The following is a 57,671-nucleotide window of genomic DNA, read 5'->3' as shown; positions in this document are numbered from 1 at the left end:
TTCCAACAAAAAAACTCCACTCATCGCCAGCATAAATAACAGTTTCCCAATGATCAACCTCTTGTGAAAAGCCACTTCGAAACAGCAAGACGGTCAAAAATACAGCTCGAACATAACTTAACGGTTTCATTTTGTTTTTCATGTATAGTTAACTAACAATTGCAGGTTCACTTCCCTGTTGTAAATAATCCTTTGTTGTGAAATTTAATTTTGTCCCGCAGCATCTTTCCCGAAATGGAGATATCCTTTTCTGTCCAATTACCCTTTGGCGAAGCGCCATTTATAAGTGCAGCAGATGTTTCTATTTTATCTCCAATTGCCCAGTTGCACCAGCTGATATTATTTTTATCCATAAAATCAAACCAGGCTGCAACCTCAACCGAATCTATTATTCCACTTCCGGTGTATTCGCAAATCCCAAATTCTGAGACAAATAAAGCTTTTCCATTTTCAAGGGCTATTTTCGCCTTATTTCTTAAATTTTGCTTATGGCTGCTTGCATAAAAATGCAACGAATAAACAATATTACTGAATGGCAAAGGATCCATTGCAGCAATATCAACATCTTGCGACCAGGTAGTTGTACCGACGATAATCAGGTTATCAGGATCGATTTCACGAATCGCTTTAATTAATTCTTCGGAGTAAGGTTTAACCTCATCAGCCCATGATATTTGCATAGGCTCATTATAAATTTCATAAATAATGTTTGGCTTATCACCATACTTCTCTGCAATTTTTTGGAAGAACTCAATGGCTTCATCTTTGTTTTCGTGTGCATGGTGATCATGCCAGTCAACAATGACATAGATACCCAAATCGATTGCCGCATCAACTACAGTTACTACTTTATTAAATTCTCTTTCCTTGTGAACAAGGTATCCATCTAAAGAGTCAGCCTCTTCGATACCCATTGCTGCCCTAACAACGGTACAATTCCAATCATCACGTAGCCATTTAATACAATCATAATTATAATATTTCCCCTTTATCTGGCTCCAGAAAAGACTCATGCCATGCAGCGAAACTGTCTTGCCATTTTTATCTACAATAGAATTTCCTTTAACACTCAGGTTCCCAAACTTTTCAACAATTGTTGAATTGTTCTGAAGTTTTCCACTCATGCAGGATAAAAAAATGATTGTCAGAGTTATCAAAAAGAAAGTTTTGGAAATATATTTAAACCAGTTGTGATTTGTTATGTCTTGCATGCCTCCTCCATCTATAACTTTTATCGGTTTCGGTCAGTTTTTAAAGTGATTTTAGCAGTTTCTTTCTATAAAATGAAGAGCAACTATATATATTTTTTCTGTTGATAAATTTACATCATTTTTTAATTTTTACATCATTTTTAGTATGGTAAGCTTAAATATAGTTTTCCAAGTTCATTTAGTTCACCTGGAGATGGATTAAACAAATATGAATATCGGTTTTCAAACCCGCGGCCGATAAACCAGGCATAGCGGAAAACATCATCCCTATTTTCGCAAATAGCCACCATTTCGCGCATTTGCTCAGCTTGTTTGCTAAATGAGTTTATTTGAGCATTCCAGTTAGCCATCTCAGTTACCCATATTTTCTTGCCATACTTTTGCAGCCGATTTAACTGTTCAGACAATCCATAGTCGTACCAGTGAAAGGCCAGATAATCAATCTTAGGATCACGTCCACCATTTGCCGATTTATAAGCATCATAAAAAGCATCCAGCCAAACAACTGGATCCCAGTAATTTGTCATGGTTCCCCAGGTCATTGCCGGACCAACCAGATAAATCGTTCTTTCCTGGGCAGCCAATTCTTCAATTACCTGTTCGTATTGCGGCCAGTTTGCTGCAGCTTGTGCCGGTGTCTGATTGGCCTGGTCTGTTAAATTTGGCTCATTTAGAACAAGCAAGTATTCAATCTCAGGATGTGCCAGAATAAAATTCTTAATTGCAGTAAAGTCCGCAGATTTATTACCACCCCAAAGCATTGGTAAAAATTCCATTTGATAATCTTCATAATAACCATCTGGAGCATCTGTTTCAAAATACCAGTTATACCACCAGGAAACACCACTTTTAAGCGTATCAAGGTCAGCTGCATTAGTCAAATTATATGCAAGGCCACGCTTTGAACTTTTTTCAATTTGATCCAGTGGATTGTCATTTTGGGTGGGAGATGATTTTTCACTACATCCTGTTATTATCAATATTAGTAAGATGAAAAAGAGTACCTTGATTTTTGTAAACATCCTTCTTCTCCAAAAAATTTGTTTTGCTTTTTAATTTAAATTAATTGTGGCTTCTTGTGAAAATCGAAATTTAATGTCCAAAAATTATGCCAGAATTAATAATCGGCCAGGTGTTGATTTTATAGGGTTTACTATTTTTATACTGTAAAAAAATTATCATTAATATAATGGTTATTATCAAAATAATAGTTGAAATGTGTGATGGTTTTTTGGCATCCATTCTATTAACAAAAAAAGGGGCTCAAATATTTGAACCCCTTTCTGAAAACCAAGAATATTATCTCTATTTTTTGAACTTTTCTTTAATCAATTCTGCAACGGTTGGGCTGCCTACTTCCTGAAGCTCATAACGCACACGCTGGGTCGGTTTGTTTATTTTCAACACCCTGCTTAAATCGATTGGTGTTCCAATAACAACCAGTTCCGCATCTGAAGCATTGATAGTCTCTTCAAGATCTTTAACCATATCACCGCCATAACCCATTGCCGGTAAAATTTTTCCGGTTTTTGGATATTTAGCATATGTATCAGCAATTGATTTAACCGCAAATGGACGTGGATCAATAATCTCTTTTGCACCAAAACGCTGGGCTGCAATCCATCCTGCACCATAAGCCATTTCGCCATGAGTAAGAGTTGGACCATCTTCAACAACCAACACTTTTTTTCCACGGATAGAATCAGGATCATCAACAAAAATAGGAGATGCAGCTTCAACAACCATTGCATCCGGATTAATTTTTACAAGATTTTCACGCACAGCCAGTACATCACTGTAATTTGCTGTATCAGCTTTGTTTATGATTATTGCATCGGCTAAGCGAACATTTACTGCACCGGGATAATAACTTGCTTCATGGCCGGGACGATGTGGATCAGCTAAAACAATACTTAAATCTGCCTGGTAAAAAGAGGTGTCATTATTGCCACCATCCCACAAAATGAAATCTGCTTCTTTTTCAGCTTCACGAAGTATCGCTTCATAATCAACACCTGCAAAAATAACTGCGCCATTATCGATATGCGGCTCATATTCTTCACGTTCTTCAATCGTGCATTCATGTTTATCCAAGTCGCTGTAATCTGCAAAGCGCTGAACAGCTTGTTTTGCTAAATCACCATAAGGCATTGGGTGGCGGATTGAAGCAACTTTATAACCCATTTCCGTTAACAGTTTTACGACATAGCGGGTTGTTTGGCTTTTACCAACACCTGTCCGTACTGCACAAATGGAAATCAACGGTTTTGTAGATTTTACTGCGGTATTATCCTGTCCCATTAGTTTAAAATCGGCGCCGGCTGCCAAAACGGTTGAAGCTTTTTCCATAATTGTCTGGTGTGAAACATCGCTATAAGCAAAAACGACCTGCTCAATATTTTCATCTTTTATAATTCTAATTAAATCCTCTTCCGGGAGAATTGGAATTCCAGCCGGATATAATTCGCCGGAAAGTTCTTTTGGGTATTTTCTGCCGTCAATATTTGGGATTTGAGTTGCTGTAAAAGCAATAACTTTATAATCTGCATTGTTCCTATAGAAAACATTGAAATTGTGAAAATCTCTGCCTGCTGCTCCCATTATCAGGGTTCTGATGGGTTCCATGTAAAACTCCTTTTTAGATTACTGTTTGGTTTTAAGCCGACATTGTCAAAGCTTTTTAGATTATAAATATACGAAAAAATTTTGGCTATAAAAGCTTTATCTTGCCAAAGTTCTATTTAATTAGTTGGTATAAAAAAAGAAGTGGCATTAGAGAGATTTTTTCTTTGGGGGTAAAAACATAGGCGCCCAGTTACCTGAGTGCTAAATTGACTACTTTTAAATCAAAAAAATTGGACACAAAATTATTATTCAATTTCGATTTCAATTCCACCGAACCATTTTGCAAATAAGTTATAGAGAAGAGCTTGAATAAGCCCAATAACAAATCCAACAGTAGCAAAGATAAGCGGCATACCAATTAATGCGCCAAATGCAAGCACCGTACCATAACTAAGTCCTGACGTAGATGCAGCAGCCGGGGACACAAACCCCATCGTTACAAGCGAGTCAATAACAAGTCCTCCAAAAGAATATAAAACCCCTGCAAGTAAGCCGAAAAAGCCGGAAAAAAAGGTATGGAATTTCGCCATTGAAAGAATATTGATTTTTTTTAGAACCGTCACAGAAAACTCCTTGTTGCTATAATTATTTCAAAGTATCTAAAAAATAACCGGTAAAAACCAAAACATTAAATCCTACAAAATTTGTCCAGAATCGTTTCTTTTGAGAATGATCTTTACCCAGTTTAAAATTATATAGAGATTTAGTTAAAAATCCTGCAGAGATTAGAATATAACCTGTTTTTAATAGCTTTGATTCGTTTGCAGCAATATTTCCAATACCGGCACCCCCCATAAAAAGATCAAATCCTCCGGCGATTGCAGGGCCATAATCATTATCTCTGCTTGCAAGATAGCTCATCCCTGTAAAAACAGTTTCCATCGCGGTTATATAGCCAAGCTCTACCCAAATAGACGTTTCGGGATTATTTTTATTTTGGTTATTAAATTTAAGTGGTGCAAAGGAAAGCTGAAAAGGTTTCTGATTATCGAAATAGTTATGACTAACTGTCTTATTCGAATATTCAAAATGTGGATAATCAAATGTTTGAGCTGATAATGGGCATGTCACAACGAGAAGCAAAAATAAAAGTAAAAGTTTATTCATTTAATTCTCCCTTATTTTGTTTTTAGGGAAAATAGCTAATCGGCACATTGTTATGTCAAAAATTTGTCAAAGAATGTCTGAATAATGTAAATATTTTAAAATGAAAAAGATTTATAGGTTAAACAACATTTTAAAATAAAAGGTGGGTGACTTTAATTTAGCCCGCATATCCAGATCATCGAACATTGTGGACATGGTTTCCTGGATGGTTTTATTTTTAACAGCTCTGTTTGCAATAAAATTAAAAAGCCATGGACGGTTTATCAATCTTTGCATTGTGTAACTAAGTTTTAATTCATCCCAAAGTTTATCGTAAACAAGCTCATCATACTTCTTAATTGTTTCAGCAGAAAAATCATTTTCTTTGAGTGCCTCTTCGGCAACGTTAGCAGCAAATCGCCCGCTAATCATTGCATTCCCAATACCTTCGCCTGTAAAAGGATCTATCAATGAGGCAGCATCACCAACAAGCATATAACGCTCACCGGACAAGTTTCTTTTTATCGAACCAAGTGGTAAGCCCCAACCTTTTATATCGTTAAGCATTGTTGCATCTTTAAACCGCTCTTTGAGATTGACATTGTTTTCCAATGCATTCAACATCATCTTTTTAAGATTCATTTTCTGGCTTTTAACTTTCTCCGATAAAATACCGATGCCCACATTTGCCTGATTATTTGGCAATGGAAAAACCCACAAATATCCCGGGAGAACTTCTTTTATAAAATGCAGCTCAATAAAGTTTTGAGGATGCATATCTGTTACATTTTCATAATAAACACGCAGACCGGCAGCATAATATCGTGGATCCATCTTATGCCCGGCCAGTTTTTTTGCCACTATCGACCGGTCACCTTCTGCACCAATTACAATGTTTGTAAACAGACTCTTTTTCTGCCCATCCTTCAAATATTGAATTTCAACTTTATCATTATGAGTTACGATATTTTTGACTTCACAACCCATCAATTTTGTTGCGTATTTTTCATCGATTTGCTTAAAAAGGAAATTATCAAAATTAACACGTTTGGAAATAAAGCCGGGCGGATATTTTTGAACTGTTGGATCTTTATCAAAAGGGATATTCAGTGCTTCTCCGTTGGGGGCAACAAACTGCACACCCCAACAGTTGAGGAAGTTATTATCATCTGAATCCAACTGATACACAAGCTCGGGGTCTATCCGATTCAGGATAGCACCCACTTTACCGCTCAAAGCATCGCCGCAGATTTTATCTCTGGGAAAAGTTGCCTTGTCGATTATTACATGATCAATGCCTGCTTTAGCTAAAAAGATGGACGCAGTAGCACCACCTGGACCGGCACCAAGAACTGCAACAGGTATGTCAATATTTTGCATAAATCAAAATCCATAAAATTTCAATACTCAGAAAACATTAATTTAGGTCGATTGGATTTTTCAGACAAATAAAAGATTGATACATTCAAAGTAATTCAATAATCATTCTAAACCCTTAATTATTATTGACATGTAACATTCTTCCCTTTATTATATATTTCGCGTCACTTCTCTACTGTTATAAATTGTTAAATCCTAAATATTTAAATTTATATTTCTATTCCACTTTTTTGGAGATTGTATAATGAAATATCCCGAAGTAAAAAATTATATTAATGGTCAATTTAAAAATTCTACATCCTCAAAAATGGATGTTATTTGCCCCACAGATGGGAGCAAAATTTCTACTGTCCCTTTAAGTGGGAAAGAAGATTTGGACTTGGCTGTAAAAGCTGCCCAAGGCGCTTTTCCCGAATGGTCGGCTATGACCATAAAAGATCGTGTACAGGTCTTTTATAAATACCGAATGCTTCTGGAAAAAAACCGTGAAGAGCTTTCAACTTTGGTAATGGAAGAAAATGGTAAAACCATGGGAGAATCGGTTGCCGAAGTTGATAAAAGTATTGAGCTTACAGAATTTGCCTGCTCCCTGCCACAAATGGTTCAGGGTGAAATAATGGAAGTTAGCAATGGCGTTGAATGCCGGGTAGAAAGAAAACCTGTAGGCGTTGTTGCGTGTATTTCTCCATTTAACTTCCCCAATATGGTGCCACACTGGACTATCCCAAATGCTATTGCGCTTGGTAATTGTATCATTTTAAAACCATCGGAAATAGTGCCTATTAGTGCCATGAAAATGGCAGAACTTTTAAAAGAAGCAGGATTGCCGCATGGCGTTTTTAATGTTGTTAACGGCGGACGTGAAATTGTTGAAGAAATCTGCGATCATCCCGGAATAGAGGCGGTCTCTTTTGTTGGTTCAACAAAAATAGCCAAAGTGGTTTATAAACGTTCATGCTCAAACCTTAAGCGCTGTGTTGCCCTTGGAGGCGCTAAAAATCATTTGATTGTATTGCCTGATGCAAATGTTGAAATGACAGCATCCAATGTAGCCGCATCCATGTCAGGTTGTGCCGGACAACGCTGTATGGCCTCCTCTGCAATGGTTGGTGTTGGCAAGGTTGATCACATCATAGAAAAATTATGTGATGAGGCGCGGAAAATAATTCCCGGTGAAAACCTTGGATCTGTAATTACTCAAGCAGCCAAAGAACGTATTGAGCGCTACATCACGGAAGCAGAGCAGGCAGGAGCAAAAATACTAGTAGATGGACGCAATGCCGTTGTTAAAAATAAAGAAGGTGGTTTCTATGTTGGTCCAACAGTAATTGATTTTGTAAAACCCGAAATGGCCATAGCCAAAGAAGAAGTTTTTGGCCCGGTTCTTTCAATAATTAGGGCCAACGATTTAGACGAAGCAATGACAATTGAAAATAGCTCCAACTATGGAAATGCTGCAGGAGTTTTCACTCAAAGCGGTGGATTAGCTCGTCAGGTTATGGAACGCGCCAGTGCGGGAATGATTGGTGTGAATATTGGCGTTCCCGTCCCAAGGGAACCTTTTTCTTTTGGCGGTTGGAATGAATCCAAATTTGGAGTTAGTGATATTACCGGAAAAAGTTCGATTGAGTTTTGGACACAGCTAAAAAAGACATCAACAAAATGGAATCCGGAAGCCCAGATAAACTGGATGAGCTAAAAAAAGTTGCAGGATGCATGTTTCAGGATTCCTATAGATTTTTAATATCTTCATATTTAATTCTGCTTTTCCTTGCAACTTGCAACACGAAACGTGTAACAGTTTTAAAAGGATAATATGGACCAAGCCATAAAAGAAGTTCACCAAAAGCATTCTACATCGCCTTTATACAACGAACACCTGGCGCCAACACCGCAAACTGAACGAACATGGAATTTGTGGAACCTGACATCCATCTGGATTGGAATGGCCGTTTGCATCCCAACCTATATTCTTGCCTCATACATGATTAAATCCGGAATGTCATGGCAGGCCTCCTTAATAATTATCGGGTTGGCCAATTTAATAATCACCATCCCAATGGTACTAAATGGACACGCCGGTGTAAAATTTGGTATCCCCTTCCCTGTTCTCGGACGGGCTTCATTTGGAACAAAAGGAATTCACATCGCGGCAGTTATTCGAGCAATAGTTGCTTGCGGGTGGTTTGGTGTTCAAACCTGGATTGGCGGATTGGCATTTTATGCTATATGGAATGTACTATCAGGTAGTGAAGCTTCTTTGGGATTGGATCTTGGAAAGTTTATTGGATTTGGTTTGTTCTGGTTAGTCAATATGCACTTTGTCTGGCATGGTACTGAAAGCATTCGCTGGTTGGAAAGCTGGGCCGCTCCCATATTAATATTGATTGGGATTCTGCTTATTATCTGGGGCAGCAACACAGCCGGTAGTTTTAATACCGTTTTAGAACAAGGCCAACAATTAGAACAGCCTACAGCCACAGTTTCGTCAGATGGTGGAACGCACATTGTGAATTTAAGCCCGCTTAAAAATGCAGATGGCAGTTATAAATCTGATGAGTTTCAAATCAGTACACTTGGTTCAAATGGACAAATGGAATCATTATCAATGGGCTGGCAAGAAATTTCAGAAGAAAACAGCGAAGTGTTTCTTTCTCATTTTAATAGCTCTGAAAATCCCAATATTCAAATTCAGTTTCGCAAATTAACTGAAAACGGAATAGTAGAATCATCGATTATTGATGTCCCTTTAGCCCCGGCAGAAAACGGTTCTGACAAATTATGGGGCTATATTTTATGGCTTACAGCAATGGTAGGATTTTGGGCTACAATGTCTTTGAGTATTGCCGATATTACACGATATGCTCATACCCAAAAAGAACAGGTTATCGGTCAGTTTTTAGGCTTACCCGGAACTATGATCCTATATTCGTTTGTTGGAATTTTTGTCACTTTTGCAGCGATTACCAATTTTGAAGATATTCTAATTGCCCAGGATGCACCATGGGATCCTGTTTCTTTGTTGGCACGATTTGAAAATCCCATCGTTGTAATTATTTCTCAGGTTTTTATGATTATTGCCACTTTAAGCACGAATATTGCGGCCAATGTTATAGCGCCGGCTAATGCTTTTGCCAATCTTCTTCCAAAGAAATTAGATTTTCGTAAAGGCGGATTAATAACCGGAATTATCGGGATTATTATCATGCCATGGTGGTTATTAGATGAGATAAGCAGTATTCTGATTTTTGTAAGTGGTTTGCTCGGGCCGGTTCTGGGTATCCTTTTATGCGATTATTTTATAATCCGCAAAAAAGAATTAAATCTGGCTGAGTTATATAATCCTAAGGGCGAATACTCTTACTCAAGCGGTTTTAATATTGCAGCCGTACTTGCCTTCTTAACTGGCATTTTGCTGGCTTTGATTGGTTATTGGGTTCCAGCTTTGAACTTTTTATACAGCTTATCCTGGTTTACCGGTTTTCTGATTTCCTTTGTGGTTTATTATGTTTTGTATAAAGTAATTTATAAAATCCCGGATGTTAATTAATCCAATTGTCATGTCATGCTGAGGCACGAAGCATCCCCTCCGGGAAAGGGATTCTTCGCTTAAATGCGTGCCGCTCAGAATGACATCGATATTGTATAGATCAAGAGTATGATAAGCAGAAAGGACTAAAAAATGTCAATCTTAATAAAAAACGGACGGGTTTTTACAGCAGCGGATGATTTTGTAGCTGATATTTTTATTGAAGGAGAAACCATTTCGGCAATAGGGAAAAATTTAAATGTAAATGCAGACCAGGTAATAGATGCACAAGGGAAATATGTTTTTCCCGGTGGCATTGATCCGCATGTACATCTCGATTTGCCATTTATGGGCACCTTTTCCAGCGATAATTATGAGACCGGAACCAAGGCCGCTTTACACGGTGGTACAACATCTATTATAGATTTTGCCATTCAGGTTCAGGGCCAATCAATGTATTCTGCAGTAGACGAATGGAATAAAAAGTCTGAAGGAAATGCTTATGGCGATTATTCTTACCACCTGGCTGTAACTGATTTTAATCCTGAAACTAAAAAGGAAGTAAGCAAACTAATTGCTGATGGAATAACATCCTTTAAAACATTTATGGCCTATAAAGGGGCTTTAATGGTTGATGATGGCCAAATGGTAGGCCTAATGCACGAAGTTAAAAAACAAGGCGGTATGGTGACAGTCCATGCTACAAATGGTGACATGATTGACCACCTTATTGCCAAGCACCAATCTGAAGGGAAGCTTTCACCGCTTTATCATTATTTATCTCAGCCGGAAGTAACAGAGGCCGAAGCGTCCGGGCGATTTATTGATATGGCTGAATATACAGATGTTCCAGCCTATATCGTGCATCTTACTTGCGAAGGCGCGCTCAACCAGGTGCGAAATTCCACTCGACGCAATCAAAAAGTTTTTGTTGAAACATGCGTTCAGTATTTGCTGCTCGATGCTTCCCTTTACGAAAAAGATGGTTTTGAAGGCTCAAAATGGGTAATGAGTCCACCGCTCCGTCAGCCAAAAGACCAGGCCACTTTGTGGGCCGGGATAAACCAGGGTTTGGTGAATGTTGTTGGTACTGACCACTGCCCTTTCTTTATGGAACAAAAGGAAATGGGCAAAGATGATTTTGCAAAAATCCCTAATGGCCATCCTGCCATTGAGCACCGTTTGGAATTACTTTTTTCCGAGGGTGTTAAAAAAGGCAAAATCAGCATGAACAAATTTGTTGAAGTGACATCGACCAATGCAGCTAAAATCTTTGGGATGGATAAAAAAGGATCAATAGCCATTGGTAAAGATGCAGATATAGTTATTCTTGACCCAAATGAAAAACACACGATTTCAGCAAAAACGCATCATCATAATTGTGATTATTCAGGGTATGAAGGCTGGGAAGTAACTGGCAAAACTAAAACGGTTTTGATGCGTGGAAAAGTTGCAATCGACAATGGCCAGGTTCTTATCAACAAGGGTTATGGCCGTTTTATAAAACGGAGCCAGGCTTCTAAGGTGGTTTGATATTCAATTATTATTAATAACACAGAGGCGCAAAGAACGCCGAGAAAAACTTAAACTAAATATCAAAAGTGTTTTTTGAAGTGCTAAACTTTGAAATAATATACCTAAGTATATTTCTCAGAAAACTCTGCGTCTCTGCGGTGAGTTTGTTCTTTTAATATTAAATGCGGAGGAAGAAAATGCCACGATTGATCAAATCAGGCTTGATACAAATGAGTATTCCAAAATCGGAAGGCGACGGAAGCATAGAAGAAATAATGACGGCTATGGAAGAAAAGCATGTTCCTTATATTGAAGAGGCCGGTAAAAATGGCGTCCAAATTCTCTGCCTTCAGGAAATTTTTAATACACCATATTTTTGCCCCGGACAAGATGCAGCATGGTATGACTCTGCAGAGCCGGTTCCAGGCCGAATTACTGAAGAGCTGTCTGTTTATGCCAAAAAATATAACATGGTTATGGTTATCCCTGTTTTTGAAAAAGAACAAGCTGGATTTTTATACAACACTGCAGCCGTAATTGATGCCGACGGGAAATATCTTGGCAAATACCGCAAAAATCACATCCCTCATACATCCGGATTTTGGGAGAAGTTTTTCTTTAAACCTGGCAATATGGGTTATCCGGTGTTCCAGACAAAATATGCCAAAGTGGGTGTTTATATTTGCTATGACCGCCACTTCCCTGATGGTGCACGTATCCTTGGATTAAATGGTGCAGAGATTGTTTATAATCCATCAGCCACAGTTGCAGGGCTCTCACAATATTTATGGAAATTAGAACAACCTGCCCATGCGGTTGCCAATGGATATTTTATGGGCTGTATCAATCGTGTCGGTACTGAGAAACCCTGGAATCTGGGTAAATTTTATGGTACTTCTTATTTTGTTGATCCAAAAGGGCAGATTTTAGCGGAAGCTTCTGAAGACAATGATGAATTGCTTATTTCCGAATTTGATTTGGATATGATAGAAGAGGTTCGTTCTACCTGGCAATTTTTCAGAGACCGCCGTCCGGAGACCTACCAAAAATTGGTAGAATTATAGAATAAATCCGGAACTTTTGAAATCACAAATCGCAAACTACAAATAACAAATAAATGACAAAAACAATTTCTAAATTTCAAACTGGTGTTTTCTAAGTTTAGGTCATTGGGTTTTATTCTTTGTTGATTTGTTTGATTTTTATGATTTGTTTTTTGTGATTTTATTAGAGATTGTAACACCGCAATAAAAAATGGAGAATGTATGCCGGAATTTAAACGGCCAAAAACAGAAAAAGAATACCAGGAAAATTTTAAACAGATTAAACCGCTAATGAACAATACAGAGGCCCATGTAGAAAGTGGCCGTTGTTTGTTCTGCTACGATGCGCCATGCATCAAGGCTTGCCCAACCGGGATAGATATTCCTTTATTTATTCGGCAAATACATTCGGGAAATATTAAAGGTTCAGCAAGGACAATTTACAGCGCAAACTATTTCGGCAAAGCTTGCGGCCAGGTATGTCCCACTGAAGTTTTGTGCGAAGGCTCCTGCGTGTTTACAGAGCAAAACATTAAACCAATCGAGATAGGAAGGCTTCAGGCTTTTGCAACCGACAATGCAATCAAAGAAAATAGCAAATTGTTTATCCCGCAAAAAGATACTAACAAGAAAGTCGCCATAATCGGCGCCGGTCCGGCAGGGATTTCTGCAGCGTGTGAGTTACGATTGGCCGGTTTTGGTGTGGATATTTTTGAGGCTAACGATAAACCATCCGGATTAACGCTTTATGGCGTTGCCCCGTATAAAATTGATAATGAAACTGTTTTATCAGAAATGGATTATCTGCAAAAAACTTTTGGATATAATGTGCAATATAATTCACATATTAATCCTCAAGCACTTAAAAATCTTGAAAAAGACTATGATGCGATTCTTTTGGCCATTGGCCTTGGAACCACGGGTGAATTAAATATTTCTGGTGAGGATTTAGAGAATTATTTTGGCGCCATCAATTTCATAAAAGACATTCGTATAAAAAAACAGAAAACTTTGGTTGGTCAAAATGTACTTGTACTTGGTGGAGGAAATACTGCAATGGATGCAGCCTCGGAGGCGGCGCGTATGGGTGCTGAAACCGTGGCGCTTTGTTACAGACGATCTAAAGGAGAAATGCCTGCCTATGATTTTGAGTATGACCTGGCGAAAAGCGTTAGCGTCTTTGGAATTTTTAATATTGCGCCAATGGAAATTTTGGGAGATAAAAAAGTAGAAGGTGTAAAATTTATCCGCACCAATGTAGTTAACGGCAAAGTGGAACCAATCAAAGATAGCGAGCATATTCTGCCTTGTGATATGGTGATCCGGGCGACCGGGCAATCCAAGTTTGTGGATTTTTTGGATTCAATCGAAAATATCAATCTGGATAAAAGCGGAAAGATTGTTGTGAATGAACAAACCTGCCAGACAGATAATCCAAAATATTTTGCTGCAGGTGATGCGCTTAATGGTGGCAAAGAAGTTGTAAACGCTGCCGCTGAAGGTAAACTTGCTGCAAAGGGAATTATTGAATTTTTAGAAGCCCGTTAAAATTAAAACACAGAGGCACAGAGTACACTGAGTTTTTTTAACATGTTGTTTTCTCTTGTCCTCAGCGTCTCCCTGTTAAATAAAACACTTGAGGAGAAAAATAAATGCCGGATTTAAAAACAAATTTTGCCGGAATCACATCACCCAACCCATTTTGGCTGGCTTCTGCCCCGCCTACAAACTCAGGCTATCAGGTAATGAAAGCCTTTGATGCCGGTTGGGGTGGCGCTGTATGGAAAACACTGGGCGTTCCAATTGTAAATGTCTCCAGCCGCTATGGCGGTGTAAATTATAAAGACAAACGTCTCGTCGGCTTAAATAACATCGAGCTGATTACCGACCGGCCATTAAAAGATAATCTTGATGATATTGAAGAGGTCAAAAAGCATTTTCCGGATCATGCTGTCGTTGCTTCTCTGATGGTGCAAAGCAAGGCAGAATGGCATCAGATTGTAAAAGATGTTGAGAATGCCGGCTGTGACGGGATTGAACTCAATTTTGGCTGTCCGCATGGAATGTGCGAACGCGGCATGGGCTCAGCTGTAAGTCAAAATCCTGATGTTTTAACAACCCTAACAAAATGGGTGATGGAAGTTGCCAATGTTCCGGTTATTGTAAAATTGAGCCCAAATATTACGGATATTCGCGTTCCGGCGCGAGCAGCAAAAGCTGGTAATGCAGATGCCATTTCCTTGATCAATACAGTGCAAAGCCTTGTGGGTGTGGATATCGACAACTTTGTCCCTTACCCGGTTGTGGATGGTAAAAGTACAAATGGCGGTTATTGCGGTCCGGCTGTAAAACCAATCGGCCTAAATATGGTTAAAGAATGTGCACAGGATGAACTAACTAATCTGCCTATTTCAGGAATTGGAGGCATAGAAAACTGGCGGGATGCTGTTGAATATATTCTTCTTGGCTCAGCAAATGTTCAGGTTTGCACAGCTGTTATGCATTATGGATTTGGAATTATCCGTGAAATGATCAGCGGCCTTGAGCAGTATATGATCGATAAAAGTTTTAATACAGTGGATGAAATGGTTGGCCTTGCCCTGCCAAATGTAAAATCCTGGGAAAACCTAAATCTAAGCTATAAAGTGATTGCTGATATTAATGACTCAAAATGTATAGGCTGTGATCTATGTTATGTGGCTTGTGATCATGGCGCGCATCAGGCGATTGGTTTAAATAAGGACACAAGGATTCCATACATAATTGATGAGAATTGTGTGGGTTGCAATCTCTGCTCTTTGGTTTGCCCGGTTGAAGAATGTATCACCATGAAACAGGTTGATTCCGGCAAAGAGGAAGTTACCTGGAAAGAACGAACCGACAAAGATGATATCCCAAAGACTTTTAATGATAAACTTGCCGGTGGTATAGGGCATTTTGTACCAAAACCCGGTGATGCTTTTAAGAAATAGAAAATATGTGATGACTGAGCTTGTCGAAGTCTGAAACCACTACAGAATCAGTTCCCTTCGACAGGCTCAGGGAACAATATTTAAACAAGAGGATCAATCATGAAAAACGATATTTTAAAAAGACACAAAGATTACCTGTTTCCCAGCGTTGCCAATTATTATAAGGAACCTTTAGCCCTCGATCATGGAGAAGGTTGCTATTTGTTCGATGCAGACGGCAATAAATATCTGGATTTTTTTGGAGGTATTCTTACTGTGAGTGTTGGGCATTGTAACCCAAAAGTTACTTCCAAAATAAAAGAGCAAGTTGATAAACTACAGCATACATCCACTTTGTATCCAACTGAAAATATTGGGAAGCTTGCAGAGAAGTTGGCGCAAATTACACCCGGCAAACTACAAAAAACATTCTTTACTAGCAGCGGCACAGAAGCGGACGAAACTGCTGTTTTTATGGCGCGTCATTTTACAGGCAACCAGGAACTGATTGCTTTGCGGCACGGATACAGCGGCCGTTCCATGCTGGCAATGACTTTAACGGCGCATGCTCCATGGCGTCACGGCGGCGTGCAGGATGCAGGAATTAAACATGCTGTAAATCCATATTGTTACCGTTGCCCTCTTGGATTAGAATATCCATCTTGTGAAATAAAATGTGCCCAGGATATTGAAGAATTGATCATGACAACAACCTCCGGGCAAATTGCAGGGTTTCTGGCAGAACCTATTCAGGGTGTTGGTGGATTTATCACTCCTCCAAAAGAATATTTTGAAGTTGCTGTTCCGATTATCAAAAAATATGGCGGTGTTTTTATAAGTGATGAAGTACAAACAGGATTTGGCCGAACTGGAAAACGCATGTTTGGAATTGAGCATTATGGCGTAGAACCGGATATGATGACCGCTGCAAAAGGCATGGCCAACGGCACACCGATCGGGGCAACAATTGCTCGCACAGATATTGCCGATAGTTTTACAGGATTAACCATTTCCACATTTGGCGGTAATCCGGTTTCTATGGCGGCGGCCCTGGCAACCATAGAAGTTATGGAAGAAGAAAAACTCGCTCAAAATGCGTATGAAATGGGCCAAATACTGCGCGATGGCTTGAATGGCCTAAAAGAAAAATATCCCGCGATTGGTGATGTTCGTGGTATGGGCTTAATGCAGGCGTTGGAATTTGTTGGCGAAAACAAAACCCCCGATCCGGCAACTGTTGGTAAACTTTTTGAAGAAGCAAAAAAACAAAATGTTCTTATTGGTAAGGGCGGACTTCATGGAAATGTTGTGCGGATTGCGCCACCATTGAATATTTCTAAAACTGAGATTGATGAGTTTATCCGTGTTATGGACGCTGCTTTGGCGAAGTGCTAACATAATTATCATGCTGAGTAATAGCGAAGCATCCCAACCGGGAAGGGGATTCTTCGCTTCTCTGCTTTCGCTCAGAATGACACTATAGTATTTGTCATGTTGAGATTTTAAAAGATCTTGTCATTCCTGCAAGCTTTAAGCAGGAATCTTAAAAATAGATTCCCGATTGAAACATTCGGGAATGACAAACATTAGTTCTAAAAATACTGGGAATTCACTTTGGATAAATTCATGCAGGTAGCAATTGAAGAAGCCGAGAAGGGCTTAGAGGAAGGTGGAATTCCCATTGGCTCTGTGCTGGTTTATAAAAATAAAATAATCGGCCGAGGCCACAACCGCCGTATTCAATCGGGCAGCCCAACACTTCATGGAGAAATGGATGCCCTGGAAAATGCCGGAAGACAATCTGCTGAAATATACCGGCAATGCACTCTTTACACCACACTTTCACCCTGCTCAATGTGTTCCGGTGCTATTTTACTCTACAAAATACCAACTGTTATAATCGGTGAAAATAATACCTTTTTGGGTGAAGAAAAATTGCTTAAATCCCGCGGAGTGAATATAAAAGTTCTTCAAGATAAATTGTGCATTGAACTTATAACCAATTTTATTAAAGATAAACCTGAGCTTTGGAATGAAGATATTGGAGTGTAAACTTTAAGCAGGCTTTCTTCGATCCCGACGCGCCGGGATTTCGCATGCTCAACAAGCTCCCCTTCGACATGCTCAGGGTGCAAATTATCGCAGAAGTAACATGCGCCGGCTTTGGTTAAAATTTTCTGTAACCAAAGTATAAATATAAATACCAGAGCTTACATGTTGGAGCAAATTATTTGTCCCATCCCAGGTAATTTCAAAACGCCCTATTCCCAGATCACCCAAAAGAAATTCTTTAATTAGCCTGCCCTGGATATCATGAATCAATATTTTTGGAGAAGTTGCCTTGACCAATTCAAATGGAATGTAGGTGATTGGATTGAACGGATTTGGATAGTTGGACAATAAACTTGTAGATTCGGGCAAGAATTGCTGATCAACAAATTTGATTTCAATTGATGCAACAACTGTGATTTCCGCATTCAATTGTTTAGAACCTGCAAAATCCTCATCCCACAAACGGTAAATGTAAATATCGCCTTCACGGATTTCAAAATCGGTAAAAGTATATGTTTGGCTTTGTGAAGAAGTACCAAGTCCAACTAGATCATCATTATTTCTCCATGAGGCAATCTCATGAAACGGGCCATTATTCTCAGATTTCTCTAAAATAAATCCGGCGTTATCAACTTCAGAGGCTGTTTGCCAGACCAACGCAATTTGGTCCCGAAAATAATTTCCTCTAAATGAAATCAATTCCACAGGCAATGCTGAATCAAAAGTATGTTGTCCTAAATCATCATAACTTTCTGCAAGATCGGACCATTCTGAACTGTTATAAATTGCTACCGGTCCGGTAACGCTGGAACTGCGCTGCAAAGTGCGGTCATTATACAAATTGGAGCCATTACCTATTTGCCCAATTATGTCAAGGTCAGAGCTGTTTTTTCGTAGAACAACCGCATCATTTCCGTTAAAACTTAAACTTCCTGAGGACAAATCTGCAGAACCGGGCCAATTTGTTGCGGATGAATGGGCGATCACAAAAGCATCATTCTGCAAAATTGTTCCCGAAAGGCTAATTGTAGTTCCGGCGCTAGTGCTTCCATTGAAATAGATTTGAATATCATAAATACCTAAATCTACACTGCCACCGGTACCATTATAAATTTCAAGATATTTGTTAGAACCACTGCTTCCCTCTACATATTCAGAAATAAATAAGTCATCTGCAGTTTCACTCGCCTCTCCACTTAATGCAGAGGTTGTTTCAATCGTACCATCCGTCTTATAATTAATATTGGAGGCGCTGTTGGAGTAAGAGTAGATCTTAAAATAATAAGTCGTGTTCGGGTTAAGATTTGTAAAAGAAAAGCTTTTTACACCGTACGATACATTTTTTGCGCCACCACCGTCAGATAAATCTTCGTCATCAGCTTCGCTAGTTGCGTCTGTTGGATCGTTAATCGCTGCAAAATTTACTGTTGAAGCTTTTATCAGATAGAAGTCCGGCAATGTATCGCCAATGGCGTCAGTCCAGGATAAGTTAATTGTTGTTCCTACAGGGCTTGCAGAAAAACTATTTGCGTGATTTGTTGGTTCACCTTTTACGCCGGAACTTCCCCAAATCAAATCCACATATTCCGGATGATCTATAAAAGGATTGCGGTTACCTTGATAGCCAAAAATTTTGTCGTTGCGTATAATTTCCCAATTATCTACCGGGTCTTGTTGGTGCCATGCCTGAAGAACCGAGAGTTTTGCAAAATTAGGTCCGCTGCTGGGAATTGATTCCTGCAATTCAAGATCATAGTTGCCATCATTTTCATAACGGACTTCCATATAAAACATCATTCGTGCAACATCACCTTTTACTTCATCACGAGGTTCCCAGGAGTCAGAATCACTAAAACAACCTGTTGCTTCAGAATGGGCTGTACCGCCATTATCAAAATCCTTATTACTTCTTGAACTATTTATCGAGGCATCGCATGGGCGCAAATGATGAACGTCTGTGTAGGCAGTATCCGATTCATTTGGAAAACCATGTGATTTTGACCAGACATGTTCCCGATTCCAATAGTCACCATCCGGGCCAAGACTGCCGTTAAGGCTTTTGTCCTGGGAACGTCCACTGTAAAGCAAGATTACATTGTTGGCGTTTGTGGTGTCTTCATCTGTGTCCATCAAAATATCCCATACATCGGTAGAAGTTGAAGTGTATGGAAATTTTGTATGATTCTTTATGATTTGATGTAAGGCATTATTTAACGCTACGCCTGTTTTACCGGAAGCACTGTCATAATATCCGGCAGGAATTGAATTAGTCTTTTCGTAATTTCCAGGATAGTTTTGATTTACGGTAAAACCGGGAACAATCAATAAAATAATCCAGGCAGGAAGTAGTTTTTTATATGAAAATTTGTTTAATAGCATTAAAGAAATATCGGCATAAATAATCGGGTAACTAAGAATTTTAAACAAACTGGATTATCACAAAACAGTTGCTGTTTATTTACCTTAAAAGCAACATGCGTTTGCTGAGTGACAAATGATTTGAGGTTAACTTATAGATATATATTCCGGAGCTTACCAGTTGTCCTGAATCATTTTTTCCGTTCCAGGTTGTTTCATAACTACCAGAGTTTAGAAAACCTCTGAAGGCATTTTTTACATGTTTTCCTGAAATGTCAAAAATATCCAGTTGGACTGTTGCGGAAGAAACTAAATCAAAACCAATTTTTGTAGTCGGGTTAAATGGATTTGGAAAATTATTATAAAGTATTGTTGATTTGGGCAAAATATGATTTTTAAATTGGCTGATATTTTTATTCACAGATTCCACATCAATTTCTGCGTTTAATTCACTCGCCCCATCGTAGGATACATCCCAGAGCTGATAACTATATTTTTCATTTAAAAAAATATCACTATCTGTGAAATAGTATTCCCCTCCTATAGACGATGTCCCAAGGCCTACTAAACCATCATCTGTTTTAAACGATGCGATCACTTCAAATTCCGGGCTATTGCCCTCTTTGCGCATAATAATAAATCCAAGATTATTTATTTCTGAGGCTGTTTTCCATGTTAATAAAATCTGTCCATCCCCGAAGTTTGCCAAAAACGAAACCAATTCCACTGGCAAAGATGAATCGGATGTATGCTGACCAAGATCACTGTAGGTAATAGCCAGATCATCCCACTCTGCAGAATCATAAACAGTCACCGGATCGCTCACAGAAGATTTACGCCGCAAGGTTTTATCTTTATAAAGATTGGCCGTTTCACCGACCACACCAATTTTATCCAGGTCAACACTGCTTTCCCTCAGAACTACAACATCATTCCCATTAAATGTTAAATCGTTTGAAGTCTGGTCCGGTGTTCCACCCCAAAATGTAGCAAGTGAATTCGCTATTACAAAAACATCATCATGGGCAACTGTTCCACTAAGGCTAATTGTATTGCCTGCCGAAGAACTGCCATTATAAAAAATCTGAACATCGTAGCCGCTTAAATTTACAGAGCTACCCGTTCCATTATAGATTTCCAGATATTTATTATTGCTTAAACCCTCAATGTATTCTGAAATAAACAGATCTGAAACAGAAGGAGTTGTGCCTGTTGTTGCACTTGCCGTCTGGACTGTGGCATCTGTTTTATAATCGATATTTGCTCCGGAATTAGTGTACGAATAAATCTTGAAATAATAAGTTGTTGTTGCAGATAATCCTGAGAATGAATAGGATTGAGTTCCCTGGCTAACATTAGCCGAGCCTGTTCCATCGGAAAGATCAGCATCGGATGATTCGGCAGTCCCGTCAACTGGATCTGAAATTGCGCCCAATCCCGATGAACTTGCCTTGATTAAATATTTATCCGGCAAAACCGCGCCTGTGGCATCAGTCCAACTCAAATCTATACTTAGCCCATTCCCTGTTGCGCTAAAACTTGTTGGATGATTTGAAGGCTCTGCCTTGATTACAGCGCCACCCCAAATATCCGTTGCATACTCCGGATGATCGATAAATGGATTGCGGTTGTTTTGATAGCTGTAAATTTTTTCGTGACGCTGTTTTTCCCATGCATCGGGTGGATCATCGGCATGCCATTGTAAAAGTACGCTTTCTTTGGCAAGATTTGGCCCACTGGTTGGAATAACCTCAGACATCTCCAAATCATAGTTGCCATCATTTTCATAACGAACAGCCATGTAAAAAATCATTCGCGCCACATCGCCTTTAACTTCATCACGCGGCTCCCAGGAATCACTGTCTGTAAAACAACCTGTTGCCTCAGAATGCTGTGAACCACCATTATCAAAATCTTTGTTGCCACGATCTGAGTTAACAGAAGCATCGGTTGGCCGTAAATGATGCACATCGGTGTAAGCTGTATCGTTTTCACTGGGAAAGCCATGCGATTTTGGCCATGTATGTTCACGGTTCCATGCATCAGGATCATTATTGCCGCTGCTGTTAAAAGTCTTGGCTTGAGAGCGCCCGGTATAAAGCAGGATTACATTGCTGGAATTTGTAGTGTCTTCATCCGTGTCCATTAAAATATCCCAAACATCGGTTGAACCGGATGTGTATGGATAACGTGTATGGTCGTTAATAATATAGTGCAAGGCTGATTTTAAAGAAGTGCCTGTTAAACCGGAAGCACTATCATAATATCCGGCCGGAATAGCACTTGTTTTTTGAGGTGAGTTTTCAAACGAGAAAAGGTATGTACAACTCAACAGCATTAAAAAGAGAGATAGTATCCATGTCATTGGTAGATTCCTTAGAAATAGAAAAGAGAAATCTAAGACTAAAAATAAATATTTGCTGTGATAATTGTACCTGTATTTATCGTCATTTTACCAGGGTTGCCAAATTGGACAGACTGTTTGTCCGAAAAAGTGGCATTTAGCTGTCCTTCTATCCCAATGCTAAATTGATGATGGAAAAAATATTCTCCGCCTGCAAATATGCCTGCCACATAATCAGCGAAAAATTCATCTCCTCTTGAAAGATTTACAAAAGCCGCCACTAACCTGCCCCCAAAATATGGTGAAACATCATCAATGTGCTTGTATTTTTTAAACGCAACTCCGGTCCCAAACCTGGTTTGGCTGTCTTCCACTGAAGCAAGATAAAATGAAGGGGCAACCACAAAACCTTCTGAAGTCCAAATAGGAAGTGAAATATCAAAATGAGAACCTTGTATTACGGCTGTAATTCCAAAACTTCTTTCCTTTTCCGTTTCCTGTGCAAATAAAATTGAATTGAAAACCAGAAGAGTAGTAATTGTTAATATTAAAAAAGATCTTGTTCCTTTCATCTGAAACATTAGCGTAGTCCTATATTAATGGGTTTATTTACATGGAAATATATTGTACAAAATATCTCTCAATTCAAAAGGTACATTGCATGGATTATTAAATAATATCATGTCGCGATGGTATTCTGCATATTTAGTAACAAGATAATATCGATATAATCCATCTTTGTATTTCTGGCCGGAAAGACTTACTTGATGCTGCCCTGCCGGCATTTTCCTATCAATTAAAGTCTCAATAGCAAGCCCGCCTGGTATATTTATTGATCCATTAGCGGAATTACCATTTGGCACAGAATCTTTTGGATTAAGAACTGCAGGGACGACATACATTAAAACATGTGTTGATTGTGGAATTGAAAAGCTAATACTGATAGATGGGGTTGTTGTTTCCAATGGATTTGCAACGCTAAGAATGTTTTGTACCTTATCCCAACCATATGAACTTATTTTATTCTTATTTGAAATACTTAGTTCGGATTCAGTCTTAATATATTCTGGATTTTTCCATTCACCTAAAACATTTCCGTTAAAATCTGTAAAAACTAAGCCCTCAACAACTGGATATCGCCAATCTGGATGGTGTACATTATCCGGTCCGTTTGATGAACTACAGGCCAACAGTAAAAAAAGGAGCGAGTTCAGAATTATCGATTTCATTTTAACTCTATTCCATTTTGGAAGGATTTCTATTTTTTTGGTTTTCGAATGCCATCCCAAACTGTGTCATCAACACTGTTGATAACATTTTGATACCTGGCAATTACAAAGAATAAATCACTTAAACGATTTAAATAAATAATAAGCTGGCCACGGATTTCAATTTCTTCGGCAAGCTTTATAAGCATTCTCTCTGCACGGCGGCAAACTGTACGCGACTGATGTGCATAACAGGCTGCTTCAGATCCACCGGGCAAGATAAATTGTTTTAGTGGTGGCACTTTTTCAGATAGCTTATCAATTGCATTTTCCAGTGCACTAATATGTGTTTCGGAGATATGATCGGTAAACTGATCCAATTTTGCTGCTTTTGGTGTGGCTATTTCTGAACCATAAGTAAACAGTTCATTCTGAATATTTTTTAGAATTGCGTCTACATCATCATCATTATTTTTGTTTCGCAGAAGCCCTAAAAGAGAGTTCAATTCATCCAGTGTTCCGTACATCTCAACACGCAAATGGTTCTTCTTAACGGTTTCACCACCAAATAAAGCAGTTTTCCCTTCGTCACCATAGCCAGTGTAAATTTTCATCTTTCCCCCATAATCATTATTCTTACTCTTGATCATTCTCATAATCTTACTCATTTTAAAAAATGATTTTGAGTAAGAGTATGAGTACGAGAATGCGTTGCACAAAATAAATTTAAAGTAAATGGCAATTAAATTACAATTAAATATCTTTCTTTCTTATATTCAAATCCCAGATAACGTACCCACCAAAAAAAAGTATTATGTCCCAAAAAGCAATTGTTATTTTAGAAGACGGAAGCAAATTCGAAGGATTTGTTTTTGGTTATGCAGGATCAACATCGGGCGAAATTGTTTTTAGTACCGGCATGATCGGCTACACTGAATCATTAACCGATCCATCATTTTATGGTCAAATCCTGACGTTGACATTCCCACTAATCGGCAATTATGGAGTTGGACAAAAATCCGATCAATACCGGCTTAGCCCATTTGAATCAGGAAAAATACAAGCCAAAGCATTGATTGTTTCTGAATACTCGCCACAGTTTGATCACTGGAATGCAGAACAAAGCTTATCCGATTGGATGAAGCAGGAAAAAATCCCGGGAGTTTATGGCATTGACACCCGCTCTTTAACCAAGCACCTCAGGGAAAAAGGTACAATGCTTGGCAAGATTGTGATCGGTGAGAATGATGTTAATTACTATGATCCAAATAAAGAAAACCTGTTAGATAGAATCAGTATCGAATCACCACAATACTATGGTGAAGGAAACAAAACAATTGCACTGCTTGATTGTGGATGTAAAGAATCCATTTTAAAAAATGTTACAGAACATGGTGTTAGGGTTTTACGCTTACCTTGGAATTGGGATGTATCTTCAGAAAAAGTTGATGGATTATTAATCTCCAGCGGCCCGGGTGATCCACAAAACTGTACTGAAATAGTAAATCAGATTAAACAAGCTATAAGCAAAGAGCTGCCAACTTTTGGAATTTGTCTTGGCCATCAGGTAATGGCTATTGCCGCCGGCGCAAATACATATAAGTTGAAATATGGCCATAGAAGCCAAAACCAACCTGTAATTAAAACGGGAACAAACAAGTGTTTTATAACATCACAGAACCATGGATTTGCTGTGGATAATGAATCACTTCCCAAAGATTGGAAACCATTATTTACAAATTTGAATGATGAAACAAATGAAGGTTTGATTCATGAATCAGGCCGGTTTTTCAGTGTTCAGTTCCACCCGGAAGCCGCTCCGGGGCCTTATGACACAACCTTTCTTTTTAATGATTTTTTAAAAATGGTAAAGTGATAAATGGAATATTCTGTATTAATTATTTTTGCTTTTGGAATACTAATCTGGATTTATTTGGATAAAAATAAAAACTCAACAAAAGATTATACTAAATCAGAATTAAAAACTCTTAAAGTTAGAACCGATTTTTTACATGATCCGGATAAAAAACCATCTATTGTGCAGGTTGAATCTTATCTTGAACCAAAAATTTTACCATTATTTATGTATATAAGTGAGCAATTTGAAGACCTTGGTGCTCCCGCTTTATTTTGGCGCGGAAAAGAGAACGGCTGGGTTCTTGGATTAAAAGAAGACGAAACTTGTGGTTCAGTGATTTTGGCAAAAGAAAACCTTGTTGGCCAAACATCTCGAAAAGTTTTTAACACTGAGGGATTTGATTCAAATATTGACTTTATAAAATTCGAGTTAAAAAATGAAAATGATATTGCTGAGTTCTATGAGCAGATAAAATATAATTTTATGTCTAATCTTTAAAGATTTAAAAAAACAATCGGAAAATGATGAATTCTGAAATAAAAAAAGTATTAATCCTTGGCAGCGCGGCCTTAAAAATTGGCGAGGCCGGTGAATTTGATTATTCCGGTAGTCAGGCCATAAAAGCACTTAAAGAAGAAGGTGTTAAAACGGTTCTGATAAACCCTAATATTGCCACAATTCAAACCTCTGAGCATTTGGCTGATAAAGTATATTTTTTACCTGTAAATGTAGAGTTTGTCGAGAAGATCATAAAAAAAGAAAAACCCGATGGTATCTTGCTCAGCTTTGGTGGACAGACAGCCTTAAATACCGGGCTGGAGCTTCATGAAAAAGGCATCCTAAAAGAGAATAATGTTCGGGTTTTAGGAACGCCTGTTCAAACCATTTTGGAAACTGAAGACCGTGACTTGTTTGTAAAACGACTGAATGAGGTTGAGATAAAAAGCGCCCGTAGCGCTGTGGCGACATCAGATGAAGAAGCAAAAAAGATTGCCAATGAAATCGGTTACCCGGTTATGGTTCGTATTGCTTTTGCCCTTGGAGGCCTTGGTTCCGGAATTTGCCGCGATGAAAAAGCTTTGCTTGAAAAATGCCACATGGCTTTCAACCATACCTCCCAAATTTTAATTGAAGAGTATTTACTTGGTTGGAAAGAAGTGGAATATGAGGTTGTTCGAGATAAATATGATAATTGCGTTACCGTCTGTAACATGGAAAATTTTGACCCGATGGGCATCCATACCGGTGAAAGTATTGTTGTTGCACCAAGCCAGACACTGAGCAACCGCGATTATCATCTTTTGCGTGAAGTGGCCATAAAAGCCATAAAACATCTTGGTATCGTTGGGGAATGCAACATCCAATATGCGTACAATCCACATACTGAGGATTACCGGGTTATTGAAGTGAATGCACGATTATCAAGAAGCTCTGCCCTGGCCTCTAAAGCAACAGGTTATCCGCTGGCATTTGTTGCTGCAAAACTGGCACTTGGCTATGGCCTTTTTGAGCTGACTAATGCTGTAACCAAAACGACCAATGCATTTTTTGAACCTGCTTTGGATTATGTGATTGTAAAAATGCCACGCTGGGATTTACGTAAATTTAAAAAGGTTTCTTATCGAATCGGCTCCAGCATGAAATCCGTTGGCGAGGTAATGGCCATTGGCCGCAATTTTGAAGAAGCGCTGCAAAAAGCAATTCGTATGCTGGAAACAGGCCCGGTTGGTTTCGCAGGAAATGATGAAATTAAATTTGATGATCATCTTGATGATGAAATTAGCCAGCCGACAGACTTTCGTTTGTTTGCCATCGCTAATGCCCTGCGCAAGGGATACACGGTGGAAAAAATTCATGAACTCAGCCATATCAATAAATGGTTTTTGCATAAGCTGGCAAATATTATCCAAATTGAGAATGAATTGATTGCTGAGGATGTTAAAAACTATGAACATAATTTTCTTCTTAAAGCCAAGCAATTTGGTTTCTCCGATAAACAAATCGCCAAAATAAAAGATTGTGATGAAAAAATTGTTCGGGATAAAAGGCATAAATTAAATATCCATCCTTTTTTACGGCAGATTGATACACTGGCTGCGGAGTATCCTGCACAAACCAATTATCTCTATCTCACCTACAATGCCATCGAAAATGATGTGCAGAAACATGATGGTGAAACTGTTTTAATTTTAGGATCGGGCGCATACCGGATTGGCAGCTCTGTGGAGTTTGACTGGTGCGCGGTAAATGGCGGACGATCCTTGCGTGAAATGGGTTACAATACAATCATGCTTAATTATAATCCGGAAACTGTTAGTACAGATTATGATGAATTTGACATGCTCATTTTTGATGAGATAAACCTTGAAGCCGTAATTGAGGTTTTCCATCTGCTTTCACCTGCCGGAACAATTATTTCAATGGGTGGCCAGGTACCAAATAATCTTGCTGTTTCATTAGATGAAAATAATATTCCTGTTTTGGGTACTTCTCCAAAATCGATTGATATGGCTGAAAACCGGCGCAAGTTTTCAGATCTACTTGATAGCCTTTCCATTGATCAGCCTGTATGGCAAGAACTCTCTTCCGTTGACCAGGCATTTAAGTTTGCCAAAGAGGCCGGATATCCTGTCCTTGTTAGACCATCCTATGTTTTAAGTGGTGCCGCAATGGCAGTTGCTTCTAATCCGGATGAGCTTGAAAACTTCCTTCAAAAAGCTGTAGAAATTTCTCCAGATCATCCAACAGTAATTAGCAAATTTTATGAAAATGCCAAGGAGATCGAATTTGATGCGGTAGCAAAAGATGGAAATATCATGGCCTATGCCATCTCGGAACATGTGGAAAATGCAGGTGTGCATTCAGGAGATGCAACGTTGGTTTTTCCGCCTCAACGAACATATCTTGAAACCATGCGCCGCATACGCTTGATTGCAAAAAAAATTGCCGGTGAATTAAAAATAACCGGGCCATTTAATATGCAGGTTCTTGCAAAAAACAACCAGGTAAAAGTAATTGAATGCAATGTACGGGCCTCCCGCAGTTTTCCGTTTGTCTCTAAAATAATTAAAAAGAACTTTATTGGATTGGCAACGCGGGCAATAATGAAAGATAATGTTGAACGAATGGATTCATCCTTTTTTGAATTTGATTATGTCGGTGTAAAAGCGCCACAGTTTTCCTTCACCAGATTGGAAGGAGCTGATCCGGTTTCCGGGGTTGAAATGGCTTCGACGGGAGAAGTTGGCTGCCTGGGCGAAGACTTTCATGAAGCTTATTTGAAATCGCTGATATCCGTGGGTTACAGGTTCCCGATTAAAAGTATACTTGTATCATCCGGGACAATTGAATCCAAAGCAGAGTTGCTTGAATCAATGCGCATTTTTCGTGATTTGGGTGTTCAGTTTTTCGCGACTGGCGGAACAGCCAAATTTATGAGCGCTAATGGATTTGATGTTCAATTACTTCACTGGCCTCTTGAGGATAAAAAACCTAATGCCATCGATTATATTAAGGGTGGTTTGATTGACATGGTTATCAATATTCCAAAGAACTACCAAAAAGATGAGTTAACAAACGGTTATCATATTCGTCGTGCAGCTGCGGATTTTAATACCATGCTTATTACCAACCGCCAGCTTGTTATGCGCCTTGCAGAGGCATTAGCAAAATATGATTCACATGACCTGCAAATAAAAAGCTGGAACGAATATTCGCATTAACATTTTTTGATTTTAGGATTAAATTAGACTAAAAAAAAAGAGAGGGTAAATAATTCGTCCTTTAAAGGAGGGGAGGTTTGGAGGCTCTTGCATTAAACTCACTTTTTAAAGGAGCAGTTTTAGTTGAATTATTTATTCCCTCTCAACCAACGACCTAACTCACTACATTTACATGCATTTTTTATGCCAAATCTGCAGTTACTCGTCGACCCGCTTAAACACTGCTTTTATAAAAATGAAACATGATTAATAATGGTAAAATTGTCGAGATTTAAAACACCTTTGTGTTGAGAATAAGGACATCGGATAAGATGCAAGAGCAAAGATTATAGAATAAAGATATTAGATATTATCTTAAAAATAATGTGTTAGGGTAAATAGATTCTTAATGCTACTTTCAATCTTGTATCACTCCCAGGTTGTGCCCTCTCGTGAATCTTTTAGAGTTATATCAAGTTCGGTAAGTTTATTGCGTATTTCATCTGCCAAAGCAAAATTCTTTTCTGCCCGGAGTTGAGCACGTAAACTAATTAATAGCTGCATGACACCTTCCATTTTTTCAGATGATGTATCATCTTGCTCAAACGAATCGGGTATTAATCCCAGCACGTCACCAAACAACGCTTCAATAGTATGCACTAATTTTTCGTGAGTTGGATTTGAAATTCTTGATGGATCATTTTCCAGCCAGGGATTGATTTTTTTTACAAAATCAAAGGTTGCTGCTATTGCTCGTGGGCTGTTAAAATCATCATCCATAGCTTCACGAAAGGATTTTTCATATAAAGAAATCTCTTTATCAAAATTCTCATCGGGGCTTTCTAAACCAGGTTTTATTGCAAAAACTTTTGCCATAGCAGAGTAAATTTTCTGCAGGCCTTTTTCAGCTGCCTGTAAGGCTGTATCACTAAATTCCAATGTGGCGCCATAATGGCTTGTTAAAATAAAGAAGCGAATAGCCATGGGTGAGTATGCCTGTAAAGCTTTTTTAAGGGTTGTAAAATTTCCCAGGGATTTGCCCATTTTAACCCCGTCAACATTTACCATATTATTATGCATCCAGTATTTAACAAATGGCTTACCATTGGCCGCTTCACTTTGGGCAATTTCAGATTCATGATGCGGGAATTTATTTTCCATACCACCGCCATGAATATCAAATGTTTCACCTAAATACTTATTGGACATGCATGAGCACTCCAGGTGCCAACCAGGATATCCTTTTCCCCACGGGCTATTCCAGCGCATTATATGGGTTGGATCTGCCTTTTTCCAAAGTGCAAAATCAGCCGCATTACGTTTTTCGCTTTGTACTTCAACCCGGTGGCCTTCCTTCATTTCATCAACAGTCCGGCCGGATAATTTGCCATATTCTTTGAATTTTTCTACTTCATAATAGACATTTCCGTTTGCCTCGTAGGCATAACCCTTTTTGATCAAAGTCTCAATCATTTCAACTTGCTCCGGAATATGACCTGAAGCGCGTGGTGAAATGTCTGGCCGTAACACATTTAGAACGTCCATATCCTCGAAGTAGCTGCGTGTATAGTTTTCCACAACTTCCATCGGCTCAAGGCGTTCCAAGCGCGCCTGCTCTGCAATTTTATCTTCACCTTCATCCGCATCACTTTGCAGATGTCCTACATCAGTAATATTTTGCACATAGCGAACTTTGTAACCAAGGTATCTGAAATAACGCACAACAATATCAAAACTGATGCAGCTTTTTGCATGACCAAGATGCGAATCACTATAAACTGTTGGGCCGCAGACGTAAATGCCCACAAAGCCTGGATTTATAGGTTGAAATTTTTCTTTCTTACGGGAAAGTGAATTGTAAATAACAAGATTATTTTCTTTTAACTTCATAATTATATCGCATCCTGAACAATTTTTTCGATTAATTCTTCAAACGGGTATCCTGCTTCTTTTGCCGCTTTTGGAAACAAACTCGTTGAGGTCATACCAGGTAAAGTATTGGCTTCTAAAATATGTAATCGATTTTCTTTACTGACTATAAAATCAATCCGCGTATAACCACTACAGCCAAGCAATTTATACATTTTACAGGCATATTCCTGAATTAAGTTTGTTGATTTATGATCCAGTTGTGCCGGCACTTCATAACTGCTCATACCCGGCGTATATTTGCACTCATAGTCATACATTTCATGAGTTGGTTTTATATGCACCAAAGGTAAAGGTTTTCCGTCTAAAACTCCCGCTGCAATTTCTTTTCCGGAAATGAATTCTTCAATTAAAACTTTCTCACCATATTCAAAAGCAAATTTAATAGCTGTTTGAATTTTTGCATTGTCGGCAAGAATTGTATGTCCAAGGGAAGAGCCACCATCTGCAGGTTTTACTATTACTGGAAAACTTAGTCCGCTTAAATCGAATTCATCAGTTTCATTTTTGATAGTCACAAAATTTGCGGTCGGTAAGCCATTTTGCAGAAGTAACATTTTTGAAATCTCTTTATCCATAGATTGCATACATGCCATACTGCCAGAACCTGTAAATTTAATATTTAAGGTTTCCAATAAAGTCTGGATTACCCCATTTTCACCATCACCACCATGCAATCCATTAAAAACCAAATCCACGTCGAGTTGCTTTAGTAAAAAAATATTGCCGTATAAACCAGACTCTTTTTCTAAGATTTTTCCTTCATCTAAACTGATATTCAAATCAGTAAGAAGCTGCTTGGTTGGCAAAGAAGGATCTATTTCCAAAACTTGATGGCCATTAATCCTTAGCGCTTCTGCAATATTTTTTCCAGAATCAAGAGAAACATCTCGCTCAGGGGAACTTCCGCCTAAAAGTACTGCTATTTTCATATAATTAGATTTCTATTTAAAACTGTATTGCCCTGATTGGTTAATGATAATTTTCGGAAGTTTATGTTTTTTTTCAAAATAATCAAAACCATCTTTTAGATTAGCCCAAAATATTTTGTGTTTATCATTAAAACTTCTATTTATTTTCTCAAGGTTTATTTGCGACATTTTTGCCGGATATATATGAACCGGTATTTTACTTTGCCCGCTATTTTTTGAATAGACTGCTATTACATAAAGTTCTTTGATTAATGCGTTGGTAATTGGAATACATCCGATTGTGACACAATCACCATGAATAAAAATATCTCCACCTAAGTTGTTGTTTTTATTCAGAATTCTATCAGCATTGTTTGGATAGTTTATCCCTAATGATAAATGAAAAATGCTATGAGGATTAAATCTGTTTAAGTGATAAAATCCCTCAGGAATCTGAAAATCCCCTTGTTTTGTTTTGGGGCCAAGGACTCCTGAAGTAGAGCAAAACTTATAGGATTTAATTTGGCAAAAGGTATCAACTTTGCTTGATTTAGCCCACAACTCAATTTTCTGCTCAGATTTGAATACTCTTAAAAATATTTTTTGTGCCGGGAAACCAACACCCTTTGATTTAAACAAAGTATCAATATTTTTCAGGCTTTGATCGATTGCCTGTCTGACACGTGGATACTTTTTTTGTTGTTCCAAAAATCCAGTATCAATGATATTAACATTTAAGATAATCAAACAAACAGCAACTCTAATCATTGTTTAATAAACTTTTTGTAATCCATTCAGAATATTCAATTATCCTACTTCTTACTTTTATTCGCCCAGCTATCACGCAGGCCAACTGTTTTGTTGAAAACCGGTTTGCCCTTTTCCGAATCAACAGAATCTACACAAAAATAGCCCTGTCTTAAAAACTGAAAGTACATTCCAGAAAGAGCATCTTTTAAACCAGGCTCAGCTTTAGCAGTTATTACCTGCAAAGAATCAGGATTTATTGATTTCTCCAACTCTTCCTTATCAGGTTCGGGAGAAGTAAAAAGATGATCATACAGGCGAATCTCTGCATCGTATGCATGTTCAACGGAAACCCAATGCAAAGTGCCTTTTACTTTACGGCCGTCATCGGACCATCCACCACGAGTGGCAGGATCATATGTGCAACGTATTTCTTCAATTTCACCATTCTCATTTTTTATTACATCAGTACAAGTGATGTAATAAGCATGTTTCAGACGTACTTCTTTACCTGGAGATAACCTGAAATATTTTCGGGGAGCATCTTCCATAAAATCCGCGCGCTCAATATAAATTTCTCTTGAAAATGGAATTGTTCGTTTTCCGGCACTTTCATCTTCCGGATTATTAACAGCTTCCAACTCTTCTGTTTTACCTTCCGAATAATTTTCAATCACCACTTTTACAGGATCCAGGACAGCCATCACACGCAGAGCCCGTTTGTTTAAATCTTCACGTAAACTGGCATAAAGTTGCGCAATATCGACAAGGCTATTTGCTTTGGCTACACCAACGCCATCACTAAAACTGCGCAAAGCTTCCGATGTATAACCGCGTCTTCGCAGGCCAGCAATTGTTGGCATACGTGGATCGTCCCATCCGGAAACATGACCATCCTGTACAAGTTTGAGCAGCTTGCGTTTACTCATCACTGTGTAAGATAAGTTTAGCCGGGCAAATTCAATTTGTCGAGATGGATGGATTCCAAGTTGCTCCACAAACCAATTGTACAAAGGACGATGATCTTCAAATTCCAGGGTACACAAAGAATGGCTAATGCCCTCTATAGAATCGGATTGACCATGAGCCCAATCATACATTGGGTAAACACACCATTTATCGCCAGTGCGGTGATGATGGGCTTTTAATATCCGGTACATAACCGGATCACGCATATTCAAATTTGGTGAAGACATATCAATTTTAGCCCGAAGAACTTTGGAGCCTTCATCAAGTTCACCATTGGTCATTTTTTTAAATAGATCCAGGTTTTCATCTATTGTGCGGTCACGATAAGGGCTATTTTTTCCGGGTTTGGTAAGCGTTCCCCTATACTCCCTAATTTGATCAGCATTTAAATCTTCAACATATGCTTTACCGGCTTTGATAAGTTGTATGGCATATTCATGAAGCTGATCAAAGTAATCTGAAGCATAATACTCTCGATCGCCCCAATCAAAACCAAGCCATTTTACGTCTCTCTTAATAGCACGTACATATTCATCTTCTTCTTTAATTGGATTTGTATCATCAAAGCGCAGGTTGCAAACTGTTTCATAAGATTCTGCCAAACCAAAATTAAGGCAGATGGATTTTGCATGACCAATATGTAAGTATCCGTTTGGTTCCGGTGGAAAGCGTGTTAAAACTTTTTGATATTTTCCAGCCTTCAAATCTTCATCAATAAATGTGCGGATAAAGTTTGAAGGGGATTTTGTTTCATCATTTTTGTTTTTTGATTCTTCCATTTCAATCTCTAATTTATGTTAATTCAATTCTGTTATTATAGGATATTATTTAGAATTTATATTCTATTAATCCTTTAAACATATTTTGATATTGCCTGGTTTACAAAGCTAATTACCTTTTCTTTTCCAAAAACATCAATCACAAACGGTAAGTCAGGACCGGAGATAACACCCGTTAAAGCCACGCGTACCGGCTTCCATAATAACGGACCTTTTATACCCTGCTCCTTTTGTATTTCTTTCATGATGGGTTTAAAAGATTCGGAATTCAGTGAATCCAATCCATTTACTTTTTCTTGGAATGTACTTAAAACAGTTTTCGCTGTTTCCTCTTTTAAAATCTCAAGGGCTTCCTGTTCTTCAATTTCAAGCGTATCATTTATAAATATTTTAGCAGCCGTTTTAACATCAGTTGCTTTGTCGATCCGTTTTTGAACGGCCTGGCAAATTTTCAATAACTTAATTTGATCTGAAGTATCAACACCAGCTTCTTTTAAGAATGGTGCTAAAAAACCTACCAATTTGCTTTCATCCAACTCCCTGATATAATATCCGTTCATCCATTCCAATTTGGTAATATCAAAAACAGCCCCGGCTTTATTTACGTGTTCTAGCGAAAACTCATTAACCAATTCATCCATGGAAAAAAGTTCCTGATCAGATTTATCTCCCGGACTCCAGCCAAGCAGAGCTACAAAATTTACCAATGCCTCCGGCAAAAATCCTTTTGATCGATAATCTTCAACCGCTACATCACCCTGCCGTTTGCTTAATTTGGATCGATCAGCGTTCAGCAAAAGAGGCAAATGGGCAAACTGAGGTAAATCCCATCCAAGAAACTGATAGAGTAAAACATGTTTTGGAGTACTCGGCAGCCATTCTTCACCACGGATAACATGACTAATTTTCATAAGATGATCATCAACCACATTTGCCATGTGATAGGTTGGGTAACCATCGCTTTTTAAAATTACCTGATCATCTAATACTTCATTTTGAAAACGAACCTCACCACGGACAATATCATTAACTATTGTCTCTCCATCCTGAGGAACACGCAACCGGATAACGTATGATTCTGTTTTCATGCGCTCCAAAGCTTTATCTTTAGGATAATCTCGGTAACGGCCATCATATTTAGGATCCTGACCATCGGCAATTTGCTGCTCACGCATTTGTTCCAGTTCTTCCGCTGTTGCAAAACAGGGATATGCTTTGCCTTCATCTATCAATTGTTGTACATATTTTTTGTAAATAGTCAATCTTTCAGATTGCCTGTATGGTCCTAAATCCCCTTTATTATGTATACTTTCATCAAACTCAATCCCAGACCAATCCATTGTTTCAAATAGGTTTTCAATAGCACCTTCCACAAAACGAGCCTGGTCAGTATCCTCAATTCTCAAAACACAAGTACCATTATTTTTTCGCGCAAAAAGATAATTATATAACGCAGTCCTTAAACTTCCGATATGAACAAATCCGGTTGGACTCGGGGCAAATCTTACACGTACATCAGGCATTTTTCTTAACCCTTTTTTTTATAAAAAATTTATAGATAATAAAACCACCGACCAATAAAACAGTCAAAGCAATAACAATTTGATTATAGCGACTGACTATATCTGTAATACTTTCCCAGTTAACACCCAACATATAACCGGCATACATCAAAATACCATTCCAGATTAAAGCACTAAAAGTGGCCAGAACTAAAACCCAAAGCCAGTTTAGTTTGAATATTCCGGCAAACAAAGAAATGACACTGCGCGTTCCACTTAAAAACCTATTTGCAAAAATTACCCAGTAACCATATTTAGCAAACCAGACTTCAATTTTTTCCATACGGTCAAATCCAAAAATTTTGGCTCGTTTTTTACTGGAGATAAATTCCTTACCAAGTTTAGAACCTATCATATACATAGTAAAAAAACCAAGTACACTGCCTAAAGTTGTGGAAAGCCAAACGCCAGTAAAACTAAGTTTACCGGTTGTAATTAAGTAAGCACCAATTACAGTTACGGTGTCCCCGGGAATAGGAGGAAATGTATTCTCAACAAATGCGCTCGCAAAAAGAATAAGATAAGCCAAAAATGGATCGACTTGGGAGATAACGTTTTCAATATACTCGATCATATTTTGTAAATTGCCCGTTTTAGTTTATAATTAAAAAGACCTTCAAGGTAAAAAGTACAACCTTGAAGGTCAATGTGTATTAAATAAATCTTACTATTATTTTAAGAAATTTAAAAAGAAAAATCTTAAAAAATTAATAAATAAACATTGCGTCGCCATAGCTGTGAAATCGGTACTTTTGTTTAATGGCTTTTTTGTAAGCTTCCATCATAATATCCCTGTCAGAAAATGCACAGGCCAATAGAAATAAAGTTGAACCTGATACATGAAAGTTTGTGATCAAAGCATCTACAACTTTAAATGTATAAGGCGGATGAATATACTTGTCAGTCCAACCTGAGTTTGCTTTAACATACTTGTCTACAGTTGCGGCAGTTTCCAGCACACGAACAGAAGTTGTACCGACGGCAATAATCCTGCCACCACTTCTTTTTACTTCATTAATCTGCTGTTCCGATTCCTGGGATAATTCATAATATTCTGAATCCATCTGATGGCGTCCTAAATCTTCCACCTGAATAGGCCGGAACGTTCCAAGCCCAACATGTAAAGTAATCGGGATTATTTTTACACCCTTTGCTTTTAACTTCTCAATTAAATCTTCTGTAAAGTGTAATCCCGCTGTGGGTGCAGCCACTGCTCCAATCTTTGATGCGTAAACTGTCTGATATTTTTCTTTATCCAGCTCTTCAGCTTCTCTTTTGATGTATGGCGGTAGTGGTGATTTACCTACTTTGCCGATTAAATCAAAAAAATCTGAGCCATTATAGTCAAAGCGCACAACCCGTCCGCCGGATGTTGTATTATCAATAACATCGCAACCCAAATCTTCTGTGATTTGAATCCGGTTTCCAACACGTACTTTTCTGGCTGGTTTTACTAATACTTCCCACATGGTACTGGCTAATTGTCTTAAAAGAAGCAGCTCTACCTGGGCATCTGTTTTGTCTTTTACACCAAAAATGCGGGCAGGAAAAACTTTTGTTTCATTTACAACCAGTGCATCACCCTCTTTAAAATAATCGATAATATCTTTAAAAATTTTATCTTCAAGAGTGGAATCCTTCCGATTGACGACCATCATTTTTGACTCATCGCGGACATCCACAGGATATTGTGCTACAAGTTTTCTTGGTACGTCAAATTGTATTTCAGAAAGCTTCATAATATTACTCCTACTTACTTTGTTTTAAAATAAGGACTGCTGATTAAGCGGTCCCTGTTGTTTTCCTTGTGTCAGGCCAAAATGCTCATATGCTAACTGAGTTACCATCCTGCCCCTCGAAGTTCTTTTAATAAACCCCTGCTGAATTAAATAAGGTTCATAAACTTCTTCAATTGTATCACTTTCTTCACTTACCGCCACGGCGATTGTATTCAGGCCAACCGGCCCGCCCTGGTATTTTTCAATAATGGTCATCAAGATTCGTTTGTCCATATCATCCAGGCCTTTGCTGTCAACATCAAGCCTTTTCAATGCATCATCCGCAACAGCTTTGGTGATTTTATTTGATGCCAGTACCTGTGCAAAATCGCGCACCCTTCTTAAAAGACGGTTCGCAATCCTGGGTGTGCCACGCGACCTTCGTGCAATTTCCATTGCACCTTCTTTTTCAATCTCAATATTTAAAATTTTTGCCGATCGTAAAATTATTGTGAACAGTTCATCCGGCAAATAATAATCCATGCGCAACACAACGCCAAACCTGGCACGCATAGGAGCGGTTAATAAACCTGCTCTTGTTGTGGCGCCAACCAGAGTAAATGGTTCCAAATTCAGCTGAACAGATCGAGCACTCGGTCCTTTATCGATAATAATATCAATATGAAAATCTTCCATAGCCGAGTATAAATACTCTTCCACAACGCTGTTTACGCGGTGGATCTCATCAATAAAAAGAACATCTTTTTCCTGCAGGTTAGTTAGTAAACCTGCCAAATCACCTGGTCGTTCTAAAACCGGCCCTGATGTAGATTTTATATCAACGCCAAGCTCCTTACTCAAAATCATTGCCAAAGTAGTCTTACCGAGCCCTGGCGGCCCATACAACAAAACATGATCAAGGGCTTCCCCTCTTTGCTTTGCTGCCTCAATAAAAACTGCCAGATTATCTTTTACTTTTGACTGACCAACAAACTCACCCAGTTTTTGCGGACGAAGGCTAATCTCAAATTCATCGTCTTCAATTAAATGGTCTGGGCTGATAATATCATTCATAAAAGCTAAATAACCTGCAGTGCATGTTTAAGTAAATCTTCAACTACTTTTATTTTTCCACCGTTTTGTGCTTTTTCAATGGCTTTACTTGCTGAGACTCGTGTGTATCCTAAAGAAATAAGAGCCATTATTGTTTCTTGCTCAACGCCATTAAAAGATGATTGAGCGGAGCTTTTACCAGCACCGGCAACTATATCAATCTTACCAAATTTATCTTGTAACTCTACTACCAGGCGCTGTGCAGTTTTTTTACCAACACCGGATATTGTATTCAGCGTTTTCTCATTTCCTGTTTGAATCGCATTGATCAATTCATCAGGCGTTAATCCTGATAGAATTGTTTGCGCAAGCTTTGGGCCAATCCCTGATATTGACAGCAAACTCAAAAACACATCACGTTCTTTTTCATCTATAAAACCGAACAGCTGCAAAATATCTTCACGTACATGAAGATAGCTTTTGATTTTAACTTTTCTGCCTGCTTGTGGTAAATGTTTATAGGTAGATAAAGATATCTTAAAAAGATAGCCAACACCATTTACATCAACTACAATCTCAGTTGGCTTTTTGGTATCTATAATCCCGTTAATGTATTCGAACATTAATTTTTAGCTTAACCCTTTTGCTTCTAATTGCAACCTGTTCATCTGGCACAAGGCTACTGCCAGTGCATCCGATGCATCTTCAGGCGTAATTTTTTCTTTTATCCGTAAAATATTACTTACCATAAAACTAACCTGATTTTTCGATGCCGCGCCATTTCCAACTACGGACATTTTTACTTCCCTTGCTGTAAACTCAGTAACTGATGCATTATTTTTTGTTGCCGCCACAATCGCTGCGCCACGCGCATGCCCCATAACTATAGCCGTTTTAACATTATCTGCATAAAAAATATCTTCAATTGCAACTCGGTCCGGCTTAAAATCTGCAATGATTGCGTCCAATGAATTAAAAATTACATGCAGTCTTTGCGACAAACTTTCTTTAGCCTTTGTGCGAATATGCCCAAACTTTACCAGGCTTGCTTTATTTTTTTTTATATCGATCAACCCATATCCCGTTGTATTTAATCCAGGGTCGATTCCAAGAATTCTAAAATCACTCATTATTCGGAAAGTATTCTTTCCATTTCCTCATCTTCGATATCAAAATTTGCATAAACATTTTGGATATCATCATGATCATCAATCTGGGTCATCAGCTTCATCAACTGTTCAGCTTCTTTACCTGCAACCTGAACAGTATTTTTTGGGATCATTGTCTGCTCTGCTGACTCAATTTCAATTTCGTTTTCTTCTAGAGCTGCGCGAACCTGATTAAAATCCTCAAAAGATGAATAGATGACAAAATCGTCATCATTTGTTTCCATATCCTCAGCGCCACATTCTATTGCCAACTCAAACAATTGATCCTCAGTATACTTTTCATTTGCAACAGTGATCATTCCTTTACGCTCGAACATCCATGCAACACTGCCATTTTCACCAAGATTACCACCTGCTTTGCTTAACATAAATCTTACTTCTGCAACAGTACGGTTTTTATTGTCAGTAACCGCATCGATATAAACAGCAACTCCACCAGGACCATAGCCTTCATATACTACATCTTCATATACAACGCCGGGCATTTCGCCTGTGCCTTTTTTTATAGCATTCTCAATATTTTTAGCGGGCATGTTTGCGCCTTTGGCAGCACTAACAGCTACACGCAGCCTGGGATTCATTCCAGGATCGCCGCCACCAACACGAGCAGCAACGGTTAACTCTTTTATGATTTTTGTAAAAACTTTGCCTCTTGCAGCATCTACTTTTGCTTTTTTATGTTTAATGGAATGCCATTTGGAATGACCCGACATTAAGTAACACCTCCAGGTATATAACAAATGAAATATAAGCTTTAGAAACTATCTGACATCTAAATAATAACAACTTATACTAACACTGTTATATTCTAAATTGTTGTTTATATTTTCTCTGACTATTAAGTGAGCTTGCTATTAAGATTGCAATATTTTAAGAGGGTAAATTTACACAAAACAGGAGGGTTTTCCAAAAAATAATTAAGCTTGAAATATATATAAAAAAACTAGACAAAATCCAACTAAATCTAAATATTTTTATTTTTTTAATTCATTTTCGAAATAAGGAATTGTTTTTTTAAGGCCTTCTTCTAAAAATATTGTTGGTTGCCAGTTTAATTTTTCTTTAGCCAGGGAAATATCCGGTTGTCTTTGAGTCGGATCATCAGCTGGAAGTTCCTTATAAATTATTTTTGAGCGTGATCCTGTTAATTCAATAACTTTTTCTGCCAGGGCCTTTATAGTAAACTCGTTTGGATTGCCAATATTAACCGGACCAATAAAATCGTCTTTCTGCATCATTTTAATCGCTCCGTTAAGAAGATCATCAACAAACTGAAATGACCTTGTTTGAAGACCTTCTCCATAGATTGTAATATCTTTGTTCTGCAAAGCCTGTATTATAAAATTACTAACAACACGTCCATCATTTAAAGCCATTCGCGGACCATATGTGTTAAAGATTCTAATTATTTTAATATCAACTTTATTTTGGCGGTGATAATCCATCATCAATGTTTCGGCAACACGTTTTCCTTCATCGTAGCAACTCCGCACGCCAATAGGATTTACATTGCCCCAGTAACTCTCAGTTTGGGGATGAATTTTGGGGTCGCCATAAACTTCACTTGTGCTGGCCTGCATTAACCTGGCATTTACGCGTTTTGCCATGCCAAGCATATTTATCATTCCCATAACACTTGTTTTTATTGTTTTTACCGGATTGTATTGATAGTGCACCGGAGAAGCAGGGCAAGCAAAATTATAAATCTGATCAACTTCTAACATTATGGGTTCAGAAACATCATGACGAATTAATTCAAAGTTCCAATGGTCAATTAAATGCCGGATGTTATTTTTAGAACCTGTAAAAAAATTGTCAATACAAATTACGTCATGTCCTTCATCAATAAACCGTTCGCATAAATGTGATCCTATAAATCCTGATCCGCCGGTTACTAAAATACGCATTGAAACTCCATTCTATTAATAATTGCTAGGCTGAAAAACTTTTTTAGCTGTCATTAAAAAAATCTTCTTTCACTATTTTTCTATTTAATTTTATTTAGAGCCTGTGATAGATCGTTAATAATATCAACCGGATCCTCAATCCCAACTGATAACCGAACCAGGCTTTCAGTGATTCCAACAGCTTCTAAGTCCTCTGGTGAATACGTGGAGTGTGTCATTGAAGCCGGATGTTCAATCAATGAATCCACATCACCGAGACTAACTGCCAAGGTTATCAGATCAACTGAGTCCATTAGCTTTTCGCCCGCTTTTCGACCACCTTTAACCTCAAACGCAATCATTCCACCAAAACCGGACATTTGTTTCTTTGCCAGTTCATATTGTGGATGAATCGCCAGCCCAGGATACATTACTTTTTTTATCTTTGGATGGAATTGAAGATATTTTGCAATTTGTAATGCGTTTTCCTGGTGTTTTTCCATTCTGACGGCCAAAGTTTTTAAACCGCGTACCAGCAACCAGGCGTTTAATGGGCTGATAACCCCGCCAATATCCCGCAAAATAGACATTCTTAGATTATCGATATATTCCTTGTCAGCGATTGCAATCCCGGCAACTGTGTCTCCATGGCCGCCAATATATTTTGTTGCTGAATGCACTACAATTGAAGCTCCAAGTTCTAAAGGGCGTTGAAAGTAAGGTGTTGGAAAAGTATTATCTACAACAACGGGAATTCCATGTTTTTTAGCAATTTTGACACACTCTGCAATATCAATTATTGTCATAGTTGGGTTGGCAGGTGTTTCAATATAAATGAGACGTGTATTTTCATCGATTGAGTTTTTTATATTATCTAAATTAGTTGCATCAATTTCCCTTGCCTCAATATCCCAACGAGGTAAAGTTTCTGCAAACAGCTGATGCGAGCCACCATAAAGCGTATCAGACGAAACAAAATTATCCCCGGATTTACACAAGGAAAATATAACGCTGGAAATAGCAGCCATTCCGGAGCTAAATGCCAAAGCGGCTTCCCCACCCTCCAAAAAAGCCATTTCTTTTTCTAAAGCCTCTTGCGTTGGGTTGCCAATACGTGTATAAACATAACCTTCTCTTTCACCATTAAATATTTCTGCACCGGCTTTTGCATTTTCAAAAGCAAATGTCGAGGTTTGATAAATCGGTTTTCCAACAGCGCCGGTTGCAGCATCGTAACCTCCGGAGCCATGAACACATAAAGTAGATATTTTTAGATTTTTTGTATTTCCTTTAGACATTTTGACCTCATAAATAAAATTCTATTATAAGAATAAATTCAGTAACTAATTTAGTTAATATAAATCAAAAATTAAAGAATAACATTTATCTGTCATATATTATATTGATAACAAGAAAACTGGAAAAGGAGATCCAATGCTATCAAGCAGCACTGTTTACGCAATCCGGGCAAGTATATTTATTGCGGCACATAAAAATGAAAAATATTTACCAATATCTACAATTGCCGAAAAATTGGATATTTCGTTTCATTTTTTAACAAAAATTTTACAAAAGTTAACCCAAATAAACCTAATGACCTCCTATCGTGGACCAAATGGAGGTGTTTCGTTTACTAAACCAACAAATAAAATATTTCTAATTGATATTGTTGATGCAGTAGAACCAAATCCCATTTTTTCAGAATGTCTGCTCGGAATCCCAGGCTGTGCAGATGCCGAACCCTGCCCGCTTCATGAAGATTGGGGACCTATCCGGAAACAACTACGCTCGAAGTTTGAAAAAACCAATTTAGCCGATTTAGCTAATAAAGTTAGCAGGTTTAACGAACGGTTAAAATAAGTTGTGATTTAATTAACTTTATTGCATTTAATTGATCATATATTTAAGATAAAGTAGTACTAATTAATATTTAAGGACTTTATGCTTTCCAATGCAGCTATTTATGCCATAAGAGGTCTAATATATATTGCTTCACAAAATGACAGAAGTACCATTCCTATTTCTGAAATATCCGAAAAACTAAATATTTCATTTCATTTTTTAACAAAAATATTTCAAAAATTTACGAGCAAAAATATCCTATCCTCAAATAGAGGGCCAAAAGGTGGTATTTCATTTAGCCGCTCCCCGGAAAAAATTTATATTTTTGAAGTTGTAGATATTGTGGATGGAGGTGGAATATTTGATAAGTGCGTGTTAGGTTTACCGGGTTGTGGAGAGTTGGAACCATGTCCAATGCATGATAACTGGGCCAGGGTAAAAGATGACATTAAACAACAATTTGAAGAAACAACAATTCACGACCTGGCCACAAAATTAAGTGCACGTAATGCTATTTTCAGGGTTTAATATTTTTTTCAATTACATCAATTAGTTCATTTCTTTCAAAAGGTTTACTTATTACAAAGGCCTGCTCCCCTAAAACTTTATTGTTCATATTTTCCTGGCCAAAAGCAGATACAATAAGTATCGGGATTTTCTTATCCTGTATGCGAATTTCTTTAGCTAAAGTTAACCCATCCATTTCAGGCATTTGAACATCTGTTATTACCAGATTATATTTTTCTTTTTCAAAAAACCTTAATGCCGAACGCCCATTTTTTGCATAGGTTATTTGATAATTCTGGTCTCTTAAAAAGATCTCCACCATCTTTTGAATATTTGGATCATCATCTACAAAAAGTATTTTATTGCTCATAATAAAGTTGATAATTGTCCATATTATCCATTACCCATCCGATGGGAACCTTTCATTTGTTTATTTATTAATTTGGAAGAACTGCAAAGCTATTCCTGTAATGCAAGATTTGCAAGAAAATGATCCAAAGTTGTAAAAAATTTTGCTAGGGGGAATCCCACAACATTTGAATAAGCGCCATTTATTTTTTCAACCAGCATAGCACCTTGCCCTTGAATGGCATATGCCCCTGCTTTATCCATCGGCTCACCTGTATTTACATAAGCCATTATTTCATCATTATGCAAATCCCGCATTGTTACCTCAGTTGTGCAAGTCTCGATGAGGGATTTATCATACTTAAGTAAAAATAAACCGAAAGCTGTATGCACCTTGTGGCTTTTCCCGGACAATGCTTGTAACATCTCAGCGGCATGTTGCTCATTTTTTGGTTTTCCAAAGATATTATCACCAATTGTTACAATTGTGTCTGCAGAAATAACTAAGTGTTGCGGGTATTCCCTGGCAACCACCAGACCTTTCTGATGTGCAATTTCTTCAGCAAGTAAAATCGGATCGGAAATATCTACCGAAGATTCATCAAAAGAACTTGGGATAACCTTAAACTGAATTCCTGTACTAGCCAGCAATTCATAGCGCCTTGGCGAAGCAGAAGCTAAAATAACGTCTAAATGTTCCAGATTAGTAATTAGAGAAAATATCATGATTTGCTCCTATGTATATTGCACAAAGCCCAATAAACATATCAATTTTTAACATCAGGCTTACTCTGTTTAACCACATAACATCATTCTTAAACCAAAGCAAAATTGAAATAAGCAGAAGAACAGTTGCAACGCCAGGAATTATGATATAAATATAATAAATATTGTATTGATTTAATACAAAAGGAGCGAATAAAAATAGAATTAAAATGATAAAAATAATATTTATCAGTAGAACAGATTTAGTTTTCCCATAACGACCGGCAAAAGTAACAACCTCTCTTGCTAAGTCTCCTTGCACATCTTCCAAATCCTTAACAATTTCCCTGCCAAAATGGAAAAGAAAAGCAAAAACAGCCGGAGCTACTCCAACAATCCAATCATCAATTGCCATAGCGCCAAATATAAAAGCCAATCCGGATATAAGACTTACAACAAAGTTACCGGCTAATATTGTCCGTTTAAAATAAAAACTGTAAAAGTAAAGAATGGCGGCTGAATATAATGCAATAAGGAAAAGAATAAATCCTGCAAACCATGCTAAAAGTAATGACACAATATTAATAATAAAATAGGCAACCCATGCATTTTGGATTGACACTTTCCCTGAAGACAGGATTCTGTGTGGCTTGTTGATCTTATCGATCTCGATATCATAAATATCATTTACAATGTTTGCTGCAGCTGTAATTAAACTTGCAGAAATCATTGCAAGAATCACAGTTTTGGAAAGAAAAAAATTAGCAGACAGTGATGCAGCAATTAAAACGGAACCACCTGTAATGGCCACATTTAACGGGCGTGTAAGTTTTAACAGATAGAAAAAAATCATCGTTCATGTCCAAGGCTTACAAAATTTATTTTCTCACAAGTCGCGGCCCCAACTGCCATAAAAGGCGTATTAAAAGCAAATGCAATCTTTCCGGCATTATTAATAAAAATAACTCCGCCATCGCCATTTACCCTTTCTCTCATGTAAGCAACCGAATCATTTACGGCTTTTTGAGGACTTACTCCTGCTTTTACACGATCAATAACTTCTCTGGCCAACTGAACCCGTAAAATTCCTTCGCCCCAACCAGTACATGCAACACCGCCAAGTAAATTATCTGCAAAAAAACCGGAACCGGCTATGGGACAATCGCCAACTCTGCCAGCCATTTTATGTGGTGTCCCACCTGTTGATGTACCCACCACAATTTGTCCACGACTATTGATTACAACCGCCCCAACTGTATCTGAAGGCACTTTTTTTTCAAAGAAAGATTTGATGTTTACTTCTTTTTGTTTTGATAGCTGGGTATGTAATTTTTTTTCTCTGCCAACCAGCAAATTTTCAGTCTTCGCTGCCTGGGTATTATGTGCACTGGCAAAAGAGGCAGCACCCACTCCTACAAGTAAAACATGTTGCGATTTTGTCCTGACCAGGTTTGCTACTTCGATGGGATTTTTTACATTTTGAATCGCGGCCACTGCACCAATACTTAGGTCTTCTCCAACCATTATCGCCGCATCCATTTCAACTTCACCGGCGCTATTTAAAAATGAACCTTTACCGGCATCAAAAGTCGGGTTATCCTCCAAGTTTTTGATAATAGCCAAAACAGTTTCTAAAGAATCATCTGATTTGGATAAGATTTCCCGGCCAACGTTCAACGCATCTTTTATTCCTTTTAGATGCGCTTTGTGAAGAATTTTAGGAATGTCCCATGCACCACCGTGAATGATAATTTTCGGAGTCATGTTTATTCGGTTTTTTCAGGAGTAATTTTTTGCAGTTTTTGTAAAAGGGACTGAAGCTTTAATTGAACATCAGTTTCAATTGTTGGGTCATTTAATGCAGATTTGACCATTGAAATCACTTTGTCACTTTTTTGGGCTGGAAAAAACATGATATTATTTTCACCGGCATCGCGTGTTTTTATCAATCCCTTATCAGCAAGAGCAGACAAAGTTGTTTGCAATTCCCTTGCAGTGGTTTCGTTTTTTAAATCTGTTGATAAGTACAGTTTATCAATTCGTAAAGGTGATTTTATCCAAAGCTTTTCTAAAACTGAAAACTGTTCATCGGTAATTAGATAGTCTTTTGCTTTAAGTTCAAATAGTTTATCAATTTCAAGTTGTTGCGCGGCCACCTTTGCAGCAAATGCAGCCATAGCTAAAACAGGAACAAAGTTATCAGACCTTGGCCGATTCATAATCTGATCCATTTTATCCTGTACATTTCTTGGAGTGTAATAAGAGCTTGTTCGGGTATCAATTTTCAATGGATTATTTGAAAGCTTAGGCATCGTAATAACATTTTTGGGGATTTTCTTATTTACCGGGTGAACAAGCTGTAGGGAAAGTGAATCATTATTGATAAACAATGCGCTATCGAGTGATGCTTTCTTTAATGAATCAATTTTTGTTGAATCATTTGTTGTCGTCTTAATGGAATCCTGGCTGAAAAGAAAAGAATTAAAAAGAACGAAAATAAAATATATAAAAACCAGGTTCTTCATTACCATAATATCAGCCTAATTAATATTTTAAAGTAATTTTTTACGCAAGATTTCATTTGTCTGTTTCGGATCAGCTTTTCCCTTTGAAGCCTTCATTACAGCGCCCACAAAAAATCCAATAAGCTTCTTCTCACCGTTTTTGTAGCGTTCCACTTGCTGTGTGTTTTCAGAAATCACCTGGTCAATCAGTTTATCAAGTTCACTGCTGTCAGATATTTGGGCAAGGCCTTCCTGTTCCACGATTTGAGCAACACTTAGTTCCGTTTCTGCCATTTTCTCAAAAACTGTTTTTGCGGCACTACCGCTGATTGTTTTATTTTCAATCGAATTTAACAAATCGGCAAGCCGGGCCGGAGTTATCGAAATATCACCAATCTCAACTTTTTGCTGGTTCACCAGGCGCATTACCTCACCCATAATCCAGTTACTTGCAAGTTTTGCATTTGCCACACTTTTCACGGTTGTTTCATAATAATCGGCAACATCTTTACCCGCGGTTAAAACTTCAGCATCATACTCGGGTATTTTATATTCTTTTACAAAGCGTTCTGTCCTCTCATCAGGCAACTCCGGCAGAGATGTATGGATTTCATCCAACCAAAGTTGGTCAATTTTTACCGGCACAAGATCAGGATCTGGGAAGTAGCGATAATCATGCGAATCTTCTTTTCCACGCATCGATTTTGCCACATTTTTTACAGGGTCCCATAATAATGTTTCCTGTTGAATTGTACCGCCGTCTTCCAAAACGGATGCCTGTCGTTTGATTTCATATTCCAATGCCCGTTCAACGTTACGTATAGAGTTCATATTTTTGAGTTCCGCTTTGGTACCAAACTCTTCCTGGCCAAAAGGCCGCAAGCTGATATTGGCGTCACAACGTAAACTGCCTTCATCCATATTGCCATCACAAACACCCAAATAGCGTACCAACTGGCGGATTTTTGTAAGATAGGCTGCAGCTTCCTGTGCAGAACGCATATCCGGCTCGCTAACAATTTCAATCAGAGGAACGCCGCAGCGGTTGAGGTCAACCAGCGTTTCATTTTTATTGACATAACTTTCATCATGCACAGATTTTCCGGCATCTTCTTCCATATGGATTCGCGTAATGCCAATTTGTTTATGCTGGCCATCAACAACAATATCGATTGAACCATGTTCACAAATAGGCTCATCAAACTGCGAAATCTGATAACCTTTTGGCAGATCGGGATAAAAATAATTTTTACGTGCAAATGTATTTAAGCGGTTTATTTGCGAATTTGTGGCCAGTCCCATTTTGATGGCGTATTCCACCACTTTTTTATTTAACACAGGTAAAACGCCGGGCATACCAAGGCATACCGGACAAACCTGAGAGTTAGGAGCAGAACCAAATTGGGTGCTGCATCCACAAAATATTTTTGTTTCTGTTGCAAGTTGGGCGTGTACTTCCAACCCGATTACTACTTCGTATTTCATTGGTATTTAATATTCCTAATTACTGGTCACAAAGTTATTACCATTTTGCCATGTTGGATAATCGGCATGTCCATTACTTGAAAGTCTTAATAAATTACCGCTCTCAATTGAGAGTAAAAACACTTTTCTTTTTGAGTTTAATGAATTTGAAATTAAAGTGATATAATCCAAATCATTTGATAAGTCTGGATTCCCCATCGAGGCCGTTTCAATTTTACGATAAAACTGTTTTTGATTTTTTCCAAAAATATCCGAAATATAAAATGCCATTTTTCCTTGGAATTGTCTTCTAAGATTTTGGCGAAAATTATGAACACCCCTTTCCCCAGATTTTATCCCTGTTTGAAAAATAATTTTATCTCTAAACCATTCCAACCAAAAAACAGGTAAATCTCTTTCTATTTGAGAAATAAGAAAAGAACTATCTGCATTTCCAAAAACGAAAATAGTATTTCCTGATGAAAATAATATTTTTGACTCATCGACTGAGACTGAAATGTTATCGAAAGGATAATTATTCTTCCTGTAAAAAATTTCTGATCGTTTATTAGATTCCAAATCTATTCTAACTAGAGATGAGTCATTTGAATATAAAATGGAGTTTTGAGTTGGTAGAAAGCAAAAATCAATTATTGATTTATCTCGTACCAAAACTCTATAATTCGATGAGAAATCACACTCAACAATCTCTTTCTCGGTAGAAAATATTACAGTTGTATCATTGCGAAAAACAGGGGTAAGATTTTTTTTTGGTAAAACATTGTAATTATAAAGAGTTTTGCTAGTAAGATCATTTAAATTTAGTATAACTAAACTTGCTTCATCATCAGAGTTTTCAAAAAATGTTAAATAATTATCATTCATAGACCATGCTAAAGAAACTATTTTCTTATTTTCAGCTTCGTAAATTTGAATCTCATTTTCTCCTTTTGCATCGATAAGAAAAATTTTTGAACCATCTTTAACAAATGCAATCAGTTGTTCATTACTAATTTCACTCTTTAATAAAGCATTCTTTTTAGAACAGCTATATGACAAAAGTAATGATATTAAAAATATTATTTTTAGGATATAATTCAGCGACTTCATTTAATCAGTTTTTATAATTTTTTCTATAGAACTTCCCAAATCAAAAATAGCTTGTTCGTTAAAAGCTTTGGCTTGTAACTGAACTCCAAAAGGCAGACAGTTGCTGTGTGTTCCCGCCGGGATACTCATCCCGCAAATACCTGCCAGATTAGCCGAAACTGTATAAATGTCCTGTAGGTACATAGAAAGAGGGTCGTCTTTTTTCTCACCAATTTTAAAAGCTGTAGTTGGTGTAGTTGGCGAAAGAATCACATCACATTTTGTAAAGGCTTCATCAAAATCATTTTTTAACAAACGGCGCACCTGCTGCGCTTTTTTATAATAAGCATCATAATAGCCGGCAGATAAAACATAAGTCCCCAGCAAAATACGGCGCTGTACTTCCTCACCAAAACCTTCATTACGCGTTTTCTCATACATATCTATCAAGCCTTTGCCCTCATCCAAACGAGCACCGTAGCGAACACCATCAAATCGGGATAAATTGGAAGATGCCTCTGCTGTTGCAATGATGTAATAAATGGCAATCGCGTATTCTGCCGTTTTTAAATCTATATTTACAATATCAGCACCCCGGTCTTTCAGCTGTCCAACAATTTCCATAATACGTGTATTAATTTCAGGATCAAGGCCTTCTGCAAAATACTGTTTTGGGACACCTATTTTTAAACCTTTTATTAAAGGATTGATTAAGCCGGCATAATCCGGAATTTCAATATCAGCCGATGTGGAATCCATTTTATCATGCCCGGCAATTGTGGCCAACACAAACGCAGCATCTTGTGATGAATTTCCAAAGATTCCAATCTGGTCTAAGGATGATGCAAAAGCCACAAGCCCATAGCGAGAGATTCTTCCATAGGAAGGTTTAAGACCAACTGTTCCTGTAAATGAAGCCGGTTGCCTGACCGAACCGCCCGTGTCACTTCCCAGTGCTATATCGGCACAACCTGTAGCAACTGCAACTGCAGATCCGCCGCTTGAGCCGCCGGGAACCATTTCATTGTTATGTGGATTTTTAACCGGTCCAAATGCAGAATTTTCATTTGAAGAGCCCATAGCAAATTCATCAAGATTGGTTTTGCCAATGATGATTGCGTCTTCGGCTTCCAGTTTATTTATAACCGTAGCATTATAAGGGGATTTAAAAGGTTCAAGGATTTTACTGCCGCACGTGGTTATTTCATCTTTTATGTTGATATTATCTTTAATGGCAATAACCAACCCGGCAAGAGTACCAACGGAATGACTATTTTTAATTCTTTGATCAATATCAGCGGCTTTTTTTTTTGCTTTTTCCGGGAAGGTATTCAGGAAAATATTGAGGTCTTTGTTTTCTTGAATCTTTGTAAGACATTCATCCAAGTGATTAACAGCTGAAAGTTCCCCGCGTTGGATCGACTGAACAATTTTTATTGCTGGCATTCATTTACTCACTCTTTGGTGTTTCATCTTCTTTTTTTGCACTCTTTTCATTCTTTTCCTTTAGAGGGGCATTAATATCCAGCTCACTTTGAATATCCTGTGATGCTCTCTTAAATTCATTAATTCCTTTACCAAGACCTTTTGCCAGCTCCGGTAATTTTTTAGAACCAAATACCAATAAAATAATGAATAAGATAACAAGTAATTCTGTTGTCCCTATTCCAAACATTTTGCACCGCCTTTTTGAGTTGTTTTAAAAATTAATGTAATCCCAAACCAAAAGATAACAGCTGTCAGGTTTTTTGTTACAGGTTACAGGTTGCGAGTTATTTTAACATGCAACTCGAAGATGCAACCAAATCCTTAGTTTCTAAATATATTCTAGCAACAAAAAATACTTATTCAATATCGTTTTGTTGCTTACTTTCAACATTCTCATTTTGTTCAGTTTTATTTTGCGATTTTTTGGCCGATCGCTGGCTACGTTTTTCTTTATATTTCTGCCTGCGTTCACTGGTCTTCATAAAAAGTGTTTTAATAAGCCCGCCACCTATATATAAAAGCATTGCAGGAAAAATTAACATATTTGGAAAAAACAAAATACATATTCCAAAAATTAACAGGAATGCTAAAATAATTTTATGTCTTGTATTACCTTTTAAAGAAATTTTTGCGACCTCATAGCGAACATTGCTGACCATTAAAAGTGATACAATTGCCGTAAGTGCCATTAAAACTCTTGGAAATGGCTCACCATCAAAATACCTTTCAACCAAAACAATATAACTTATGATTGTAATTGCCGCTGCCGGAATTGGCAAACCGCTAAAATGAGTTTTTGTAAATCCACTTAGTTGTACATTAAAACGGGCCAGACGGATACTGCCAAATAGCAGTGGCATAAAGCTGAATAAAAAGCCTACATTATCAAGCTGGTTAAAGTAAAAATGATAAATAAGAAATGAAGGCGCAACACCAAAAGAAACAACATCAGCCAAGGAATCATACTCAACACCAAATTTACTGGAAGAGTTTGTAATACGTGCAACTTTGCCATCTACTGCATCTAAAAAAGCAGCCAGGCCAATCATCCAGGCCGCCATTACAAAATCTTTTTCAACCGCAAAAAACATCGACAAGTAGCCAAAAAGCATATTGCCGACAGTAAAAGAGTTTGGTACAACCGAACGCGAAATCCGTATCACATTAATACTCCCCGATAATTGTACTGCCGCTTCTTACTTTTTGCTTAAGCTTAACATTAACTTTTACCGAAAGCGGAAAATACATGTCAACCCGGGAACCATATCGGATTAAACCAAAGCGTATCCCTGCCTGTGTTGTATCATCTTTTTTTACATGATAAACTATACGGCGGGCAATAAGACCTGCAACTTGTTTAAACAAAAGTCTTTTCTCGCCAGATTTAATTCCAATAATAGTGCGCTCGTTTTCAAGATCTGCAGAATCTGCAAAAGCAGCCATAAATTTACCCGGCGCATAATCAAGATAATCTACTTCTCCGGAAAATGGGAAACGGTTTACATGAACATTAAAAACGGACATGAAGATTGTCACACGTTGTACTTTTTCATTGAAGTATTCTTTTTCCTCTACCTCATCTACTTTAATGATGGTACCATCAGCCGGTGCGATAATCAGGTTATCACCTTGTGGCGTCTCGCGGTCCGGATCACGAAAAAAGAAAAAGTGAAAAATAAATATGGCTAATATAACTGCAGCCAAAGCTTTTAAATAGATTGTATCAAGCGAAAAGCCCAATGCAGCTATCACAAGAAAAATTATTCCCGTCCAAATTATTATAGGAATTCCGTCTTTAGCGATCATCAAAACCTCTTTTTAATAAAACTTAATTTTGTCTATTTAAGCTCACAAATGAACTTATTTTAAACCGACTTTATTGAAAATATAGTCAACTTTACTCAACCGTTTTTCAATCGAACAGAGATCATCTATTTCTTCTGCAGATAAAGCTTCTTTTAAGTCAGGATCGGCTTTAAGCAGTTTAGCAAAATCCTCTTTTTCTTCCCAAACTTTCATGGCATTACGTTGCACCATTCGATATGCCTTTTCCCGTGATACACCTTTTTGTGTAAGTGCTAAAAGTACCACTTGAGAGCTAAAAAGGCCGTTTGTTTTTTGCAGATTAGCCATCATATTTTCCGGGAAAACATTTAAATTAGCTATCAGCCCATTTGCTTTTTTTAACATGTAATAAAGCAGCATAGTGCTGTCCGGCATAATTATCCGCTCTACGGAAGAATGCGAAATATCACGCTCATGCCATAAAGCTACATTTTCCATGGCAGTATGGGCATTTCCACGCAGAAGTCTCGCCATCCCGGAGAGTTGCTCGCTAATAATGGGATTTTTTTTATGCGGCATTGCAGATGAGCCTTTTTGCCCTTTTGTAAATCCCTCTTCTGCTTCCAATACTTCTGTTCGCTGCAAATGGCGGATTTCAACAGCAATTTTCTCAATCGTTGCGCCAATCAAAGCCAGTGCAGACATATAATGGGCATGCCTGTCTCTTTGTAAAACCTGTGTTGAAATATTAGCAGATTTCAATCCCAGCTTCAAACAAACATAATCTTGTACCTGTGGATCGAGATGATCATAAGTGCCAACAGCGCCTGATATTTGGCCAACTCTGATTGATTCAACGGCCTCTTTCAACCTTTCTCGCTGACGCTTGAGTTCATCATACCAAACTGCAAGTTTTAAACCAAAAGTAATTGGCTCGGCATGTATACCATGCGAACGCCCCATCTGGATAGTATTCTTAAATTCTACAGCCCTTTTGCCAATAGTTTTTATCAAAGCTTCAAGCGCATCTGAAATCAGTTTTCCTGCCCTAACAAGCTGAACGGCTAAAGCAGTATCCAGTACATCTGAAGAAGTAAGTCCATAATGAATGTAACGCGCCGGCGGACCAACGTATTCTGCTACATTTGTTAAAAAGGCGATAACATCATGTTTAACTTCAGCCTCAATCTCAAGAATTCTGTTTGTTTTAAAGTTGGCTTTTTCTTTGATTGTTTTTAAATCTTCATCGGGAACAATTCCAAGCTGGTTATTTGCTTCACTTGCTGCAATTTCAATTTCCAGCCAAATCGAAAAACGTTCCTCGTCTGTCCAAATTTTTTCTATTTCCGGCAATGAATATCGTGCAATCATTTTTTCTCTATCCTTAATACATATTCCTGGATGCAGATCCAGGATATTCGGTTTTATTTTTAATTCTGTTTTTTGAGGTGGTCTGATGATTTAAAAGAGTGGTCATCACTGACTCACTCCATTAATGTCTTTTTCCAATATTATATTTACCGGCTTAATCTTACCTTCACGCCAGACTTTCATATTTAGCTTATCTCCAACCTTAAGATATTCTGTACCCATGGCAACCTTTACTGATGCCTCATCTTTTACAGGCAGGCCATTTATCTCAATTAAAACATCTCCCAATTCAAGACCGGCTTTTTCTGCGGGGCTGCGTCGTTTTATATTAGAAACAAAAATCCCTTCCTGTTCAGGATATCCAAGCTCATAAGCAACTACCCTGTTTATTGGACTGTAACGAAATCCCACCCAAAAATCCCGGTCAATTTTATTCTCTTTTAAACCTTTAACAATTTCCTTTATACGATTAATTGGAATGGCAAAACCAATCCCAACCGAGCCTGATGAATATTGACCGCCCGTATAAATAAAAGTATTCATACCGATAACTTCTCCGGCTGCGTTAACAAGCGGACCGCCACTATTACCTGTATTTATTGAAGCGTCTGTTTGTATCATATCCTGATAAATACGGCCTTCTTCAACCCGCCCAAAATCCCTGTCCATTGCACTAATAACACCAACAGTAACCGTTGGTTTACTTTTTTTAAACAGGCCAAATGGATTTCCCAGTGCAATAGTCCATTCGCCAATAACCAAATTATTGGAATTACCCAAAATAGTTGCCGGCAATGTATGATCATCAATTTTTAACAAGGCGATGTCAGAAACAAAATCCTGTCCAATCAGCCGGGCCGGATATTCATTTCCATCAGATGTGTTTATTGTAATCTCAGTTTTTTCTGAATGACCAACAACATGATCATTTGTAACAACATAGCCATCATTGGAAATAATAAAACCAGATCCCAGCGAAGGCACTTTCTCCCGGTAAACTCTGTCACGATATATTTCTGGAAAGAATCGTTGAAGAAATGGATCACCTCGCCAAATTCTTTTTTCTATTTTTGTAACATTGACGGATACAACCGCAGGGCTGACCATTTTTACCGCTTCAGTTATTGCAGTTGTGCGGCTATTATACAGACCATCATTTAGTGGTTGTAGCTTTTGTTCTACCTGGCCGGTAGTTTCATTTTGACCAGACAATGGCTCTGGATCATTTTTTTGGGTTCCACATGAAATTATCGCAAGTATAAAAAACAATCCATACACGTATTCTTTTTTAAATCTTTTATCCATGTCTTTATCCAGCAAAATTATTAGCTTATGTGATTAAACCATCTCTACAAATAATGTTTTATTCCAATTATATGGATTGAAATCACCAAATAAACTCAGGCATTTAGCCATAAATTTTCTTGTAATCAGCTAAAAATGTTTCAATACCTTTATCTGTTAAAGGGTGTTTTAGCATTTGTTCAATAACATTAAATGGGATTGTTGCCACATCAGCACCCATCATTGCGGCTTCAACTAAATGCATTGGGTGGCGAACACTTGCCACCAGTACTTCTGTTTCAAAGGCGTAGTTACTAAATATCTGTACAATCTCGCCAATCAGGTCCATACCATTGGAAGAAATGTCATCCAGACGGCCCACAAAAGGGCTAACATAAGTTGCACCTGCGCGGGCTGCAAAAAGTGCCTGAGGTGAGCTAAAAACCAAAGTAACATTTGTCTTAATCCCTTCGGAGGAGCAAACCTTTACAGCTTTCATTCCTTCTTTTGTCATTGGGATTTTTACAACAATATTTTTGTGGATCTTAACCAGTTCGCGGGCTTCCTTTAACATGCCATCGGTATCCAGCGATAAAACTTCTGCACTAACCGGCCCATCAACAATGGCGCAAATTTGTTTATAAATTTCAATTGGATCGCCACCTTCTTTGGCAAGCAAACTTGGATTTGTTGTAACACCATCTAAAACACCAATACTATTGGCCTCTTTTATTTGATCAATATTTGCAGTGTCAATAAAAAACTTCATTTAATCTCCTTTAATATGTAATTTCCTCAAGAAACAACCCGTGAGCCGGCGCGCTAAACTTAACTTTGCTTCGATCTTGAGAATTGATAATTTCTAAATATTGTTTATAGGTTATCTTCCCCTGGCCCAATTCCGTTAACAAACCTACAATTGCCCTAACCATTCCATATAAAAAACGATTTGCCTGTATTTCAAAAACCCAAAAGCCGGAAGCGAGATACCATTTTACCCGATGAATTTTGCATTCATAGGTTTTAACATCATTTCCCGTTTTACAAAATGTCTTAAACTCCTGTAATGTAAACAAATTATCTGCTGCTTTTTGCATTAGTGTAAAATTTAGAGGATAAGAAATATACCAGGCCAATTTTCTATTTATAGCCGTGGGAGTTTTTGATATGTAATATCGGTATAACCTTTTTTTTGCGTCAAAACGGGCATGAAATTCCTGGGAACATTCTTCTATATTTTTTACAACTATATCGTTGTCTAAAATACCGTTAATTGATTTTTGTATTTTTAATAATTCTAATTTATTACCTGCAATTTCCGGTATATCGCAATGCGCAATTTGATTTCTTGCGTGAACCCCGGCATCTGTGCGCCCAGATCCAAGAATATTAATTTTTTTCTTTAATATAATTTTTAAGGCGCGTTCCAGCTCGCCCTGTATGGTTTTATCTTTTTTCTGAAGCTGCCATCCACAATAAGCAGAACCGTCATATTCAATAGTAAGTTTTATTCTTGGCATTACTCAGATTTATAAAAAATTAATCGTTGAATATACCGTTTTATAGGTTTCTTTTCAAGCAAGAGAAAGTTGTCTATTTAAAAAAAAAGGCTGCGAAAAATGCAGCCTTTATAAAACATTTATAATCTATTACAGATTTAAGTTTATAATCTCTGAAGTTTTGTTCTATTGACTAAGGTG

54 protein-coding genes (2 of these 54 running past the window's edge) are annotated in these 57,671 nt (G+C 37.8%); 13 read left to right on the top strand and 41 right to left on the bottom strand.

The window, feature by feature from the left end:
- The 7 genes from HND50_16270 to HND50_16240 all read right to left on the bottom strand — a co-directional run.
- A protein-coding gene (locus tag HND50_16270; protein ID NOG46799.1) for a T9SS type A sorting domain-containing protein crosses the window boundary here: on the bottom strand, positions 1-130 show its beginning. 2,066 nt of this gene lie to the left of the window's left edge; only the first 130 of its 2,196 coding nucleotides appear in the window; its start codon is at positions 128-130; its stop codon lies off the left edge, out of view.
- Positions 131-167: 37 nt separating this feature from the next.
- A complete protein-coding gene (locus tag HND50_16265) occupies positions 168-1,124 on the bottom strand; it encodes a glycoside hydrolase family 5 protein (protein ID NOG46798.1) in 957 nt (318 codons plus the stop codon).
- Positions 1,125-1,351: 227 nt separating this feature from the next.
- The gene (locus tag HND50_16260) at positions 1,352-2,233 is read right to left on the bottom strand and encodes a hypothetical protein (GenBank protein ID NOG46797.1); all 882 of its coding nucleotides are present in this window, start codon (positions 2,231-2,233) and stop codon (positions 1,352-1,354) included.
- Between the two features lie 283 nt (positions 2,234-2,516).
- Positions 2,517-3,836, bottom strand: a complete 1,320-nt coding sequence (locus HND50_16255) for a GTPase (GenBank protein NOG46796.1) — start codon at positions 3,834-3,836, stop codon at positions 2,517-2,519.
- 245 nt (positions 3,837-4,081) lie between these two features.
- On the bottom strand, positions 4,082-4,399 hold the full coding sequence (locus tag HND50_16250; GenBank protein NOG46795.1) for a hypothetical protein: 318 nt from the start codon (positions 4,397-4,399) through the stop codon (positions 4,082-4,084).
- A 22-nt stretch (positions 4,400-4,421) separates the two neighbouring features.
- Positions 4,422-4,943, bottom strand: a complete 522-nt coding sequence (locus HND50_16245; protein NOG46794.1) for a hypothetical protein — start codon at positions 4,941-4,943, stop codon at positions 4,422-4,424.
- 111 nt (positions 4,944-5,054) lie between these two features.
- Positions 5,055-6,302, bottom strand: coding sequence for a geranylgeranyl reductase family protein (locus HND50_16240; protein NOG46793.1), 1,248 nt, complete (start codon positions 6,300-6,302; stop codon positions 5,055-5,057).
- 244 nt (positions 6,303-6,546) lie between these two features.
- Here HND50_16240 and HND50_16235 point away from each other — a divergent pair, with 244 nt between their 5' ends.
- The 8 genes from HND50_16235 (at position 6,547) to HND50_16200 (ending at position 17,392) form a co-directional block, all read left to right on the top strand.
- Entirely contained in the window at positions 6,547-8,001 is a 1,455-nt protein-coding gene (locus HND50_16235) for a CoA-acylating methylmalonate-semialdehyde dehydrogenase (GenBank protein NOG46792.1), read from the top strand.
- A gap of 117 nt (positions 8,002-8,118) precedes the next feature.
- Entirely contained in the window at positions 8,119-9,852 is a 1,734-nt protein-coding gene (locus HND50_16230; GenBank protein ID NOG46791.1) for an NCS1 family nucleobase:cation symporter-1, read from the top strand.
- Positions 9,853-9,984: 132 nt separating this feature from the next.
- Positions 9,985-11,364, top strand: coding sequence for a dihydropyrimidinase (hydA, locus tag HND50_16225; protein NOG46790.1), 1,380 nt, complete (start codon positions 9,985-9,987; stop codon positions 11,362-11,364).
- A gap of 212 nt (positions 11,365-11,576) precedes the next feature.
- Positions 11,577-12,410 (top strand): acyltransferase, encoded by an 834-nt coding sequence (locus HND50_16220; protein NOG46789.1) that lies wholly within the window; start codon positions 11,577-11,579, stop codon positions 12,408-12,410.
- 201 nt (positions 12,411-12,611) lie between these two features.
- Positions 12,612-13,937 carry an FAD-dependent oxidoreductase gene (locus tag HND50_16215; protein NOG46788.1) on the top strand — a complete coding sequence of 442 codons (1,326 nt, stop codon included), beginning with the start codon at positions 12,612-12,614 and terminating at the stop codon, positions 13,935-13,937.
- Between the two features lie 104 nt (positions 13,938-14,041).
- Positions 14,042-15,361: an NAD-dependent dihydropyrimidine dehydrogenase subunit PreA gene (gene preA / locus HND50_16210; protein NOG46787.1), complete on the top strand. Its 1,320-nt coding sequence runs from the start codon at positions 14,042-14,044 to the stop codon at positions 15,359-15,361.
- A gap of 99 nt (positions 15,362-15,460) precedes the next feature.
- On the top strand, positions 15,461-16,735 hold the full coding sequence (locus HND50_16205; GenBank protein ID NOG46786.1) for an aspartate aminotransferase family protein: 1,275 nt from the start codon (positions 15,461-15,463) through the stop codon (positions 16,733-16,735).
- A 219-nt stretch (positions 16,736-16,954) separates the two neighbouring features.
- Positions 16,955-17,392, top strand: a complete 438-nt coding sequence (locus tag HND50_16200; protein ID NOG46785.1) for a nucleoside deaminase — start codon at positions 16,955-16,957, stop codon at positions 17,390-17,392.
- 84 nt (positions 17,393-17,476) lie between these two features.
- Here the strand turns inward: HND50_16200 and HND50_16195 are convergent, their stop codons facing one another.
- From HND50_16195 to HND50_16175, 5 genes are read right to left on the bottom strand one after another with little or no spacing between them, the layout of a single operon-like run.
- Entirely contained in the window at positions 17,477-19,819 is a 2,343-nt protein-coding gene (locus HND50_16195; protein NOG46784.1) for a T9SS type A sorting domain-containing protein, read from the bottom strand.
- Between the two features lie 31 nt (positions 19,820-19,850).
- A complete protein-coding gene (locus HND50_16190; protein ID NOG46783.1) occupies positions 19,851-22,115 on the bottom strand; it encodes a T9SS type A sorting domain-containing protein in 2,265 nt (754 codons plus the stop codon).
- A 38-nt stretch (positions 22,116-22,153) separates the two neighbouring features.
- Entirely contained in the window at positions 22,154-22,675 is a 522-nt protein-coding gene (locus tag HND50_16185) for a hypothetical protein (GenBank protein ID NOG46782.1), read from the bottom strand.
- 24 nt (positions 22,676-22,699) lie between these two features.
- Positions 22,700-23,323, bottom strand: a complete 624-nt coding sequence (locus tag HND50_16180) for a hypothetical protein (GenBank protein ID NOG46781.1) — start codon at positions 23,321-23,323, stop codon at positions 22,700-22,702.
- 29 nt (positions 23,324-23,352) lie between these two features.
- On the bottom strand, positions 23,353-23,916 hold the full coding sequence (locus HND50_16175; GenBank protein NOG46780.1) for a cob(I)yrinic acid a,c-diamide adenosyltransferase: 564 nt from the start codon (positions 23,914-23,916) through the stop codon (positions 23,353-23,355).
- A 200-nt stretch (positions 23,917-24,116) separates the two neighbouring features.
- Here HND50_16175 and carA point away from each other — a divergent pair, with 200 nt between their 5' ends.
- Genes carA through carB form a run of 3 tightly spaced genes read left to right on the top strand, consistent with a single transcriptional unit; the run spans position 24,117 to position 28,882 of the window.
- Positions 24,117-25,178, top strand: a complete 1,062-nt coding sequence (gene carA, locus HND50_16170; protein NOG46779.1) for a glutamine-hydrolyzing carbamoyl-phosphate synthase small subunit — start codon at positions 24,117-24,119, stop codon at positions 25,176-25,178.
- 3 nt (positions 25,179-25,181) lie between these two features.
- A complete protein-coding gene (locus HND50_16165) occupies positions 25,182-25,658 on the top strand; it encodes a hypothetical protein (protein NOG46778.1) in 477 nt (158 codons plus the stop codon).
- 26 nt (positions 25,659-25,684) lie between these two features.
- Positions 25,685-28,882, top strand: coding sequence for a carbamoyl-phosphate synthase (glutamine-hydrolyzing) large subunit (gene carB, locus HND50_16160; protein NOG46777.1), 3,198 nt, complete (start codon positions 25,685-25,687; stop codon positions 28,880-28,882).
- A gap of 408 nt (positions 28,883-29,290) precedes the next feature.
- Here the strand turns inward: carB and HND50_16155 are convergent, their stop codons facing one another.
- The 13 genes from HND50_16155 to HND50_16095 form a co-directional block, all read right to left on the bottom strand.
- Positions 29,291-30,751, bottom strand: a complete 1,461-nt coding sequence (locus HND50_16155) for a cysteine--tRNA ligase (GenBank protein ID NOG46776.1) — start codon at positions 30,749-30,751, stop codon at positions 29,291-29,293.
- Between the two features lie 2 nt (positions 30,752-30,753).
- A complete protein-coding gene (locus tag HND50_16150; GenBank protein ID NOG46775.1) occupies positions 30,754-31,722 on the bottom strand; it encodes a D-alanine--D-alanine ligase in 969 nt (322 codons plus the stop codon).
- A 12-nt stretch (positions 31,723-31,734) separates the two neighbouring features.
- Positions 31,735-32,469, bottom strand: a complete 735-nt coding sequence (locus HND50_16145) for a hypothetical protein (protein NOG46774.1) — start codon at positions 32,467-32,469, stop codon at positions 31,735-31,737.
- 44 nt (positions 32,470-32,513) lie between these two features.
- Positions 32,514-34,196 carry a glutamine--tRNA ligase/YqeY domain fusion protein gene (locus HND50_16140; protein NOG46773.1) on the bottom strand — a complete coding sequence of 561 codons (1,683 nt, stop codon included), beginning with the start codon at positions 34,194-34,196 and terminating at the stop codon, positions 32,514-32,516.
- Positions 34,197-34,270: 74 nt separating this feature from the next.
- Complete coding sequence (locus HND50_16135; protein ID NOG46772.1) at positions 34,271-35,719, bottom strand: glutamate--tRNA ligase; 1,449 nt, start codon at positions 35,717-35,719, stop codon at positions 34,271-34,273.
- Positions 35,712-36,332: a DedA family protein gene (locus tag HND50_16130; GenBank protein ID NOG46771.1), complete on the bottom strand. Its 621-nt coding sequence runs from the start codon at positions 36,330-36,332 to the stop codon at positions 35,712-35,714. The genes HND50_16135 and HND50_16130 overlap by 8 nt, the downstream gene beginning before the upstream one ends.
- A 133-nt stretch (positions 36,333-36,465) precedes the next feature.
- Positions 36,466-37,497, bottom strand: coding sequence for a tRNA preQ1(34) S-adenosylmethionine ribosyltransferase-isomerase QueA (gene queA / locus HND50_16125; protein NOG46770.1), 1,032 nt, complete (start codon positions 37,495-37,497; stop codon positions 36,466-36,468).
- Between the two features lie 24 nt (positions 37,498-37,521).
- The gene (ruvB, locus tag HND50_16120) at positions 37,522-38,550 is read right to left on the bottom strand and encodes a Holliday junction branch migration DNA helicase RuvB (GenBank protein NOG46769.1); all 1,029 of its coding nucleotides are present in this window, start codon (positions 38,548-38,550) and stop codon (positions 37,522-37,524) included.
- 5 nt (positions 38,551-38,555) lie between these two features.
- On the bottom strand, positions 38,556-39,152 hold the full coding sequence (ruvA, locus tag HND50_16115; protein ID NOG46768.1) for a Holliday junction branch migration protein RuvA: 597 nt from the start codon (positions 39,150-39,152) through the stop codon (positions 38,556-38,558).
- 6 nt (positions 39,153-39,158) lie between these two features.
- The gene (ruvC, locus tag HND50_16110; protein NOG46767.1) at positions 39,159-39,659 is read right to left on the bottom strand and encodes a crossover junction endodeoxyribonuclease RuvC; all 501 of its coding nucleotides are present in this window, start codon (positions 39,657-39,659) and stop codon (positions 39,159-39,161) included.
- The gene (locus HND50_16105) at positions 39,659-40,411 is read right to left on the bottom strand and encodes a YebC/PmpR family DNA-binding transcriptional regulator (GenBank protein ID NOG46766.1); all 753 of its coding nucleotides are present in this window, start codon (positions 40,409-40,411) and stop codon (positions 39,659-39,661) included. Before HND50_16105 ends, ruvC begins: the two co-directional genes overlap by 1 nt.
- Positions 40,412-40,672: 261 nt before the next feature.
- Entirely contained in the window at positions 40,673-41,605 is a 933-nt protein-coding gene (locus HND50_16100) for an SDR family oxidoreductase (GenBank protein NOG46765.1), read from the bottom strand.
- An 80-nt stretch (positions 41,606-41,685) separates the two neighbouring features.
- Positions 41,686-42,882: an aminotransferase class I/II-fold pyridoxal phosphate-dependent enzyme gene (locus HND50_16095; GenBank protein ID NOG46764.1), complete on the bottom strand. Its 1,197-nt coding sequence runs from the start codon at positions 42,880-42,882 to the stop codon at positions 41,686-41,688.
- Positions 42,883-43,018: 136 nt separating this feature from the next.
- Between HND50_16095 and HND50_16090 the strand changes: the two genes are divergently transcribed.
- Both HND50_16090 and HND50_16085 read left to right on the top strand, forming a co-directional pair.
- Positions 43,019-43,444 (top strand): Rrf2 family transcriptional regulator, encoded by a 426-nt coding sequence (locus tag HND50_16090; protein NOG46763.1) that lies wholly within the window; start codon positions 43,019-43,021, stop codon positions 43,442-43,444.
- Positions 43,445-43,525: 81 nt separating this feature from the next.
- Positions 43,526-43,954, top strand: a complete 429-nt coding sequence (locus tag HND50_16085) for an Rrf2 family transcriptional regulator (GenBank protein NOG46762.1) — start codon at positions 43,526-43,528, stop codon at positions 43,952-43,954.
- On the opposite strand, the gene HND50_16080 is transcribed toward HND50_16085, so the two are convergent.
- From HND50_16080 to ccsA, 16 genes are all read right to left on the bottom strand, one after another.
- The gene (locus HND50_16080; GenBank protein ID NOG46761.1) at positions 43,944-44,303 is read right to left on the bottom strand and encodes a response regulator; all 360 of its coding nucleotides are present in this window, start codon (positions 44,301-44,303) and stop codon (positions 43,944-43,946) included. The genes HND50_16085 and HND50_16080 overlap by 11 nt on opposite strands.
- 89 nt (positions 44,304-44,392) lie before the next feature.
- Positions 44,393-45,007 (bottom strand): septum formation protein Maf, encoded by a 615-nt coding sequence (maf, locus tag HND50_16075; protein ID NOG46760.1) that lies wholly within the window; start codon positions 45,005-45,007, stop codon positions 44,393-44,395.
- Positions 44,985-45,839, bottom strand: a complete 855-nt coding sequence (locus tag HND50_16070; GenBank protein ID NOG46759.1) for a geranylgeranylglycerol-phosphate geranylgeranyltransferase — start codon at positions 45,837-45,839, stop codon at positions 44,985-44,987. The genes maf and HND50_16070 overlap by 23 nt, the downstream gene beginning before the upstream one ends.
- On the bottom strand, positions 45,836-46,750 hold the full coding sequence (locus HND50_16065; protein NOG46758.1) for a peptidase T: 915 nt from the start codon (positions 46,748-46,750) through the stop codon (positions 45,836-45,838). The genes HND50_16070 and HND50_16065 overlap by 4 nt, the downstream gene beginning before the upstream one ends.
- A gap of 2 nt (positions 46,751-46,752) precedes the next feature.
- The gene (locus HND50_16060; GenBank protein NOG46757.1) at positions 46,753-47,517 is read right to left on the bottom strand and encodes a hypothetical protein; all 765 of its coding nucleotides are present in this window, start codon (positions 47,515-47,517) and stop codon (positions 46,753-46,755) included.
- Between the two features lie 21 nt (positions 47,518-47,538).
- Positions 47,539-48,975 (bottom strand): Asp-tRNA(Asn)/Glu-tRNA(Gln) amidotransferase subunit GatB, encoded by a 1,437-nt coding sequence (gene gatB, locus HND50_16055; protein NOG46756.1) that lies wholly within the window; start codon positions 48,973-48,975, stop codon positions 47,539-47,541.
- Positions 48,976-48,990: 15 nt separating this feature from the next.
- Positions 48,991-50,064, bottom strand: coding sequence for a hypothetical protein (locus tag HND50_16050; GenBank protein ID NOG46755.1), 1,074 nt, complete (start codon positions 50,062-50,064; stop codon positions 48,991-48,993).
- Positions 50,065-51,489, bottom strand: coding sequence for an Asp-tRNA(Asn)/Glu-tRNA(Gln) amidotransferase subunit GatA (gene gatA / locus HND50_16045; GenBank protein NOG46754.1), 1,425 nt, complete (start codon positions 51,487-51,489; stop codon positions 50,065-50,067). It abuts the gene before it with no gap.
- A 4-nt stretch (positions 51,490-51,493) separates the two neighbouring features.
- Positions 51,494-51,718, bottom strand: a complete 225-nt coding sequence (gene tatA, locus HND50_16040) for a twin-arginine translocase TatA/TatE family subunit (GenBank protein NOG46753.1) — start codon at positions 51,716-51,718, stop codon at positions 51,494-51,496.
- A gap of 169 nt (positions 51,719-51,887) precedes the next feature.
- The gene (gene pssA, locus HND50_16035; protein ID NOG46752.1) at positions 51,888-52,694 is read right to left on the bottom strand and encodes a CDP-diacylglycerol--serine O-phosphatidyltransferase; all 807 of its coding nucleotides are present in this window, start codon (positions 52,692-52,694) and stop codon (positions 51,888-51,890) included.
- A 1-nt stretch (position 52,695) separates the two neighbouring features.
- Positions 52,696-53,337 (bottom strand): phosphatidylserine decarboxylase family protein, encoded by a 642-nt coding sequence (locus tag HND50_16030; GenBank protein ID NOG46751.1) that lies wholly within the window; start codon positions 53,335-53,337, stop codon positions 52,696-52,698.
- A 54-nt stretch (positions 53,338-53,391) separates the two neighbouring features.
- The gene (locus tag HND50_16025) at positions 53,392-54,687 is read right to left on the bottom strand and encodes an adenylosuccinate lyase (protein ID NOG46750.1); all 1,296 of its coding nucleotides are present in this window, start codon (positions 54,685-54,687) and stop codon (positions 53,392-53,394) included.
- Between the two features lie 105 nt (positions 54,688-54,792).
- Positions 54,793-55,992: a trypsin-like serine protease gene (locus HND50_16020; protein ID NOG46749.1), complete on the bottom strand. Its 1,200-nt coding sequence runs from the start codon at positions 55,990-55,992 to the stop codon at positions 54,793-54,795.
- A 103-nt stretch (positions 55,993-56,095) separates the two neighbouring features.
- Positions 56,096-56,740, bottom strand: a complete 645-nt coding sequence (gene fsa, locus HND50_16015) for a fructose-6-phosphate aldolase (protein NOG46748.1) — start codon at positions 56,738-56,740, stop codon at positions 56,096-56,098.
- 10 nt (positions 56,741-56,750) lie between these two features.
- A complete protein-coding gene (gene truA / locus HND50_16010) occupies positions 56,751-57,491 on the bottom strand; it encodes a tRNA pseudouridine(38-40) synthase TruA (GenBank protein NOG46747.1) in 741 nt (246 codons plus the stop codon).
- Between the two features lie 143 nt (positions 57,492-57,634).
- Positions 57,635-57,671, bottom strand: partial view of a cytochrome c biogenesis protein CcsA gene (ccsA, locus tag HND50_16005; protein NOG46746.1) — the end only. 2,189 nt of this gene lie beyond the right edge of the window; only the last 37 of its 2,226 coding nucleotides appear in the window; the start codon falls outside the window, past its right edge; the stop codon is at positions 57,635-57,637.

It is taken from the genome of Calditrichota bacterium, assembly GCA_013112635.1.
GTDB lineage: Bacteria > Calditrichota > Calditrichia > Calditrichales > J004 > JABFGF01.
The sequence above is the reverse complement of the archived record's forward strand: the minus strand, read 5'-3'. Positions and strand labels throughout refer to the sequence as shown.

Excerpts from the sequence above, each read along its gene's own strand:
- HND50_16265 (NOG46798.1), bottom strand. The coding sequence starts at position 1,124 with ATGAGTGGAAAACTTCAGAACAATTCAACAATTGTTGAAAAGTTTGGG.
- HND50_16260 (NOG46797.1), bottom strand. The coding sequence starts at position 2,233 with ATGTTTACAAAAATCAAGGTACTCTTTTTCATCTTACTAATATTGATA.
- HND50_16255 (NOG46796.1), bottom strand. The coding sequence starts at position 3,836 with ATGGAACCCATCAGAACCCTGATAATGGGAGCAGCAGGCAGAGATTTT.
- HND50_16245 (NOG46794.1), bottom strand. The coding sequence starts at position 4,943 with ATGAATAAACTTTTACTTTTATTTTTGCTTCTCGTTGTGACATGCCCA.
- HND50_16240 (NOG46793.1), bottom strand. The coding sequence starts at position 6,302 with ATGCAAAATATTGACATACCTGTTGCAGTTCTTGGTGCCGGTCCAGGT.
- HND50_16235 (NOG46792.1), top strand. The coding sequence starts at position 6,547 with ATGAAATATCCCGAAGTAAAAAATTATATTAATGGTCAATTTAAAAAT.
- HND50_16230 (NOG46791.1), top strand. The coding sequence starts at position 8,119 with ATGGACCAAGCCATAAAAGAAGTTCACCAAAAGCATTCTACATCGCCT.
- hydA (NOG46790.1), top strand. The coding sequence starts at position 9,985 with ATGTCAATCTTAATAAAAAACGGACGGGTTTTTACAGCAGCGGATGAT.
- HND50_16220 (NOG46789.1), top strand. The coding sequence starts at position 11,577 with ATGAGTATTCCAAAATCGGAAGGCGACGGAAGCATAGAAGAAATAATG.
- HND50_16215 (NOG46788.1), top strand. The coding sequence starts at position 12,612 with ATGCCGGAATTTAAACGGCCAAAAACAGAAAAAGAATACCAGGAAAAT.
- preA (NOG46787.1), top strand. The coding sequence starts at position 14,042 with ATGCCGGATTTAAAAACAAATTTTGCCGGAATCACATCACCCAACCCA.
- HND50_16205 (NOG46786.1), top strand. The coding sequence starts at position 15,461 with ATGAAAAACGATATTTTAAAAAGACACAAAGATTACCTGTTTCCCAGC.
- HND50_16190 (NOG46783.1), bottom strand. The coding sequence starts at position 22,115 with ATGACATGGATACTATCTCTCTTTTTAATGCTGTTGAGTTGTACATAC.
- HND50_16185 (NOG46782.1), bottom strand. The coding sequence starts at position 22,675 with ATGTTTCAGATGAAAGGAACAAGATCTTTTTTAATATTAACAATTACT.
- HND50_16180 (NOG46781.1), bottom strand. The coding sequence starts at position 23,323 with ATGAAATCGATAATTCTGAACTCGCTCCTTTTTTTACTGTTGGCCTGT.
- HND50_16175 (NOG46780.1), bottom strand. The coding sequence starts at position 23,916 with ATGAAAATTTACACTGGCTATGGTGACGAAGGGAAAACTGCTTTATTT.
- carA (NOG46779.1), top strand. The coding sequence starts at position 24,117 with ATGTCCCAAAAAGCAATTGTTATTTTAGAAGACGGAAGCAAATTCGAA.
- HND50_16165 (NOG46778.1), top strand. The coding sequence starts at position 25,182 with ATGGAATATTCTGTATTAATTATTTTTGCTTTTGGAATACTAATCTGG.
- carB (NOG46777.1), top strand. The coding sequence starts at position 25,685 with ATGAATTCTGAAATAAAAAAAGTATTAATCCTTGGCAGCGCGGCCTTA.
- HND50_16155 (NOG46776.1), bottom strand. The coding sequence starts at position 30,751 with ATGAAGTTAAAAGAAAATAATCTTGTTATTTACAATTCACTTTCCCGT.
- HND50_16150 (NOG46775.1), bottom strand. The coding sequence starts at position 31,722 with ATGAAAATAGCAGTACTTTTAGGCGGAAGTTCCCCTGAGCGAGATGTT.
- HND50_16145 (NOG46774.1), bottom strand. The coding sequence starts at position 32,469 with ATGATTAGAGTTGCTGTTTGTTTGATTATCTTAAATGTTAATATCATT.
- HND50_16140 (NOG46773.1), bottom strand. The coding sequence starts at position 34,196 with ATGGAAGAATCAAAAAACAAAAATGATGAAACAAAATCCCCTTCAAAC.
- HND50_16135 (NOG46772.1), bottom strand. The coding sequence starts at position 35,719 with ATGCCTGATGTACGTGTAAGATTTGCCCCGAGTCCAACCGGATTTGTT.
- HND50_16130 (NOG46771.1), bottom strand. The coding sequence starts at position 36,332 with ATGATCGAGTATATTGAAAACGTTATCTCCCAAGTCGATCCATTTTTG.
- queA (NOG46770.1), bottom strand. The coding sequence starts at position 37,497 with ATGAAGCTTTCTGAAATACAATTTGACGTACCAAGAAAACTTGTAGCA.
- ruvB (NOG46769.1), bottom strand. The coding sequence starts at position 38,550 with ATGAATGATATTATCAGCCCAGACCATTTAATTGAAGACGATGAATTT.
- ruvA (NOG46768.1), bottom strand. The coding sequence starts at position 39,152 with ATGTTCGAATACATTAACGGGATTATAGATACCAAAAAGCCAACTGAG.
- ruvC (NOG46767.1), bottom strand. The coding sequence starts at position 39,659 with ATGAGTGATTTTAGAATTCTTGGAATCGACCCTGGATTAAATACAACG.
- HND50_16105 (NOG46766.1), bottom strand. The coding sequence starts at position 40,411 with ATGTCGGGTCATTCCAAATGGCATTCCATTAAACATAAAAAAGCAAAA.
- HND50_16100 (NOG46765.1), bottom strand. The coding sequence starts at position 41,605 with ATGCGTATTTTAGTAACCGGCGGATCAGGATTTATAGGATCACATTTA.
- HND50_16095 (NOG46764.1), bottom strand. The coding sequence starts at position 42,882 with ATGTCTAAAGGAAATACAAAAAATCTAAAAATATCTACTTTATGTGTT.
- HND50_16090 (NOG46763.1), top strand. The coding sequence starts at position 43,019 with ATGCTATCAAGCAGCACTGTTTACGCAATCCGGGCAAGTATATTTATT.
- HND50_16085 (NOG46762.1), top strand. The coding sequence starts at position 43,526 with ATGCTTTCCAATGCAGCTATTTATGCCATAAGAGGTCTAATATATATT.
- HND50_16080 (NOG46761.1), bottom strand. The coding sequence starts at position 44,303 with ATGAGCAATAAAATACTTTTTGTAGATGATGATCCAAATATTCAAAAG.
- maf (NOG46760.1), bottom strand. The coding sequence starts at position 45,007 with ATGATATTTTCTCTAATTACTAATCTGGAACATTTAGACGTTATTTTA.
- HND50_16070 (NOG46759.1), bottom strand. The coding sequence starts at position 45,839 with ATGATTTTTTTCTATCTGTTAAAACTTACACGCCCGTTAAATGTGGCC.
- HND50_16065 (NOG46758.1), bottom strand. The coding sequence starts at position 46,750 with ATGACTCCGAAAATTATCATTCACGGTGGTGCATGGGACATTCCTAAA.
- HND50_16060 (NOG46757.1), bottom strand. The coding sequence starts at position 47,517 with ATGGTAATGAAGAACCTGGTTTTTATATATTTTATTTTCGTTCTTTTT.
- gatB (NOG46756.1), bottom strand. The coding sequence starts at position 48,975 with ATGAAATACGAAGTAGTAATCGGGTTGGAAGTACACGCCCAACTTGCA.
- HND50_16050 (NOG46755.1), bottom strand. The coding sequence starts at position 50,064 with ATGAAGTCGCTGAATTATATCCTAAAAATAATATTTTTAATATCATTA.
- gatA (NOG46754.1), bottom strand. The coding sequence starts at position 51,489 with ATGCCAGCAATAAAAATTGTTCAGTCGATCCAACGCGGGGAACTTTCA.
- tatA (NOG46753.1), bottom strand. The coding sequence starts at position 51,718 with ATGTTTGGAATAGGGACAACAGAATTACTTGTTATCTTATTCATTATT.
- HND50_16030 (NOG46751.1), bottom strand. The coding sequence starts at position 53,337 with ATGATCGCTAAAGACGGAATTCCTATAATAATTTGGACGGGAATAATT.
- HND50_16025 (NOG46750.1), bottom strand. The coding sequence starts at position 54,687 with ATGATTGCACGATATTCATTGCCGGAAATAGAAAAAATTTGGACAGAC.
- HND50_16020 (NOG46749.1), bottom strand. The coding sequence starts at position 55,992 with ATGGATAAAAGATTTAAAAAAGAATACGTGTATGGATTGTTTTTTATA.
- fsa (NOG46748.1), bottom strand. The coding sequence starts at position 56,740 with ATGAAGTTTTTTATTGACACTGCAAATATTGATCAAATAAAAGAGGCC.
- truA (NOG46747.1), bottom strand. The coding sequence starts at position 57,491 with ATGCCAAGAATAAAACTTACTATTGAATATGACGGTTCTGCTTATTGT.